Annotated in this window: 54 protein-coding genes (1 of these 54 running past the window's edge); all 54 read right to left on the bottom strand. The window is 46.5% G+C overall.

The genetic code is table 11. The annotated features are described in order from the left end of the window. On the bottom strand, window positions 1-971 hold a 971-nt coding region (locus BLR88_RS08410), incomplete at its 3' end, for a glycosyltransferase (protein ID WP_091260440.1). Between the two features lie 76 nt (window positions 972-1,047). Further along, a complete protein-coding gene (locus tag BLR88_RS08415) occupies window positions 1,048-2,451 on the bottom strand; it encodes a class I SAM-dependent methyltransferase (RefSeq protein ID WP_091260442.1) in 1,404 nt (467 codons plus the stop codon). Next, entirely contained in the window at window positions 2,451-3,677 is a 1,227-nt protein-coding gene (locus BLR88_RS08420) for an ABC transporter ATP-binding protein (RefSeq protein ID WP_057897462.1), read from the bottom strand. The genes BLR88_RS08415 and BLR88_RS08420 overlap by 1 nt, the downstream gene beginning before the upstream one ends. Beyond that, the gene (locus BLR88_RS08425) at window positions 3,677-4,465 is read right to left on the bottom strand and encodes an ABC transporter permease (protein WP_057897461.1); all 789 of its coding nucleotides are present in this window, start codon (window positions 4,463-4,465) and stop codon (window positions 3,677-3,679) included. Before BLR88_RS08425 ends, BLR88_RS08420 begins: the two co-directional genes overlap by 1 nt. A 12-nt stretch (window positions 4,466-4,477) precedes the next feature. After that, the gene (locus tag BLR88_RS08430) at window positions 4,478-5,407 is read right to left on the bottom strand and encodes a GDP-mannose 4,6-dehydratase (protein WP_057897460.1); all 930 of its coding nucleotides are present in this window, start codon (window positions 5,405-5,407) and stop codon (window positions 4,478-4,480) included. 20 nt (window positions 5,408-5,427) lie between these two features. Further along, the gene (gene gmd / locus BLR88_RS08435; protein WP_057897459.1) at window positions 5,428-6,399 is read right to left on the bottom strand and encodes a GDP-mannose 4,6-dehydratase; all 972 of its coding nucleotides are present in this window, start codon (window positions 6,397-6,399) and stop codon (window positions 5,428-5,430) included. A gap of 67 nt (window positions 6,400-6,466) precedes the next feature. Then, window positions 6,467-7,012 (bottom strand): helix-turn-helix domain-containing protein, encoded by a 546-nt coding sequence (locus BLR88_RS08440; RefSeq protein ID WP_236781943.1) that lies wholly within the window; start codon window positions 7,010-7,012, stop codon window positions 6,467-6,469. 211 nt (window positions 7,013-7,223) lie between these two features. Further along, on the bottom strand, window positions 7,224-9,875 hold the full coding sequence (locus tag BLR88_RS08445) for an S-layer homology domain-containing protein (RefSeq protein WP_057897458.1): 2,652 nt from the start codon (window positions 9,873-9,875) through the stop codon (window positions 7,224-7,226). Window positions 9,876-10,124: 249 nt separating this feature from the next. Further along, window positions 10,125-11,780: an RCC1 domain-containing protein gene (locus tag BLR88_RS08450; RefSeq protein WP_057897457.1), complete on the bottom strand. Its 1,656-nt coding sequence runs from the start codon at window positions 11,778-11,780 to the stop codon at window positions 10,125-10,127. Window positions 11,781-12,055: 275 nt separating this feature from the next. Beyond that, window positions 12,056-13,201: a glycosyltransferase family 4 protein gene (locus BLR88_RS08455; protein WP_057897456.1), complete on the bottom strand. Its 1,146-nt coding sequence runs from the start codon at window positions 13,199-13,201 to the stop codon at window positions 12,056-12,058. A gap of 45 nt (window positions 13,202-13,246) precedes the next feature. Continuing rightward, window positions 13,247-13,993 carry a WecB/TagA/CpsF family glycosyltransferase gene (locus BLR88_RS08460; RefSeq protein WP_057897455.1) on the bottom strand — a complete coding sequence of 249 codons (747 nt, stop codon included), beginning with the start codon at window positions 13,991-13,993 and terminating at the stop codon, window positions 13,247-13,249. 181 nt (window positions 13,994-14,174) lie between these two features. Next, window positions 14,175-14,843, bottom strand: coding sequence for an acetyltransferase (locus BLR88_RS08465; protein WP_057897454.1), 669 nt, complete (start codon window positions 14,841-14,843; stop codon window positions 14,175-14,177). A gap of 10 nt (window positions 14,844-14,853) precedes the next feature. Continuing rightward, window positions 14,854-15,873, bottom strand: a complete 1,020-nt coding sequence (locus BLR88_RS08470; protein WP_057897453.1) for an NAD-dependent epimerase — start codon at window positions 15,871-15,873, stop codon at window positions 14,854-14,856. Window positions 15,874-16,014: 141 nt separating this feature from the next. Further along, entirely contained in the window at window positions 16,015-16,650 is a 636-nt protein-coding gene (locus tag BLR88_RS08475) for an Ig-like domain-containing protein (RefSeq protein ID WP_217639383.1), read from the bottom strand. A gap of 197 nt (window positions 16,651-16,847) precedes the next feature. Beyond that, window positions 16,848-18,026 carry an RNA-guided endonuclease InsQ/TnpB family protein gene (locus tag BLR88_RS08480; RefSeq protein WP_091260444.1) on the bottom strand — a complete coding sequence of 393 codons (1,179 nt, stop codon included), beginning with the start codon at window positions 18,024-18,026 and terminating at the stop codon, window positions 16,848-16,850. A gap of 85 nt (window positions 18,027-18,111) precedes the next feature. Further along, on the bottom strand, window positions 18,112-18,552 hold the full coding sequence (locus tag BLR88_RS08485; protein ID WP_091260445.1) for a hypothetical protein: 441 nt from the start codon (window positions 18,550-18,552) through the stop codon (window positions 18,112-18,114). A 19-nt stretch (window positions 18,553-18,571) separates the two neighbouring features. Further along, a complete protein-coding gene (locus BLR88_RS08490) occupies window positions 18,572-19,927 on the bottom strand; it encodes an O-antigen ligase family protein (RefSeq protein WP_091260447.1) in 1,356 nt (451 codons plus the stop codon). Window positions 19,928-19,955: 28 nt separating this feature from the next. Beyond that, window positions 19,956-21,293 (bottom strand): lipopolysaccharide biosynthesis protein, encoded by a 1,338-nt coding sequence (locus tag BLR88_RS08495; RefSeq protein ID WP_057897450.1) that lies wholly within the window; start codon window positions 21,291-21,293, stop codon window positions 19,956-19,958. A 40-nt stretch (window positions 21,294-21,333) separates the two neighbouring features. Continuing rightward, a complete protein-coding gene (locus BLR88_RS08500; RefSeq protein ID WP_057897449.1) occupies window positions 21,334-22,953 on the bottom strand; it encodes a hypothetical protein in 1,620 nt (539 codons plus the stop codon). Window positions 22,954-22,955: 2 nt separating this feature from the next. After that, a complete protein-coding gene (locus tag BLR88_RS08505) occupies window positions 22,956-23,738 on the bottom strand; it encodes a YveK family protein (protein WP_091260448.1) in 783 nt (260 codons plus the stop codon). Between the two features lie 24 nt (window positions 23,739-23,762). Next, window positions 23,763-24,854, bottom strand: coding sequence for an S-layer homology domain-containing protein (locus BLR88_RS08510; RefSeq protein ID WP_057897447.1), 1,092 nt, complete (start codon window positions 24,852-24,854; stop codon window positions 23,763-23,765). 16 nt (window positions 24,855-24,870) lie between these two features. Continuing rightward, a complete protein-coding gene (locus BLR88_RS08515) occupies window positions 24,871-26,088 on the bottom strand; it encodes an ABC transporter permease (RefSeq protein ID WP_057897446.1) in 1,218 nt (405 codons plus the stop codon). Next, window positions 26,088-26,786, bottom strand: a complete 699-nt coding sequence (locus tag BLR88_RS08520) for an ABC transporter ATP-binding protein (RefSeq protein ID WP_057897445.1) — start codon at window positions 26,784-26,786, stop codon at window positions 26,088-26,090. The genes BLR88_RS08515 and BLR88_RS08520 overlap by 1 nt, the downstream gene beginning before the upstream one ends. Beyond that, window positions 26,779-26,949: a hypothetical protein gene (locus tag BLR88_RS19510; protein WP_156423982.1), complete on the bottom strand. Its 171-nt coding sequence runs from the start codon at window positions 26,947-26,949 to the stop codon at window positions 26,779-26,781. Before BLR88_RS19510 ends, BLR88_RS08520 begins: the two co-directional genes overlap by 8 nt. 16 nt (window positions 26,950-26,965) lie before the next feature. After that, a complete protein-coding gene (locus tag BLR88_RS08525) occupies window positions 26,966-28,900 on the bottom strand; it encodes a polysaccharide biosynthesis protein (protein WP_057897444.1) in 1,935 nt (644 codons plus the stop codon). Window positions 28,901-28,915: 15 nt separating this feature from the next. Then, the gene (locus BLR88_RS08530) at window positions 28,916-30,073 is read right to left on the bottom strand and encodes a DegT/DnrJ/EryC1/StrS family aminotransferase (protein WP_057897443.1); all 1,158 of its coding nucleotides are present in this window, start codon (window positions 30,071-30,073) and stop codon (window positions 28,916-28,918) included. Window positions 30,074-30,078: 5 nt separating this feature from the next. After that, window positions 30,079-30,705 (bottom strand): sugar transferase, encoded by a 627-nt coding sequence (locus BLR88_RS08535; RefSeq protein ID WP_057897442.1) that lies wholly within the window; start codon window positions 30,703-30,705, stop codon window positions 30,079-30,081. Between the two features lie 48 nt (window positions 30,706-30,753). Next, a complete protein-coding gene (locus BLR88_RS08540) occupies window positions 30,754-31,464 on the bottom strand; it encodes an N-acetyltransferase (protein WP_057897441.1) in 711 nt (236 codons plus the stop codon). Between the two features lie 4 nt (window positions 31,465-31,468). Beyond that, the gene (locus BLR88_RS08545) at window positions 31,469-32,764 is read right to left on the bottom strand and encodes a glycosyltransferase family 4 protein (protein WP_057897440.1); all 1,296 of its coding nucleotides are present in this window, start codon (window positions 32,762-32,764) and stop codon (window positions 31,469-31,471) included. Window positions 32,765-33,076: 312 nt separating this feature from the next. Further along, window positions 33,077-34,414, bottom strand: a complete 1,338-nt coding sequence (locus tag BLR88_RS08550; RefSeq protein ID WP_057897439.1) for a nucleotide sugar dehydrogenase — start codon at window positions 34,412-34,414, stop codon at window positions 33,077-33,079. Continuing rightward, on the bottom strand, window positions 34,411-35,544 hold the full coding sequence (locus BLR88_RS08555; protein ID WP_057897438.1) for a DegT/DnrJ/EryC1/StrS family aminotransferase: 1,134 nt from the start codon (window positions 35,542-35,544) through the stop codon (window positions 34,411-34,413). Before BLR88_RS08555 ends, BLR88_RS08550 begins: the two co-directional genes overlap by 4 nt. A 1-nt stretch (window position 35,545) precedes the next feature. After that, window positions 35,546-36,613 (bottom strand): Gfo/Idh/MocA family protein, encoded by a 1,068-nt coding sequence (locus tag BLR88_RS08560; protein WP_057897437.1) that lies wholly within the window; start codon window positions 36,611-36,613, stop codon window positions 35,546-35,548. Between the two features lie 241 nt (window positions 36,614-36,854). Then, the gene (locus BLR88_RS08565; RefSeq protein WP_057897436.1) at window positions 36,855-37,643 is read right to left on the bottom strand and encodes a tyrosine-protein phosphatase; all 789 of its coding nucleotides are present in this window, start codon (window positions 37,641-37,643) and stop codon (window positions 36,855-36,857) included. A gap of 35 nt (window positions 37,644-37,678) precedes the next feature. Continuing rightward, a complete protein-coding gene (locus BLR88_RS08570; protein WP_057897435.1) occupies window positions 37,679-38,365 on the bottom strand; it encodes a CpsD/CapB family tyrosine-protein kinase in 687 nt (228 codons plus the stop codon). Then, window positions 38,362-39,126, bottom strand: coding sequence for a YveK family protein (locus BLR88_RS08575; protein WP_057897434.1), 765 nt, complete (start codon window positions 39,124-39,126; stop codon window positions 38,362-38,364). Before BLR88_RS08575 ends, BLR88_RS08570 begins: the two co-directional genes overlap by 4 nt. 672 nt (window positions 39,127-39,798) lie before the next feature. Then, window positions 39,799-40,977, bottom strand: coding sequence for an aminotransferase (locus BLR88_RS08580; RefSeq protein WP_057897433.1), 1,179 nt, complete (start codon window positions 40,975-40,977; stop codon window positions 39,799-39,801). Continuing rightward, window positions 40,974-41,471, bottom strand: a complete 498-nt coding sequence (locus BLR88_RS08585; RefSeq protein WP_057897432.1) for an Lrp/AsnC family transcriptional regulator — start codon at window positions 41,469-41,471, stop codon at window positions 40,974-40,976. Before BLR88_RS08585 ends, BLR88_RS08580 begins: the two co-directional genes overlap by 4 nt. Before the next feature lie 158 nt (window positions 41,472-41,629). Beyond that, complete coding sequence (locus tag BLR88_RS20105) at window positions 41,630-41,905, bottom strand: DNA-directed RNA polymerase subunit beta (RefSeq protein WP_057897431.1); 276 nt, start codon at window positions 41,903-41,905, stop codon at window positions 41,630-41,632. A gap of 4 nt (window positions 41,906-41,909) precedes the next feature. Then, the gene (locus tag BLR88_RS08595; protein ID WP_057897430.1) at window positions 41,910-42,755 is read right to left on the bottom strand and encodes a flagellar hook-basal body protein; all 846 of its coding nucleotides are present in this window, start codon (window positions 42,753-42,755) and stop codon (window positions 41,910-41,912) included. Window positions 42,756-42,768: 13 nt separating this feature from the next. Beyond that, a complete protein-coding gene (locus BLR88_RS08600; protein ID WP_057897429.1) occupies window positions 42,769-43,668 on the bottom strand; it encodes a flagellar hook-basal body protein in 900 nt (299 codons plus the stop codon). Window positions 43,669-43,771: 103 nt separating this feature from the next. Then, a complete protein-coding gene (gene mreB / locus BLR88_RS08605; protein WP_057897428.1) occupies window positions 43,772-44,788 on the bottom strand; it encodes a rod shape-determining protein in 1,017 nt (338 codons plus the stop codon). A 78-nt stretch (window positions 44,789-44,866) separates the two neighbouring features. Further along, window positions 44,867-45,154 (bottom strand): sporulation transcriptional regulator SpoIIID, encoded by a 288-nt coding sequence (spoIIID, locus tag BLR88_RS08610; protein WP_057897427.1) that lies wholly within the window; start codon window positions 45,152-45,154, stop codon window positions 44,867-44,869. A 131-nt stretch (window positions 45,155-45,285) separates the two neighbouring features. Then, window positions 45,286-46,026: a M23 family metallopeptidase gene (locus BLR88_RS08615; RefSeq protein ID WP_057897426.1), complete on the bottom strand. Its 741-nt coding sequence runs from the start codon at window positions 46,024-46,026 to the stop codon at window positions 45,286-45,288. 126 nt (window positions 46,027-46,152) lie between these two features. Then, window positions 46,153-47,181 (bottom strand): stage II sporulation protein D, encoded by a 1,029-nt coding sequence (spoIID, locus tag BLR88_RS08620; protein ID WP_057897425.1) that lies wholly within the window; start codon window positions 47,179-47,181, stop codon window positions 46,153-46,155. Window positions 47,182-47,306: 125 nt separating this feature from the next. Next, window positions 47,307-48,827, bottom strand: coding sequence for a glycine betaine uptake BCCT transporter (locus BLR88_RS08625; RefSeq protein ID WP_057900206.1), 1,521 nt, complete (start codon window positions 48,825-48,827; stop codon window positions 47,307-47,309). A gap of 176 nt (window positions 48,828-49,003) precedes the next feature. Further along, on the bottom strand, window positions 49,004-50,347 hold the full coding sequence (gene murA / locus BLR88_RS08630) for a UDP-N-acetylglucosamine 1-carboxyvinyltransferase (RefSeq protein ID WP_057897424.1): 1,344 nt from the start codon (window positions 50,345-50,347) through the stop codon (window positions 49,004-49,006). 25 nt (window positions 50,348-50,372) lie between these two features. Then, window positions 50,373-51,170, bottom strand: a complete 798-nt coding sequence (locus tag BLR88_RS08635; protein ID WP_057897423.1) for a YwmB family TATA-box binding protein — start codon at window positions 51,168-51,170, stop codon at window positions 50,373-50,375. A 75-nt stretch (window positions 51,171-51,245) separates the two neighbouring features. Then, a complete protein-coding gene (locus BLR88_RS08640) occupies window positions 51,246-51,467 on the bottom strand; it encodes a DUF1146 family protein (protein ID WP_057897422.1) in 222 nt (73 codons plus the stop codon). Window positions 51,468-51,643: 176 nt separating this feature from the next. Continuing rightward, a complete protein-coding gene (gene nuoN / locus BLR88_RS08645; protein ID WP_057897421.1) occupies window positions 51,644-53,185 on the bottom strand; it encodes an NADH-quinone oxidoreductase subunit NuoN in 1,542 nt (513 codons plus the stop codon). A 6-nt stretch (window positions 53,186-53,191) separates the two neighbouring features. Then, on the bottom strand, window positions 53,192-54,712 hold the full coding sequence (locus tag BLR88_RS08650) for a complex I subunit 4 family protein (RefSeq protein WP_057897420.1): 1,521 nt from the start codon (window positions 54,710-54,712) through the stop codon (window positions 53,192-53,194). After that, window positions 54,691-56,607, bottom strand: coding sequence for an NADH-quinone oxidoreductase subunit L (gene nuoL / locus BLR88_RS08655; RefSeq protein ID WP_408863263.1), 1,917 nt, complete (start codon window positions 56,605-56,607; stop codon window positions 54,691-54,693). Before nuoL ends, BLR88_RS08650 begins: the two co-directional genes overlap by 22 nt. 1 nt (window position 56,608) lies before the next feature. Further along, entirely contained in the window at window positions 56,609-56,920 is a 312-nt protein-coding gene (nuoK, locus tag BLR88_RS08660; RefSeq protein ID WP_057897419.1) for an NADH-quinone oxidoreductase subunit NuoK, read from the bottom strand. Beyond that, window positions 56,917-57,423, bottom strand: coding sequence for an NADH-quinone oxidoreductase subunit J (locus BLR88_RS08665; RefSeq protein WP_057897418.1), 507 nt, complete (start codon window positions 57,421-57,423; stop codon window positions 56,917-56,919). Before BLR88_RS08665 ends, nuoK begins: the two co-directional genes overlap by 4 nt. Continuing rightward, on the bottom strand, window positions 57,424-57,671 hold the 3' portion of the coding sequence (gene nuoI, locus BLR88_RS08670; RefSeq protein ID WP_057897417.1) for an NADH-quinone oxidoreductase subunit NuoI. It continues 169 nt past the right edge of the window; only the last 248 of its 417 coding nucleotides appear in the window; its start codon lies off the right edge, out of view; the stop codon is at window positions 57,424-57,426.

Consider the following 57,671-nt stretch of genomic DNA (forward strand, 5'->3'; position numbering starts at 1 on the left):
TGTATGCGTTCTCTAAATATATTTTCTGTATTCTTTTTAGAAAAAAACTCTAAACGTTTCTTTTGATTTATAATCATTCTTTCTTTAATCTTAGGTGTGCTTAATACGATATGCATTAACTCTGCAATCTCTTTATATTGCTTTTCTAATACAAGAATCCCGCCATTCCCTAATGTTTCACCTATTGCACTACTCTTGTAGGCTATAATAGGAATTTCAAAATGCATCGCTTCAACTAACGGCACGCAAAACCCTTCATGCTCACTCATACATAAAAAAAGATCCGCGTTTGTATAATAAGCCAATATCTCTTCAAACGAAATATGTCCTGTTATATACACATCTTCTAACTGCAACTCTTTAACAAGCTCCATAAGCTCATTATAGTACCTCTCCATCCCACTATAAGAACCTACCAAAAACAAGCGAGAATCTTCATTAATATATTTTTTATAATAATAAAACACTTTGATAATATCTTCTTGTTTTTTATTAGGGGCTATACGACCAACAAATAAAATATTAGTTATATGCTTTTCTGCTTTGAATTTTTCCATCAGCTTTTGACTTGGATTTCTTTTATAATCTTCGAAGTTTATAATAATTGGTGTTACATGTGTATTTTTATAGCCCAATTCCTCTAACTCTAATCGATTATATTCAGAATCAGCCCAAGCATAATCAATATATGGTACTAAAAACTTTAATTGTCTTCTACCTTCTATACAAAGCTCCTGAATTTCTTTATAATCTCTAAAAAAAACATCAGGAGTGATATTATGATAAATAAGAATTTTTTTTCCCTTAAAATTAGGCAGTTTATATGCAAATGGATAACCAATCGCCATATGATAAATCAAAGAACAATCCTTTGGGCAACTACTTATAGGCAAAGCAACCTCTTGCATTGCAGGATGAATTGATTCGGCATAAATCTTGGAATCAAAACCCATTTCATTTAACAAATTCATTATATTTAAGACGCTATTACTAACCGCATCTCCGGGACTGATAGAAGGTAATAGTTGATTAATTATCAATGAATATTTACTTCCTTCCTACAACATAATAATCTTGATTACCAAAAATTATCTCATTCCAGACTTGCAAAACCTGATTAAATTTATCTAGTGAATTTGACTTAACACCCTCTAATTCCAAGTATGGAAGTTGTGTACTTTCATGATTTGGAGAAAAATAATGTATCTCAACATCAAAGAAACCTGCTGATTCTAAAACAAACTTTGAGGTATATGGATGAACTGGCTTTACATGGGTAGGATCCATATAAAAGCTCTGTGCAAAAATTGATAGACTACGTGGATTTGGTGTCTCCGCAATAAAGTAGCCCATTGGTTTTAACTTCCTATAAGAGATATTTACAAGTGAGATAAATTGTTCGGTTGTTAAATGTTCAATAACTTGTCCTAAGAAAATACCATCTACCGAACGATCAGGAACAGAATTTAAATAGGAAAACAAATCACTTTTAACTATCGGAAAACCACGATCCTTGCAATATGCTACCATGTCTTCATCTATATCTACACAAGTAACTTTTATTCCCTTAGAAAGCAAAAGTTCTGTGAATTCTCCACGCCCACATCCAAGGTCTAAAACATACTGTCCCTCAGAAAAATACTTTAGATACTTCTTTTGTCTATTTATAATCTCTTCTCGAGAACCTCTGTAATATTCTTCAAATAAATAGTAGTCAAATTCTGTGTCCGTTTCCTTAATTTTTTCTTCTAAAGAAACTACGTCTATATTCTCATTTGAAGTTAAAACTTTACTTTCTTTATTTTTCAACATTCTCTCAATCCGACGCAATCTCTCTGTTTGTACTCTTATTGTATGATAAATAGGTTGTATAGTGTTTTTCTGTTCTTCATCAAAAAGTTTTAGTCTCTGTTTCAGCTTTTGTTCTAACTTTTGTTCTAGCTTTTGTTCTAACTTTTGTTCTAGCTTTTGTTCTAACTTTTGTTCTAGCTTTTGTTCTAGCTTTTGTTCTAGCTTTTGTTCTAACTTTTGTTCTAGCTTTTGTTCTAACTTTTGTTCTAGCTTTTGTTCTAGACTTTCATTATAATCTGTTATTTGCTTAACTTGTTCAATAAGAGGATTAAGAGTACGAACAACATTTGCATTGAAATTTATTTGCTTTTTTACACCCGGATTCACATACCAGTGAATTAGCTTACGAATTAACCTCTTACAAAATACGATTAACCGACCAATAACTTTACGGTTCGATTTGATAGGATAATCTAATGAATAATCCCAGGTTTTTTGTAATAAATGTTGCTCTATTTCTAACTCGGTTAGATAATTTTGACCGTTAACTACTACTTTTTCCGGGATTTCTCGTACATCTCCTCTTGCCAAAACGTTCTCTTTAATTTGTCTCATTATGTCTTTTACATCAATTTCAGCATCATCAAATTCGATTTTCATTAAACCATTACTCCTTTACTAAACTCTACTGTAGCTTTTAAATAACACACACCTACAAACGGAGCCTCGTCACCCGGAACAACCTGTAATAAAGCAGCATGATCCCACCATTCGTAGTTCTTCGCTGTATGTGTATGCCCCTCGTGTGCTGCTACAGTTAAACTATAATTTCCTATACCAAAATTAGCAGGAATTTTAAATATAACAGAAAATTTTTCACCGATTTGTAAACTTTCTATATTCTTTTTTAAGTAGTAAGTATTCGTCCCGAACACTTCGTTCCCTAACCTATCTTTAAACATAAATCCAACAGTTGGACAATCAATTTTTTTCATACATTTCAAATCAATTTTTATCTCTATTTCTTCCCCTACTTGGACAGCATTCACCTTACGATTGCCAGAAAACAACTCAACTTTTTCAATTTTAATATCACCGTTACCAGATCTAGTATCTACTTTTCCATCTTTACCTATGCTCTGCTTAATATTATAATCTGCTTCACGCTTGGCAATAATTGCATTATAATAATCCAGTACCTCTTCAGGTGTCCCTTCTTTAATCATTATCCCCTGATCTAAAAGAATTGCTCGATCGCAAAGATTTTTGACGGCACCAGGATCATGTGAAACAAATAAAATTGTCGTTCCCTCACTACGAAACTTTTTTATTCTATCAAAGCATTTATGTTGAAAATAGGCATCTCCTACAGATAAAGCCTCATCAACAATTAAAACATCTGGTCTTATAGCGGTCGCTACCGAAAAAGCTAAACGAACAGCCATACCGCTTGAATATGTTCTCAACGGCTGATGAATATAATCTCCAATTTCAGCAAATCTTTCAATTTCAGGAAGCAATCTTGTAATCTCTTCATTTGATAAACCCATTAATTGTCCAGACATATATACATTTTGTATGCCTGTAAAATCAGGATGAAAGCCCATGCCTAACTCAAGTAAAGCTGCCACCCTTCCATTAACTTTAAATTCTCCTTCCGAAGGCTGTGTTGTACCTGTTAAAATCTTTAACAATGTACTTTTCCCAGCACCATTATGTCCTATAATGCCAACGGATTCCCCTTCTAAAACATTAAAAGATAACCCCTTTAAAACAAATTTTTCCTCATGTTTTTTACGACCAGTTATCCACTCAAACAGTCTATGCCATTTTCTAGCATATTTTTTATACTTTTTCCCTAGGTTCTTAACCTCAATTCTAGACATTAAATCTCGTCCACCATTTCTTTTTCCAGCTTTTTAAAAGTCACATACCCTAATAACATCATAATTAAAGCACCTAAAAACGGAATGAATAGCTCATTCCATTGTGGCCATTTTTGATAAACAAAAATAGTTTGAAATGACTTAACTATTGGATACATAATATTTAATTCAAAAATAGATTTAAATTTCTCAGGAACAGCTTTGATAGGATAGACAATAGGCGTTAACCAGAACCAGAATTGCAAAAACACGCCAAACGCATGCCCTATATCTCTAAAGAATACATTTATTGTTCCAAGGAACATCCCTATTCCTACAGCAAACATTTGCTGCAATAACAAAAGAGGAAAAACACCAAGAAAATACCAACCTGGGAACTGGCCTGTTATTAACAAAAACACAATAAACAAACCAAAAATAATACTGAAGTTAATCGTCGAAGATATCACCACATAAATAGGTAATGAAGTTCGCGGAAAGCTCACTTTCTTCAATAAGTTCCCCTGTTCTAAAAATACATTTTGAAAACGTTGTAATGTTTCAATAAAATAATTCCATGGCAGTAGTCCTGCACACATATAAATACTATACGCCAATGAGTTATCAATCTCAGGGAGTTTAGCTCTCATTACTTGAGAAAAAATGATTGTATATACTACAATGATTGCTAAAGGATTAAGAATAGCCCACAGTGAACCCAGTATTGAATTAAGATACCTAGATTGAAAATCGCGAGCTGCTAACCCCCAAATAAATCCTCTGTATCTCCAAATTGCCTTTAAAATAATTTAGCACCTCTCTTATGCTTGACGGTAACTTTGTAAAATCTCGAATAAAGACTTTTCAAGAGGAATTCTTGGTTTCCACCCTGTAGAATCCTTCAATCTTTTATTAGAACCTATAAGAGTTGGAACCTCAGAAGGTCTTAATTGTAACGGATTTAACTCAGTATCAATTTTCACATTAGCCATAGCTAGTAATAAGTCAAGAACATCTTGAATCCTTGTGCCAATTCCAGAACATACATTATATACGTCACCTGTTTTTCCATATTGAGATAATAACCAATATGCTTGCACAATATCGCGTACATCGGTAAAATCACGAACAGCCTCTAGATTTCCAACTTTTATAATTGGTTCCTGCTTTTCCATCTCAATATCAACAATCTGTTTAGCAAAATCCTGCGTAACAAAACCTAAACTTTGACCCGGGCCAATATGATTAAATGTTCTCGTATGAATAATATCCATCCCATATGCTTTGACATATTGTCTAGCAAGCATCCCAACAGAAGCTTTACTTACACCATAAGGACTCATAGGACGTAATTGGTTCTCTTCCGATACAGGTGATTCTTCTGGTAATATCATTCCATACTCTTCAGAAGATCCTATGGTCAGTATACGACAATCTAGATTACTGTCGCGAACTGCATCCAATACATGCAAAGTACCAAATACATTTGTAGAAAATGTCCCCTTTTTATTAAGCCAAGAGTCCTTAACAGAACTCTTGGCTGCAAGATGAAAAATATAGTCTGGCTTAATATCAGAGATTACCTTTTTAACCCTTTGAGAATCCATAATATCTAATGATATCATTTCAACGTTAGGTAATTTTGCTTCATTATTTCTAGATGTCCCAAAAACTTCTACATTTTGCTCAGTTAGATGGTTAGCTAAATATTTGCCTACGAAGCCTGCAACTCCAGTGATTAGGGCTCTCATTATTAATACACCTTCATTATTTATTTTAACTGTTTACGGATTAAATCCATATCATTATCCACCATCATTGTTACTAATTGTTCAAAAGATGTTTTACGTGGATTCCATCCTAGTTTGTTAATTGCTTTACTAGCATCTCCCAACAATACATCTACCTCGGCAGCCCGGAAGAATTTTGGATCAACAACTACGTAATCCTCATAATTCAGCCCTACATGTCCAAAAGCAATCTCACAGAATTCACGAACGGAATGCATTTCTCCTGTCGCAATCACATAATCATCTGCTTTTTCTTGCTGTAACATCAACCACATACATTCAACATAGTCTTTTGCAAAGCCCCAATCACGCTGTGCATCCAAGTTCCCAAGACGAAGTTCTTTTTGTAAACCGTGTTTAATTCTCGCTACCCCGTCTGTAATTTTACGTGTAACGAATTCTATACCACGTCTCGGAGATTCGTGATTAAATAAAATCCCTGAACATGCGAACATATCAAAACTCTCGCGGTAATTCACAGTAATCCAGTGTCCGTATACTTTTGCTACACCATATGGGCTACGCGGATAAAATGGAGTCGTTTCTTTTTGTGGCATTTCAACAACTTTTCCAAACATTTCACTAGAAGATGCTTGATAAAACTTAGCATCTGGTTTTTCCATTCGCAATGCCTCTAAAATATTTGTAACTCCCAGCGCCGTTACTTGACCAGTTAAAATAGACTGTTCCCATGATGTTGCTACAAAAGATTGCGCTCCTAAGTTATATACTTCATCCGGTTGAATCTTTTTTATAATTGCCACTAGCGAAGATAAATCTGTCAGATCACCGGAAACTAGTGTGATTTTATCTTTTAAATGCTCGATATTAACCATAATAGGAGTACTAGTGCGACGAATTAAACCGTACACTTCATATCCTTTTTCTAATAGTAGTTCTGCTAAATAAGAGCCATCTTGTCCTGTAATTCCTGTAATTAAAGCTTTTTTCATAATTTTGCTCCTCCAAAAAAATCTACATAATCTTTCAAAATAAAAACTATCCATATTTATAAATTGTTTATTTTAATTGATTCCACACTACTAACGCATTCTCTTCTTCAAACTTCCCTTTTAACTTTTCAAACCCTTGCCTATTTAATATCAATATCCGAATCTTCCTACGAATTAACTCTTCCGCTTTCTCTACTAACACCTGTAAATACCCCTTATCAACTCCGCCTACAATCACCAAATCAATAATCCCGGAGTCAATCCCTTTTGCGTAATCACCAGTAATAAGTGCAAGCTCCACATTTCCAAGTTTACGCAATACCTCTTCAATTAACTGATCAATGCCTATGTATTTCTTTACAATATTATGTAAGTCCTCAAATAGCGCGTGACCACGGTTGGCGCGGTACACTTTCGTCCGGCCTTCGCTTTCTGCCTCCAGCAAGCCCGCTTCTGTCAGCCGGTTCAGTTCCACGCGCACCGCGTTGGTCGACTCGCCGAACTCTTCCGCCAGCGAACGCAAATAGCCGCGCGCTTCTGCGTTCAAAAAAAACTTCAGCAAAAGTTTGATCCGCGTTTTCGACGTAATTAAATAGTCCAGCAATTTCTTCACTCCGGAACATCCTGCAAAAATCAGCAGGAAAGTAAATCATTTCCGAGTAATAATTTTACTCGTCATTTTATTAGACGTCAACCGCAGCGGTTTGTTGCGGTCAAAAAATTTTTTCGCTTTGTTTATTTGAACTGTATGCCCTGAATAAACGCGCATTTCACATCGAATCATAGAAAAGACTCGCGGATGAAAGCCGCGAGTCTTTCTTCATTTAATTTACCTTCTCTATTTCGTACACTTCATTATTCAGCAGGTAAATCGCTACGTTGTCACCTTTACGCAGACCGCGCAACAGCGATTGCAGGTTGACCTGACGGTTAAACAGGCTGTCCGGCAGGTAGTAGCTTTGCTTCGCGGTATAGATTCGGTCGCCCAGCGGATCAAGCGAATTAAAGGTAGTCTCGACTTTCGTCAGTACAACGATACTTTTCGCGCCATTGGTTGCCTCTGCCACCTGTACACGATCACCCGGTTTCAAAACGTTGATATTCGTATATTGGCGGTCGCCAATCTGAATCGTTGTTCCATATGCGGCAGTCACTTCGCTGGTCACGCCGTTTAAGTCACGCACCACAATCCGGCCCATTTCCGGAGACACAGATACAACTTGTCCATATACGTTCGGCACAATCGCAATTTCTTTGAGATCATCACCCAAATATGTGGCCCGTAGCACATCGCCCTTCTTCACATCAGACACTCTCGGGTACGGGATACCCGGAATGGAGAAGGTCACGCGGCTATCGATGATGACATCATGCGATCTTCCATTTTCATCCTGTACGGTGAGGCGATTCGAGTATGTGCCCCCATTTTCTGTAACACGGTAAACGAACGAGCGTTCCACTTCAATATCCGTAATCTTGTTTCCATTCATCTTCATCGCGATCTTGTCGCCAATCCGCAGATCGCGCAGATCCTCACCGCGCACATCGTAAATCGTAATATCTACCTTCGGATCAACTACGTATACTTTCGTTTCGCCTGTTGCCAGCTTCACTGTCAACAACTTATCATCCGTATTTACGCGTACCACTTCGGCCCGGACGCGGTTATCGGCGTTAATATAGATAATTTTGTTGTCTTCGTTCAGCTGAATCGAAACGTTCATATCCTTATCCAGTGCATCCAGCTCTTTTTTCGATGAACCGTTAATCAAAATCTCCGCGTTGGAAACGACCTCGTACGCCTTGAGTTCACCGTTGGTGGTCTTCAGCGAAAGAATACGGTTCTTTTTATCCAGAGCAAAGATGCTGCCGGACAATAAGTCTTTATTGTTGTAGACGGTACGATTCTTCACAGCCAGTGACGTAATCATATCCTTCTGTACTTTAAATTCCACTTTGTCGCCGACTTTCACGTCCGCCAGCGTAGGCGCAAGCGCACCGTTTAGCGTAATAATGGCGTTCTGTGCAACCGTATATGCCTGAATCTTTCCATCTTCACCTTGCAGAGTTACGAATCGATCCTTATCGCTGATCGCCTTAACCGTTCCAACGTCTCCCCCATTTGTTTTGCCGGCTTCCGCTTCGACAACAACCTTGCTGACGATGCCGTTCGTCAGCTCCAGCTTAACCTCATCGCCCGGAAGTAAATCTTCGATGCTCGGGAACCGCTTGCCTTTGTATTCGACATACGTAATATCACTGTACTGGTACGTCTCCAGTTTTCCGCTGGACGCTTTAATCGTCAGCAATTTGTTTTGCTTGTCGACATCATAGACACTGCCTTGCAAGCTTTGTGCCTTGCTTAAGCCCGTACGGAACAATTCAGAAACCTGTCCATCCGTGTTCAATCTGAATTCTACCTCATCGCCGTTCACAAAATCGGAAAGCTTAAGCCTGTCCATTCCTGCTCCGATTACCGCATCCTTGGCGATCGTATAAGTTTGCAATTTTCCATCAGCCAGGCGCAATACAACCGTGTTGGCTTCTATAAACACTTTTTCCAGTACCGCTTTGTCATATTTCGACTTTTGTTTAAAGTTGATGACTTCCACGTATCGAGCCTGTCCATTTTCACTAATAACGAGCAATTGACTGTCCGTTCCCAGATTAGCGGATGTTGTCTTTACATTTCCGTTATAAAACTGGGTGTCGCTTGTAATGGTATAGCGGTACTGTTCCTTGCCTGACTCATCGGTCAGCGTTAACGTATTGCCGCTTACGCTTTGCAGATAACCGATGCGGGTGTTAGCCGATTCAATCTTAAGGAAACGTTCTCCCTTGCTGAGCATGGTGACCATTTCCGCGCGCGTTACGGCACGGTTCGGCTTGAAAGCCGTTCCTGCTCCTTCTTTGTATCCGGAGATTAAGTCATTCGCAACAGCTACATCTACATACCCCTTCGCCCAATCCGGAATGCTTGATCCGTCGGTAAACAAGGTGGAAGATGCTTTGCCTACTTCCGACTCCTTGTCAATCATGCGAACCATAAGCTGTGCGACCCAGGCGCGCGAAGCAGGCATATCTGGATAAAAGTTTTTCTCCGTTGGCTTAATCAGACCTTTGGAAATCGCCAGCGCAACGGAACCTTTTGCCCAGTCCGGCACACTGTACGGAATCGCCGTACTCTCGTATTTTTTCGCTTCTTCCGTAAGTCCCATATTTCGGACAACCATCGCCAGCGCCTGCAATTGCGTTACACTTTCGTCCGGTCTAAACGTTCCGTCGTTATATCCGGCCACCACATCGCGAAGCCCCATCTTCAAAATATACTGGCTGGCCCAGTGATTGGCAGACACATCTTTAAACTGGCCGGATGCAGCATTCGACGCGGCATCAGCCACAGCAGGTAGAAGTCCGTTTACGCTAAGCAGTCCGGCAAGCGTAAACGGAACGATAGTACGTGTAATACGCTTCATGTCTCACGGTCACTCCTCTTTCTTGTTTTTGTATCATGTCATTCTCTACTATACTTAATTTTAAAAGATTTTGCAGGTAACGTATACTAGACGAAGATAATATTGTAAATGTTTCAAGAAAGCCCCGCGGTCTTTGCCCGCTTACCCTCATGTTTATATAGCAAAGGCAGAACGCTACGTTGCGAGTTTTTCAAGCGATATCATCAGAAAACAGTCCGGCTGATGGAGCAGCCGGACTGTTTCGCACTGCTAAAATGTAGGGGTTTTTGCGGGAGCCGGCTGGTTCTTGGCGGTTCCTTCCCCTAGTTGCCCTGCTCCGTTTTCGCCCCAGGCCCAGACCGTTCCGTCCTCTCCAATGGCGAAACTGCTGCCGGACTTCGCATATACTTGTTTGATATTTGATAGTTTGCCAACCTGAACAGGCACGCTGCTTTCCTTTCCTTCTGTTTTTCCTATGCCTAATTGCCCTTGATTATTTTTGCCCCAGGCCCAGACTTTTCCGTCTTCATCAAGCGCAAGCCCGTGATCTTCACTTACAGAAATCATCTTGATTTTAGTGAGGACTTCGATTTTTACAGGCATCAAACGATTTTCTCTCGTTCCATCACCCAATTGTCCTTCATCGTTCTTGCCCCAGGCCCAAACCGTTCCATCACTCTTCAAAGCAAAATTGCTGTCTCCAACCGTAAAGAGCTGCTGGACATCGGATAAAAAGTTAACCTGGACAGGAGTTTTACTAGCACCATTACTACCATTACCAAGCTGGCCGAAATCGTTATTGCCCCACGCATACATATTGCCACTCCGTTGAAAAGCGATGATATGGTTCGTTCCCATGACGATCCTGGAAATTCCTTTCAAATCATCAATGCGGACAGGGATGTAGCGGTCTTTGGTCGTGTCGTCGCCAAGCTGACCTTCATTGTTACGGCCCCACGCATAAACCGTGCCATCATTTTTTACGGCAAACGCGTGGCCCTGACCGCCAGCAATGGACGCTATGTCCCGCACCTCCAAAACTCTCGTGGGCGTTTTAACAAAGGCTCCTGCTCCTTCGCCCAATCCCAGCTGGCCGTATTTATTGCTGCCCCACGCATAAATGGTGCCATCCTTCGTTAATGCCAGACTATAGCCATTGCCATCACTGTCGTTGGCCGCTACGACTTCTATAACATCGCTCAATCCTTTTACCTGTACCGGCGTATTGCGTGACTGGTTCGTACCATCGCCCAGTTCGCCGGATTTGTTTGTGCCCCAGGCCCAGACCGTTCCGTCGTTGGTCAGCGCCAGGAAATGCTCCTTGCCATTCACAATGGTTTTTATATCGCTCAGCTCTTTAAAAAGCTGCGGGGTCGCAAGGTTTTTGCCTTGTTCTGTTGTCGGTAGGAAGTTTTCCTTTCCGCTTCTCCAAACTTCTTTTTTACCGATGAAGAAGGTGTGGTCTTTATCTCCCTGAATGCTTACAATTTCATTTTGAATTTGGAATTTCTGTGTGACCGAGGCGCTGAGTTTCTTGCCTGACTTGGCGTAAATACTATCGTTTACGCACAAAAAGTATGTTTGTCCCGATCCATATCCGTTTGTGGGCGGTTTGACCGTAATGGTTTGATCTTTATCGCCAAACACAAGCGTGACAGATACTTTATTACCGGATTCATCCTTTACGAACAAAGCGCTATCATCGACCGTATAGCGTTCGATTGGCGTATTAAAACGAATCACCCATCTTACGTCAGTCGGCTGTTTGGCTTTCGCGTCCATTCCGTTTTCGGTCTGGATGCTGACAACAGCCGGCGCTCCTGTTTTGATTTCCTGTGCCAAAACAACCGGCGCTCCGGGCAACCATGCACCAGATAGTAACCCACACGCCGTGACCAACGGAATCAACGTGTTCTTTTTATTCATCTTTTTCCTCTCCCAATTATTAATAGTCGATCTAATTATTATTCTACTTTATTATAGGTCTTTTTTAGAAGAAAATCGTTTTATTTCCTTTATGATTTGCAAGCGAACGTTTTTGAGCGGCGGGAGCGAAGCAGCCATAACGCGAGGAGAATACTATAGAAAACGCCAAAAGCGTCCAACCAGACGTCAAGCAGCATGCCGTTGCGGTGGGCGGTAAAAAGCTGGTGGAAAAAAGCCTAATAAAAAGACGAGCGCCAAGCACTCGTCTCTTTCACTCATTGCTTTCCTGTTGTCATCTGCTTGATTCTGCGCGCCGTTTCCAGAAGCGGTTTTTTCTTCTGGCCGACCCAACCGATGAGCTCGGCGACAAGTTGCAAAATGAATAGCAACGCGCATACGATAATGAGCGCGCCCCACAGCGTTGACTGCGAGAACACAATCGCCGCAGTCGCGAATACGAAGCTGATACCGTAGATTGCCAGCACTGCGCCGCGGTGAGACAATCCCATCGCCAGCAGGCAGTGATGTAAGTGCTCCTTGTCTGCCACCGAAATCGGCTGCTTATTGAGGAAACGACGCACCATCGCAAAAATCGTGTCCGACAGCGGTACCCCAAGAATCAGAATCGGTATAATAAAAGCAAATAAGGTTGTGTTTTTGAAACCCATAATGGATAATGTCGCCAGATTAAATCCAAGGAACAAGGCGCCAGTGTCGCCCATAAATATTTTAGCCGGGTGGAAATTGTAACGGAGAAATCCAAGAATCCCGCCCAACAAGATCGCACAGTACAGAGCGACCACTGGATTTGGCATCACGAATACCGCCATAATCATCATCGCGGCCGTGGCGATGCCCGATACACCGGCGGCCAGTCCATCCAGCCCGTCAATCAGGTTAACCGCATTCGTAATCCCAACAATCCAAAAAATTGTAATCCCTATGGCAATCCAATCCCACTCAAAGCTTAGCATGCCCTGAAATGGCAAATTTACAAACTCAATTCGCAGGCCATAGTACACAACAACCGCCGCAGCCACAATCTGGCCTAATAGCTTCAACTTTGGAGACAATTCGAAACGGTCATCGAGCGCGCCCACCAGCACAATGATCGTACCGCCAATAAAGATTCCCAACGTCGCCCGAGAATACGTCTCCACCATCGCTTCAGAAGAAATGCCCATCTGCTCAAGAAACGGGCCAATTTTCTCAAGGAACGGAGGGAATACCAGCAGGTACGCCGCCAAAAAACCGAGGTAAATCGCAAGTCCTCCAAGACGCGGCATCAGACGCTGATGAACTTTACGGTGATTGGGCTTATCCACAGCGCCGACAGCAATCGCGAGCTTTTTCACAAGCGGCGTCGCTATGAGCGCCACGACAAGCGAAAGAATAAACCCGTAAATATAACTACTCTCCATGTTTCCTCTCCTTATATTTTCAATTATATCCTTCAGTCTTTTGCTTCATTTTCTACGCAGTATAACTTGATTCCACAGTACCGATAGCACGAACTTCGGCAAAAGCAACTGCCTTCTCCAACGCTTCGGCTGCGACAGAAGACGATACAGCCATTCCAGATTCAGTTTCTGCCAGACTTCAGGCGCCCGCTTGACTTTACCGGACAGTACGTCAAAGCTGCCACCGACGCCCATCGCCAGATTGACCGGCAAATCGGGCAAATGGCGGGCGATCCACTCTTCCTGGCACGGGGCGCCAAGCGCCACAAACAACAGGTGCGGGCGTTCCCGCTTGATATGATCCAAGATGTTCTTTTCCTCTTCCTTGGAAAAATACCCGTCAAAATGCCCGCTGTAACAAGCATTAGGGTATTGTTTCTTTAGTGTTTCCGCAGCTCCCGCGCTGGATTCGGGAGACGCACCAACCAGCATGTATTTCCAACCGTATGTATCGGCTTGCACCATCAAAGCGTGCAGCAATTCGTAACCCGCCACGCGCTCCGGCAATGGTTCGCCAATCCAGCGGGACGCAAGTACGACGCCAATTCCGTCCGGGGTAACCACTTCAGCCCGGCGCAACAAGTTCAAGTACGAAGGATGCTGGCGTCCCATCATAACAATCTCCGGGTTGGCCGTTACGACTTGTGTTTTCTTGTTGTCCACAATCCGGCGGGTGAGCAGTTCAACCGTCTCCTGCTTGGTCGCATGCAGAAACGGTACACCCAAGATGGTGACCCGCTTACATGTATCCATACCTGTATTCATCCATTCCCGTTTTTCTTCATCTACATACTAAGGTGGTACAATCCTCCATATAGATTATACCGCCTCCATTTTATATTAGATCCGACAAAAGTACAAACAAAAAAAGATCCCTTTTTCTCGACAAAATTTCACAACCTAGAGCTGTTGATTATGGTGAGTGTTTCCTCGTTTACTCATGGAAAGAAAGGATATGCTGCTTTATTGGCCTGGCGGGAACGCCGACCGCCGTACAATGGGCAGGCAAAGGCTTAGTAACGACCGCTCCCGCACCAACAACTGTATATTCACCGATTTCCATACCAGGAATCACGACCGCGCCGGCGCTTATCTGCGCCCCTTCGCGAACCGTGACATTGCCGGATAGGTTCGCACCCGGCAAAACCGCCGCATAGTCTTCAATGACGCAGTCATGGCCGACCGTACAACCGTAATTAATAAGCACGTGTTCGCCGATGGTGACATTGGTCGTAATGACGCTGCCCGCGCATATCGTCGTACCTTCGCCGATCTTGTTTTCATCGCCGCATACGGCAGTCGGATGAATCAAAGTAGCAAATTGTGCGGTCGGCTGCCATTGTTTTATGTGCTCTATGACTTTCTTTTTCACCTGCGGACTTCCTATCCCGCAAATGACAAACACATCCCGGAAGCGCGGTTCCGCTAACAAGTCCAATGGACCGAGCACCGGAAATCCATTGCGTATCTCTCCGTGAATGGATGGGGTGTCATCCAGATAACCGAGCACTTCCCACTCAGGCCGGACATTGTTGATGTCTTTGATTAGCTGGACGGTTTCCCTTCCTTGACCGCCCGCACCAAGAATAATGATTTTTTTCATGTTATTCCCCCTATACTCGGTAATACTTCCGATACCATGCCGCAAAACGATGTAACCCATCCGCAAGCGGGGTTTGTGGACGATAACCAGTCGCGCGGATCAGCTCCTGCACGTCAGCATATGTATCCTTTACGTCGCCCGGCTGCAACGGCAACCATTCTTTTTTTGCTTCCCGGCCAAGCACCTGTTCAAGCGTCTTAATAAATTCAAGCAACGAAACCGGTCGTTGGCTACCGATATTATAAATCCGGTACGGCGCATAGCTCGACGCCGGGTCCGGCGCTTCCGTCCTCCAGGCCGGGTTCGGCACCGAAACACAGGACATTAACCGCACAATCGCTTCCACCGCGTCATCAATATACGTAAAATCACGCTTCATATTTCCCCGGTTAAAAATTTTTATCGTTTCCCCGGCGAGAATGGCGCGGGTAAACGAAAAATACGCCATATCCGGCCGGCCCCATGGCCCGTAAACGGTAAACAGACGGACACCTGTCGTCGCAAGACCATATAAGTGGCTGTATGTATGGGCCATCAATTCATTCGCCTTTTTGGTAGCGGCGTACAGGCTTACCGGATGATTCACGTCATCATGTTCGGAAAACGGCTGCTTGCCATTCGCGCCGTACACCGAACTTGAGGACGCATACAACAAATGCTTAACCCGATGATGGCGGCACGCTTCCAGCATATTTACAAATCCGGTTAGATTTGAATCAGCATATACATACGGATTCTGCAAGCTGTGACGCACGCCGGCTTGGGCGGCCAGATGAATAACTATTTCGATTCGATAGGCGGAGAACAAGTCTTCGATTGCCTGCCTGTCCTCAAGCGCCGCCCGTACGAACGTGAAATGGGGTTGTCCGATAAGCTGTGCAAGCCGTGCTTGCTTCAGCGATACATCATAATAATCGTTGAGGTTATCAAGCCCGACCACAGGATACCCTTCGTGCAGCAAGCGTTTTACCACATGGAAGCCAATAAAGCCCGCACATCCTGTTACAAGAATGGTTTCTTTTGTTCCCATAAGCCGTTCCTTCTCTCTATGTTTGTTTTTTACTATTATACAATAGAACATTCACGGTAGCCGGTCGGGCCGGCAAAACATCTACCACAAAAAAATGCCCCCTGCCGGCGTATATCATCCGGCAGGGGGCTGGCTTTCTTCCTAGTTTCTGTCTTTTTTGTCGTTATTCTTTTTGTCTTTCTCTTCTTTATTTTTATCTTTTTCTTCTTTATCTTTGTCCTTTTTTGGTTCAACCGTTACGTCAAGCTTACCAACATCAATGCTTTTCAATTTGGCAGTAATGGTTGTTGTACCCGGCTTGTGCGCCGTTAACTCCCCTTTCCTGTTGACCGTCGCTACTTCCGGATTCGAAGACTCCCATGTTACACCCGAGCGAATGGATATTTTGCGCGGGAATGAAACATTTACTGTAAGCTGTTTGGTCTTGCCCGGAACAAGGCGACCCGGCTGAATGGACAGCGTTACATTTTTCCGGATGAATGCCTGAAGAAAAGCATTACGTGCTACATTATTTGGATCGATCTCCGCTGCCAAACGTTTTCTCATTTGAATGACTTCATCGATAGAAAGGGTAAGTTCAGCAAGTTTGTTTGCAAATTTCTTGTATTTGCCGTGCTCCAATGTTCGCTTAACAGCATCATCAACAATGTCATCCAGCGGTTTATTCGTATCCACCATATGATCCATCATGAGGTCAGCTATAATTTGCTTGCTAATATCCTTAACAAAATCAAGTAAATCTTTTATCCCAAACTCGTTCCCAAACAATTTTTGCAATGTAGCAGAATGCTTTTGTATGAACCTCCCCCACTTACCATAGGTTGAAGTAGGGGTTTCTGAACTATCCACCTCGATAGAACAGGCGATCAGCGGGTTGTCGCTGATCTCACAGACACGTGCCGTCTGCGAGGGGAATCATTCAGCAACACACCCTTACGGGCGTGGGTCGGAACAAACCATCTACTACTTCTCGCTTAGGCGATCCGTAGATACGTGGGTTTCTGTATTTCAAACGGCAAGGACTGAATCCGATTTTCATACAACACTTTGGACAGTAGATTCGCCGCACCGTGAATGTCCCGATGTTGGGTATAGCCGCACGAACAGCGATACATACGCCCACGCACGTTCTTTTTCGCCCCGCAAACCGGACAGGTTTGCGATGTATAGCGTTCCTCGCGCTTGTGGAGCATGATGCCTTTCGCTTTCAGTTTGTACATTAGGTACTTCTTTACTTTCCCAAACTGCCATTGGCTCATTCGCTGATTGTGGCAGCGAGAACGTTTCTTTTTCTTCTTTCGCTGGACGCCTTCGACGTCTCCAAGGTAGACTTCGTTCACTTGCTGGGCGACCACCCATTCGACAAACTGTTTCGTCGTTTTGTGCAAGGCATCCTGTAACTGGCGTTTACTTTTAGAAAGAAGATATTGTTTCGCCCGATTGTACCGCTTCCACTGACGGCTGTATTTCTGGCACTTGCTCATTTTTCGCTGAAGCTCTGCAAGCTTCTTGTTACGCAGGCGGTGAATGCTTCGGATTTTGCGTCCGGTCACAATGAGACTGTCTCCAGTTGTTGCGACGGCCGCAAGCGTATGAATTTCACCTGGGTCAATGGCGCATATATGCGAACCCGGCGGGTTCGGTGCTTTCTTGCCATCGTCGTAGGTAAGACACAGATGCAGGCCCCGGTCGTAGACGAGTTCAATCTCTTTTACAGTTCCAGCGGGTAACTGAGTCACACGAACAACAAGCGATGCTTGACGCTTGCCTTCCCAGATGCCGCGACTCAACAAAATGCGTCCGTTGGGATGAATGGTAAAACCGTCCGCCGCCCACTTTGTGTTGAAATACTTCTTTTGCTTATATGGATAGCGGACGTTCGTGTGCCCTTCCTTTCGGGCCTGATGTGCGCTATCTCGCGCCCAAAGATATTTGTGGCACACAGCTTGTATGCTCTGGCTGTGCATTGGGAAACGACGCTTCAAGCGTTTTTGCAGTTCGGTTTTACCGATCCACTGCCCGGTTTGCTGGTGGTAGACTTTCGCTTCAGCCAAGCACGTATTCCACACTTCTGCCGAGAAGCGATTTAAGGCAAACAGGGCATCTATGGTGGAGCGCGATGCAGTAAAAGCGACTTTTGCGGTTCGAATCATTCGAATCCCCTTCTTTCTCAATACGAACGTACATTCCTAGTATACAACGAATAGAAGAGAAAAAGAAGCGCGATTCATCCCCCACCTACGCCGGAGGCGTGGAGGAAGGGGACTTCTCGCGTGTTATGTTAAAAGAAAGCAGGTTTTCTTGTAGATTATCCGGCGTATAGAAAAGCAGCGTAAAGTCACGAAGAAGAAAAGTCGCTTCTTCAACTGTTACGCCTTTTTGTTTTGCCGCTTCAATAAATTGCGGATTTTGAATCACGGTATCGCGCCACCAAATCAGGGACTTTTCCTGAATCGAATCGCGCACCTGGCGAAGCTGTGCCTTTCCCTCTGGGGTTAAGCCCTTAAGAACCTGAATAAACTCTTCAATATAGTCCGCTTTCATCCCCATCACAAAGTCATCCGCCTTCTCTTTTGCGTAAGAAACCTGCGGCGCAAAAGCAGCGACCGAAGGCAAGGCTACGGAAGCAGCCAGCACAGGCAGAAGCAACTTACGCGTAAACTTTCTTTCCTTCTTCATACTCAATCCCTCCATTTTCTTATTTAAGCGCATGTGGCAACCCGGCCAGCAGGGCACCAAACAGCCATACCCAGCGATTATCATATAAATCTCCACTAATCTGCGCGGCGTACAGACTGAAAAAAAAGCAAGTAATGACAGTAGCTATCAGAGAAACATCCATCCCTGAAAGTTCGCTCTTTTTCTTGCTTATCATTAACCGTACGGTTGCAAACGCAGCTACTGCCAGTACAATCAGAAATGCCGCAAGCCCAATCGCACCCAATTCGCACATCACTTCCAAAAAGATGTTGTGCGGATAGCGAATTTCTTCGGAGTACATCCGGGCAAACGAACCTGTCCCCCATCCTGTGAACCAGCGCTGCTGGAACAGATACCAGGCAGCCTCAGCAAATACAAAGCGGGCATCCACGGACGTCCCTTTATCTTCCTGAAACAGTAGAGTAAGCCGAATCCATGCGGTTCCTCCGGTAATCTTCTCCACAGGAATAACAGTAAATATGGAAACAAGAAGAGCACCGACAATCCCCAATGTCAGCAGAAAGCGGGAGCGCTTCTTGTTGCTGCTTTTCAACCAAATCAGTAAACCATACATGACAAGCGCCAAAATAAATCCAATGAACGCCTGCCGCGAGCCGGAGTAAAAAGCGGCAATTGCGTAGATGGCAAGCGCGATATAGCCGCATACCGCAAAACCACGTACTTTAATACAGTTAATTAGAAACAGCGTACTCAGCGCCCCAATAACCATAAATCGCCCGAAAACATTCGGACCGCCACCCAGTGCAGAAATTCTCCCATTAGCCAAACCGCCGCTCAGGACGCCGCCCGCGATCCCCAACAGTGCCAGGCCAAATGTGATGACAGCCAGTCCAAGGAAAAAGTTCACATAATGCTGCCGTGACGTCACCATGCTTAACGCCAGCACAAGCAAAGGCAACGTGTAAAAAGCAAACTCTATCAACTTTGTTGTCCCATAGGAAGGAGAAACGGAATACATCACTCCGGCTGCCAGCACCGCCAGGAAAAGCAAACAGGCAAATAAATAGGCTCTACTAAGAAGAGCATGAAATCTGCGGCGCATGATCATTACGAATACAGTCAAACTCAAGCTGAGAGCGGCAACATAGACCGGGCCATCTATCGTTTCCAGGAAAGGAACACGATTAAAGCGTCCGCCCAGCGATGTAATAACCAGCCCCAGCTCCGGCAGCGCAAAGATCACAAGCGCAAGCAGCACGACCACCAGCAAACCAATGATTTGAATAGCCGGAATGCTTACGCTCAGAGCAGCAAGCATCACACCCAAAAGCGACATACCGAAAAAAGGCAACATTCTTTCTTTGAGCCGGGGAGCTACGGTTTTAAACGACATATACTACAACGCCTTTCCGTGTCATTTTTTATGCGACATCTTTTGCTGTTTTATCTGTTCCGCACAACTTCCGAATGCTCATTGCCGAGAGGAAAAACAGAATCACATACCCGACTGCCATAACGCCTCCGTATAAGCCAATGGCCAGCGCAGGCGGAGCTTTCCACCAGGCCGCGCTGACAAGCGCGGCGATAATCAGCACGATCCGCCCGATCTGCCAAATAAGATGAACGTGCTGGCATTCAATAATATCAAGCGTCTGCGAGAGCGGAAATACAACAAACTGAATCAAGTACATGAAAGAAAGAATCTGGATGTATCGCCCCGCTTCGTACCAGATGCCTCCAAATACGAGCGCAAACAACTGCGGACCGGCGATCCCAAGCAACAAAGAAGGAAGGAGGCCAATGAAAAACAGTTTCTTTGCTGTTTGATAGAATAGACGAAGCAACTGTTCCGGATTTTGCCGGGCGAGCCGGGAAGATTCACCCGTATAGACCTGGGCTACAGATTGCCCGATCATGGTCATGGGCACACCGATAACCCGCTGTCCAAGAGCGAACCAGCCAAGAACCTGCGGCCCGTAGAAACTCGCAAGAATAAGAGCAGGCAGCTGCAAGCCGCTGCTGTTAAGAAGCCCGGACCAGCTGGAGAATAACGGGAACCGATAATAACGACAGGCCGCCTTTCCCACACCAGAAAGTGAAATCTTCCGCAAAATATGCCGGTCATAACGCCACGATAGCAGCGCTAACGTTCCGCTGCCGCTGACCCGTCCAACTACATCTCCATAAAGCAGGCCAGCCGGCCCTTTGATAAATAATCCTGCCAATATCTGTGTACATACCATTCCGAAGCTTTGACTGAATTTCGTACGTGAGATGCTGGCGAATCTCTTATAACGAATCGCCCAATAGTTAAGAGACTGGTAGAGACCCAGCCCCAGAAAGCTGACAGGCAGCAAAAACAGATACGGCAGCATCTTCTCTGCCTTCAACGATAATAGCAGCGTATCGCCGAACAAAAAAACAGCCGTACCTATGAGCAGCGTCATACCAAATACGACCAGGACAGATAAAGCAAATACATTGGCCGCTGTCTCTTCTTCTTCCGGTAGAAGGATCGCCAGCTCATACCGTAAAGATGAAATAACTACAAGAATCGATAACATAGCGGTAAATACCGCCAGTACACCGAAACTCTCCGGCGTATATAGCCGGCTAAGAATAGGAGATGCAAGGAGTAACAAGCCCTGCGTAAGCGCCGTGCCCCCTGCCAATACCACGACGTTTCTGGCAAATTTGCTTTTCGGCAGCCTGCGCTTGATTTTTTCTACTACCCCCTGAACCCCTGCTATTCTATTCACATAGTCCGCCTCCTGTATGTTCACTCAATTTATTTGCAGTCTACTCATTGCGAATTCCGCTTGATACCAGTGTGTAGTCAGCCGGTTTCGTATAAATGGCCATACCTCCGACCACCGCAGCGCCGGAGCCGGGAGCGATCCCAAGCCACACCCTCGCCACTTCAGGCCCAACAACGAAGAAAAGAGGATCGCTGTTGTCAGAGCCTGTAATATATACACCTCCATACCTTTTTTCTGACCAGTACGGAACATTTTCTTCCTTTCCTTTCAGCCACCCTCCATGTTTCGCGTTTACGATATTGCCCCTGGCATCATAACCTTTTATTACAACTCTCCCGGCACTGTTTCCCGGAGAAGCGCGTTTAACAACAAAAGATTTTACTTTTCTTGTATCGATCATGACGCCAAGCGCCGTATCTTTCACAATAAACGTACCATCCTGATTTCTGCTAATTGCCTGGCCGCTGACGCTACCAAGCACATCATTGGATCCGTCAGTCAAAAAAGACATGCCCACAAATGAAATGTGGCCGTCTGGCAGCATGCGGAACCGCTCAGACAGGTTATAACTGGCCAAAAGGTGGCTGTGCTCTTCCAGCACCCGCTCGGAAGCGCTACTGGTAATTGTGGACGGGTACAGGGAGCGATCATCAATACGCGCCGCTCCCATACCAGTCGAAATGACATTGTCACTGCTACCGTTAACGATACGCGCTGCATACGTACCGTTTCCTTCGTTCCGAATGTATTCAAACGTATTAAGCTTTCCATGTTCGATAAGAATTGGCAGCGCTTCAGCCCCCTGAACCAGCCCACTCTGGCTCAACTCAAAACTCGGTTTAATAAAAATATTATTATTGTTGTTTTTATACGTTCCATCCTGGCTTGTAATCACAACTCCGATTCGATCCTCGTTCGCATGAAGTGAGGGACGTACCGAAAATCGGCCTCCCATATACAAATTTTCGTTTATCCAGCCAATGCGACCGTTCTTTCCCTTTTGATTGGTCAGTTCCACTCCGATATGATTACCAATAAACTGACCGAGCCGTACTTCATTGTAGGCAAATCCTTTGCCAGCACCAATAAACTGGCTTCCTATGGTAAAGCAGTCGGCCTGTCGAATATCAATAAAGGAAGATGTGGCATTAAAAATCCGAATCCCGATCGCCTGCTTCGCCGGATCACTGGAAAGCCAAGCAGACTGCTTCTTTCGAATGACAGCAAGACCCGTGTAGGATGCCCGTGTCGTTTTCCCCTGCTCGCCAATTGTTACGAACGGTTCATACGCATCTCCTGTATAAATCAGGGGAGCGTGCTGCTCAACCGAGACATTCGGCGGTATCTGTATCGGGGTATCCAGGGCATAGCCCTCGGCAGGAGGAAATACCAAGACAATATTCGATTCAGGAGAAAATTGTGATGCTGACAGTTTCTCCGCATAAGCAATGGCTTGCGAAACGGCCAATGCATCATTCGTTTTACCATCCCCTACCGCCCCGAATTGCATCACATCTATCATTCGTTTTGCTTTCTGCGCGTCCTGCGTATTTCCGCCTTGAACGTTAACCTCCGGCTTTGATAGCAAAACAAACCCTACAGCTACGAAGCTCATGATAAGACTCAGAACAGATACATAGGTTGACCATCGATGCTTCATGTCTACTCCTTTGTCAGCAGTTGGGAGCCGTCTTCATATACAAGCGGTACGATAAACCTTTCTTCTTCCGCTTTGCTCTTTAGCTTGGAAGAATGTACAGGTATGGCGGCAACGGTACCGAGTACCGGAAGATCAAGATGACTCTCAATTTCTTCTTCTGTACGTATTCTCCGATCTGTTAATTCCAGCAAAAATGCCAGTCCAACCGAAACCGCCAATCCAAGAAAGAAAGCTGTACTGATATGCAACGCCAACGTTACCAACTTAGTCGAAGACGCCCGCTCCGCTTTTGCCTCCGCCAAAACTTGTATGTTTTCGATGTTCATCCGTTTAACAACTTCACTTTGGAAGGTAGCAGCGAGCATATTCGCTATCTGTGCTGCCTTTGCCGGATTACGATCTTCTACGGTAATGGCCATAACCTGCGAATGACGTATGCCGCTTACGCTGATTTTCTTGGCTAATGCTTTCCCTTTATCCGGCTCCCCCAGTTTCCCGGCAACAAGTTCCAGAAGGGAAGGGCTGATAATGATTTCATTGTAGGTTTTAATCAGTTCTACATTCGCCTCAAGCTCCGAGGCAGGAAGCAAATACATTCCGCTTTCCTGCCTGGCCTTATGAATCAGCAACTCAGCGGTCGCCTTATAAGCAGGAGGAATGAAAAAAAAGCTAAGCACAGCGCTGGTTAAGACTGCGGTTAGCGTGATGGTCACTATCATAAAAAGATATCGCTGCAAAACACGAAGAAGTCCTCGTACATCACTCTGTATCCGGTATTGTTCCATGCCTATTGTCCCTTACTGAGCCATTTACTTTACATCAAGCAAACGTTGAATGATGACAGCAACCTGGGCACGGTTGGTTTTTGACTTCGGCGCGAAATGATGCTGATCCATTCCCGTGATGATCCCTTTTTCTACTAGCAGGGCTACGTTTGCTTGCGCCCATGTTGCAATATTCTTCCGATCTGCAAACTTCTCTAACTGTTTCTTGTGCTCCGCAGCAGGCTTTATACCCATCGTTACATCCAGCGCGCGAGCGACCATGGTCGCCATTTGCTCCCGTGTCACCGGCGCATTCGGATCAAACTTGGTTTTGCTCACACCGCTCACGATATGGAGGCGCGCCGCAATTGCCACATCAGCGGCAAACCAGTCTTCGTTTTTCACATCGGTAAACGAAGGGGATGGACCTTCTGCTGTTTTCTCATTTAACTTGAGCGCCTGAACCAGCATACGGGTAAACTGTGCCCTGGTTACATGGCCAAGCGGTTCAAATTTGTCTTCGCTTATTCCATTCAATACACCCGCCGCCACAAGCGCTTGAATCGCTTCTTGCGCCCATGGTACTTCTCCTAGATCAGTAAAAGCAGGCACCGGTTTGTCTTCGGGTTTTGCAGGTTTTTCAGGTGCTGGCTGAACCGGCAACTGTTCCGGTTTTTCCGGTGCAGGTTCTGTCGTTTTCACCGGTTCCGTTACCGGTTCCTTGATCGGTTCTTTTGCCGGCTCCTCCTCTTCATTCGGAGATGCTGTGATTTGGTCTTTTGCCTGCATTACATCTTCAATCGTGATATTGGATTCGCGTACTTCCTGCTTCAGCTTTTCATATTTCTCCGTGTCAACCGTTTGTTTTACCGCTTCTTCCGCAATTTGCTCAAGCGGCTTATTCGGTGATTCCAGCATTTCCTGCATGGCTTTTTCTTTGATCATCTGCTGTTCTTCCGGGGTGAGTTGCTGCAATAATTCTTTCATTTTTTGCACTTTGCTATCCGTTACATCCTCCGTTGCCGCCTTTGCCGTTGTGGTCCATCCTATCGGCAGCAGCGTAACAGAAGGCATTGCCACCGCAGTCGCAAGCAGCGACAACGCCAGTTTATGTCGAAATCCGTTTTTCTTGTTCATATCTATCCCTCCATAATTATTCGTAGCGCAACGCTTCGATCGGGGGAATCCTTACCGCCCGCAGCGCCGGAATCATCCCGAACAGAAGACCTGCACCGATCGCAAACACAATCGTATACCCTACCATCTCCAGCGGAATATGGTTCGGCAGTATCGGAAAATACGTGTGAATGGAATAAAGAATTCCGTATGTCGCGGCCAAGCCGAGCAGGGCGCCTGTCACGCTTAAAAAAACCGCTTCAAACAAGAACTGGGCGAGAATATGCCACGATTTTGCCCCAACCGCCTTGCGAATCCCAATTTCCCTTGTCCGCTCTTTCACCGTCAAAAGCATTACATTCATAATCCCAATACCCCCAACCAAAAGCGCGATACCGGTAATCGCAAGGGTAATCACACCGACCAGATCCATCACGGTTTTGATAACATGAATCACTTCTTCTGCCTTTACCAAGTTGAAATCTTTTTTCTTATGGTTTTGTCCGATAACATTGTTGATCTGCTTTTCGACCTGCGGCACGTTTTCCGTCTTTTTCGCGGTGAAAAATAGCAAAGAAGCATTGTCCACGTTGCCTATCTTTTCAACCACATGGTATGGCGCATATACCCGATCATCAATATTGAAACCGAACATTTTCTTCTCATCCAGAACGCCGATCACCATAAAATTCTCCCGGTTAATCGTAACCGTTTTTCCGACCGCAGGCCTGTCGCCGAATATGTTGTGCTTAATGTTGGCCCCAAGTACAATGACATGCTTGTTCTGCTTGCATTCGGCATCGGTAAAAAATCGCCCATCCGCCAACCTGACATCAAGAATAGGCAGAAGATCAGGCGTTGTCCCGGTAAAAATCATTTCATATCCTTTTTTGTTATACATAAGCACGCCCATGAATTCATTTTGTGGTGCCGCCTTTTCTACGCCCGGAACCCGCGCTTTAACATCCATCGCATCCTTGTATGTGAGCGTGCTGGCGGAAGGCGCGAAGGAAGCAAAGTCGGAAATACCGCTATCAATGGCTTTCTTATTCAGCAACTTGCCCGGTACAACGGTAATCTGCCGGGCGCCAAGCCCGGAGAATTGTTGCAACAAGCTCTGGCTAAAATTGTAGAGCACCGTCATCATCGAAATAACGAGCAGCGCGGCGACCGCCACGCCCAAAATCGCCAGCAACGAACGACCGCGATACATCCAGATGCCACGCAAGGCCATCCTCACATTACGGAATAGCATTACCCGCGGTTCGCCTCCCTTTCCGGCGCACCACGATACGGAACGAGCTTGCGATCCAGCATATACAGAATTCGTTCCGCAATCCGGGCCAGCTCGTAATCGTGGGTTACCAGCATGATGGTTTTGCCCTGTGCATGCAGACGTTGCAAAATGTTGATCACCTCTTGTTTGGATTGCGCATCCAGATTTCCTGTCGGTTCGTCGGCCAACAGAAGCGAGGGCGAGGCGACAATCGCGCGGGCAATGGCTACTTTCTGCTTTTGACCGCCGGACAGGTGAACGGGTACGTCTTTTTTGCGTGAAAGCATCCCGACCCACTCTAGCGCCTCATCCACCCGCTTGCGCTTCTCCCGGGCAGACATCCGGGTATACTGAAGCGGCAGGGCAACATTCTCGCCGACGGTCAGCCGAGGAACGAGCATGAACTGCTGAAAGATAAAGCCAATATGGCGGTTGCGGATAGCAGCCAGGCGGCCCCCGCCATATTCGGTTACATCTTGTCCGGCGAGCCGGTATGTGCCTGAGTCGGGCTTGTCCAGAAGCCCAAGGATATTTAGCAACGTCGATTTGCCGGAGCCGGAAGGGCCGAGGATGGATACGAATTCACCCTGTTTCACATTCAAGTCCAGATCTTCAATGACGGTTCTTTTTTCCCGCCCATCTTTGTAGTGGCGGGAAATGCCCCGAAGCTCAATCATAGTTGCCCATCCGTTCTATGAATGGTTTGAGCTGGAACACGATGTCATCCACAATGTCGCGCGTGTCCATCGTGTCGAGCTGTTCGCCTTTTTGATAGACATCCAGCAAAATATGAAGCAGAATTTTTTGATCGAGCTCGCTTTCCATGAGTTTCGCCATCACCAGATATCAACTCCCATTACTTTTCGGCGCCAAGCGCCACTTCGAGTTTCAGCCGTTTCACGATCGTCTCCGCCGCTTTCTGCTTGCTTTTCGCTTCCGCGATGTCGGCCGCCGGCAACTGATATGTTGGCACAATCTCTTTCAGCATCGCCTTCATCTCTTCCGGCGCAACCGGCATATAATTGTTGGAAGCCGCCTGTTCAAGCTTTTCAAGTTTGGCCATAAATTCCGGAACAGAGAACGGGGTCGCCCGGCCGATAAAAATCCGGTTATGCGCTGTCGCCGTCGTGCCTTCCTCGGCGGTCAGCAGCTCCTCATACAGTTTCTCGCCCGGTCGCATACCGGTGTATTCGATTTTGATATCACGTTCCGGTTCCAGCCCGGACAAACGGATCAGGTCGCGCGCTAGCTTATCAATTTTTACCGGCTCGCCCATATCAAGCACAAACGTCTCGCCACCCTCCGCGATGGCTCCGGCCTGAATAACCAGCTGCACCGCTTCCGGAATGGTCATAAAATAGCGAACCATCTCCGGGTGCGTCACAGTGACAGGGCCGCCTTCTTTGATCTGCTGCTTGAAAAGCGGAATCACACTACCGCGGCTGCCCAGCACATTGCCAAAGCGTACCGCAACGAATTTCGTGCTGCTGCGACGGTTCAGGCTCTGGATAATCATCTCGGCAATTCGCTTGGTCGTGCCCATTACGCTTGTCGGATTGACCGCTTTGTCCGTCGAAATCAGAACGAAACGCTCCACGCCAAACAAGTTGGCGCACTGGGCCACGTTTTTCGTTCCAATAACGTTGTTCTTAATCGCTTCCGCTGGATTGCGTTCCATCAGCGGCACATGCTTGTGCGCCGCAGCATGGAACACCACCGCCGGGCGATATCGGTCAAACACTTCCACAATCCGCTGCCGATCCTGGATATCAGCGATAATCGTCTCATATTTCAGGTTTGGATATTTGCGTTTCAGCTCGTTTTCGATTGCGTAAATGCTGTTTTCACCATGGCCGAGCAGAAGCAACGTTTCCGGGTCAAACGCGGAAATCTGACGGCACAGCTCCGAACCGATCGAACCGCCCGCCCCCGTCACCAATACAACCTTACCTGTCACATAATCGGCAATTCCTTTCAGATCGACTTCCACCGGATCGCGTCCGAGCAAGTCTTCCACATTGACATCGCGAATCGTACTGATCGACACCTTGCCATGAATCACATCGCTGACGCGCGGCAAAATTTTAATATTTGCCGCCGTCTTCTTGCAGATATTAATGACTTTTGCCGTTTCCGACTTTGCGGCGGACGGCAGCGCCAAGATGATCGTATCAATGCCAAGCCGCTTTACGACAGCCGGGATGTCGCGGCGCGTGCCAACAACGGGCAACCCGGCCACTTCCATGTACAGTTTGGATGGATCGTCATCAATGAACGCGACCGGATACAGCGTCGTGTCTGGAAAACGCTGAAGCTCCTTCGCTACGAGCGTGCCCGCGTCCCCGGCGCCTACAATGAGCGCCTTTTTATGGTGCGGCTGGATTTTCACGTATCTGCCGCGCGCGATGCGCCAGATCAGGCGCGAACCGGCAATACCGACCGTTGTCGTCATCCATGAGAGAAGGAAGATCGAAAGCGGGATGACGATACCCACCCCCAGCGCGCGCGCCGTAAAATACAACGCAAAGGTCAATACCAACGCCAGTGTGGTTGCGCGAATGATAAGCAAGAGTTCGCCGATGCTTGCATACTTCCAGACGCAACGATAAAGATGTGATACATAAAACACACCGCATGTAACAAGCAAAATCAGTCCTATCGCATACGGCATACTGTTCCAGAACGGCTCCGGAATGTGTCCTTCGAACCGGAGCAAATAGCTGACAAGCACCGATCCAAGCACGATGAAAGTATCAACCGCCAACAACAGAATTCTCTGCGCATATTTCACAGCGGCTCACCTCCGTTATTTCGTTTCGATATACAGTTTAAGCGCTCGTTTAATACCCTGAATCACCCGTTCCTGCTCCTCTTCCGTTAGGCTGGAGCCGGAAGGCAAGCAAATGCCGTTATGGAATAATTCATCAGATACACTGTGCCCTTCCGCGTGCGGATAATATTTGCAACCTGTAAACAATGGTTGCAAATGCAGCGGTTTCCAGACCGGACGCGCTTCGATGTTTTCTTCTGCGAGCACATCCACAATCTCAGCCGCGCTTACGCCGGTCTGTGCTGGATCTACCGTCAGAGCAGTAAGCCAGCGGGTCGCAAAACCGGATTCTGCTTCCGGCATAAATGCGAAACCTGGCACATCCGCAAGCGCATTGACATAGCGATCAAACACTGCGCGGCGAGCTTGTATCCGTTCATCCAGCACGCGCAACTGACCGCGACCTACTCCCGCGAGAATGTTGCTCATCCTGTAGTTATAGCCCAGCTCGCTGTGCTGGTAGTGGCGAGCCGCATCGCGCGCCTGTGTTGACCAAAAACGAGCTTTCTCCAGCGCTTCCGTGTCGTCCGAAACAAGCATGCCTCCGCCAGACGTAGAAATAATTTTGTTTCCGTTAAAGGAGTACACACCGAAGGCACCGAACGTACCGCTCTTTTTGCCTTTGTATGTCGCGCCGAGCGACTCGGCCGCATCCTCAAGCACCGGAATACCGTATTTTTCGCACAGCGCAAGCAGCGGCTCCATATCAGCGCTCTGACCGTACAAATTCACAATTACAACCGCTTTCGGCAACGCGCCTTCCGCTTCAGCGTCCCGCAGCGCTCGCTCCAGCGCGCCGGGCGACATATTCCATGTCTCCGGTTCGGAGTCGATAAAGACCGGCGTTGCGCCCTGGTACAAGATTGGATTGGCGCTCGCCACAAACGTTAAACTTGAACAAAACACCGTATCGCCCGGCCCGACACCCAACAGGCGCAGACCAAGGTGAATGGCCGCCGTGCCAGAACTGAGCGCAAGCGCTCCCTTCGCGCCGACATACTCAGCCAGTTCGCGCTCGAATTCTTCCACGTTCGGCCCGAGCGGCGCAATCCAGTTCGTCGCAAATGCTTCCGCGATATAATGCTGCTCTTCTCCACTCATGTGTGGCGGAGATAGGTAAATTCGTTTGTTCATTGTTCTCATGCCTCTTTCCGCTCATTTTGGTACGTATTCCCGCTCTGTCCCATAAACTCCGTCGTCGTCGCATGCCCTTCTTTGTTAATGCCTTCCGAGCGGATCACTTTGAAAAGCGTCAGCCACAAAATTTTCATGTCCAGCCAGAATGACTGGCGATCCACATACCAGACATCCAATTCAAATTTTTCTTCCCAGCTGATGGCGTTCCGTCCGTTCACCTGCGCCCAGCCGGTAATGCCGGGTTTTACCTCATGACGGCGAGCCTGGCGCGGCGTGTAGCGCGGCAGATATTCCATCAGCAATGGACGGGGCCCAACCAGGCTTAGCTCGCCTTTGACCACATTGAACAGCTGCGGCAATTCGTCGAGGCTAAGCCTGCGTAGCCAGCGTCCGAACCCGGTCAGGCGAACTTCGTCAGGCAACAACTCCCCGTTTTCGTCCCGCTCGTCGGTCATGGTGCGGAATTTGTAAATGTAAAATGGCTTGCCGTGCAGACCGGGACGCTTCTGTTTAAACAGGACAGGCGAACCCAGCTTTATACGCACAAGCAGGGCGGTAATACCCATAACCGGAAGGGTCACCACCAGCAGAACTAGTGCGCATACCAGGTCAAATACTCGTTTTGCCATGTTCTCCCCTCCGTTTCGCTGCCATCATCGTCAGCTATTTGTCCCGTCTTACCCTTGATTGCGCAGCAATTGGTCTTCAGGAACATCACGCAGCTTTCTGGCCGGAATACCCACAACCAGTTCTTCCTTCTTTACATCCCTCGTAACGACGCCGCCGGCCGCGACCGTTCCGTCCTCTTCAATCACAATGCCCGGCAGTGTAATAGCACCTGCACCAATGCGGCCACCGTCCTTGACGGTAATGCCTTTCATCTTACCGAAGCGCTCTTTGCTGCGGGCCATATAGTTGTCATTGCTGGTGACAACGCCCGGCGCGACAAACACATGGTCGCCAAGATTGGAATATGCCGTGATATAGCAATTGGTCTCCAACTTGCATTTGCGGCCGATGGAGCAATCGTTCTCAATTGCAACGCCGCGGCCTACGATCGTACCTTCCCCCACCGTCACGCGTTCACGAACGGTGGCAAGGTCAGCTACAAATACTTCATTTTCCAGAACAGCTCCCGCATAGATGATAGCCGATGTGCCAATCGTGCAACCGTCGCCGATTACGACCGGGGGATTCTTTTTCACTTCTTTCAGGGCAGAATGTTTCGCTTTAACCGGTTGTTTGCCAATGACCGCGTTATCCTGAATGACTACGTTATGCCCAATGACACTGCCCGCGTAAATGATAACGTTATGCCCGATTGTCACATTCTCTCCCAGCACAACGCTGTCCTCAATAATCGTGTTTTTACCAAATGTTATGTTCATATGTTTAGTTTCCTCCCTTCTTGGTTGCTCCGACCTGTACCGGTGCCACCGCCAGACGATCGCAACCACCGTACGACAAATCTTCTTCTATAACATTAATGAAACGGTGTGCCAGCTTTTCCCACGAGTGATTGCTCTCTACATAGAAACGCCCCTTCTCTCCCATTTGGTGAAGAGCGGTTTGATTTATGGCTAACCATTGCAATGCTTGCGCCATTTCCTGCGGATTGCTAACTTTCAAACCAGCGCCTGAGGTTTCAATTGGCGTTTCCGGTAGCTGGCATAACAGCACGATCGGAAGCTTCGCTGCCATATAGTCATACATCTTATTTAAACTGAATCCCCATTTGTAAATTTCTGCGTCCTGCATAGAAATCAGCCCCACATCGGAACGAAGCAGAATCTCCGGAACTTCCTCTTTTTTGACAGGAGGAATAAAAGTTATATTGGTTAACTTTTCTTTTCTCGCCCGTTCTACAAGCCGCTGCTTCTCCGGTCCATCCCCAATCATAAGAAAATGAATGTGATGATTTCGGTCTTTCAGAATACCGGCTGCATCAAGCACCGGATCCAGATGGTTGGCAATGCCGTGCGCACCCGTATACGTAACAATCAGCTTGTTCTCCAAAGAAGCGAACAACCGCTCAAGATCCGCGGAAAGCAAAGCCTGCTGCTCATACCGCTGCAGGTCGGCACCATTCGGAAGATACAGCACTTTTTCTGTATCAATCCCCTGCTGGGCCACATACTTATCCGCCTTGTCAAACAGGACGATAATACGGCGGGCATTTCTGTATAAAAAAAGCTCTAACTGACGGAGCATCCAAACGACCGGATTCCGTTCAGAAACTTTGCCGAGATCGATCAAGGTTTGTGGCCATAAGTCTCGCTCTTCAAAATAAAACGTACAATTGAACTTTTTGGCGAGCAAACAACCAACAAGCGCCGCCAGCGGGTGCATGAGTGTTCCGATAATTAAATCCGGTTTTTCTTTTCGTTTTTTGCCAAGCAAATAAGCATGGATGGTATAGCTCAGCATGTTGGCGACCCTGCGCCAATCGTTCTTCTTATAGGCAGGTGTTTTGATCCAGACGAAGCGGACGCCATTATACTGTTCTTCCTTCCATCGCAGATGCTTTTCCGGAATATAACGCTCCTTTCTCTCCTGATGGGTAAAGGAAGAAGCAAAAATCGTGACGTTATAATTGTGTTTGACAAGCTCTCGAGCTAAATCGTAATGACGCGTACCACCGCTCGCACCTGGTGCAATCGCATAATGGTTAAAAATCCAGATGTTCACCTCTTGCTCTCCCTCCTTTCAAAATCGAAAATTCCAGGCAATTCATTCCTCCATCCCATCGATAAACCACTTGCTTATCGGTTTGCATGGAAGAAATAAGAAAACAGCTGGAAAGATACAGATACTGTAACCTTTCCAGCCAATCTTTCACCGTTCCCTTTTCTGCAAGCTTTTTTCCTGATTAATTCACGGCGAGAAAAGCCAAAAGAATAAGGTGCTGAAAAGGGAGAAAACGACAAGTCAAGAGAGCGCAAATTCCAGTCATATAGCTCGATGTTTCCATATGCCTTTCATCACACCCCTTCAATATTCTTATAAAATTTCATATCGTTTCGGCTTGACCGCATTTTTCAGTGCATTTCTAGTATCAAGCACAGCGTACGCGGTACGGCCGATAAAATCGTAGTCAAAAGCGGTATGATCCGTTGTAATCACCACAAGATCTGCCTTTTTCAACGTTTCCTCCGTAAGATCGACCGACTCGTATTCCTTGCCATGGCGTTTAAAAGACAGAACATGTGGGTCGCTGTAAACGACATGCGCCCCTCTCTCCTCCAGGATGTCAATGATATGAAGCACTGGTGATTCACGAATATCGTCAATGTCTTTTTTATAAGCTACGCCAAGCAAATGGATCGTTGAGCCCTTCAGCGGTTTACCATCCTGATTCAACAGATTGGCAGCGCGCTCCGTCACGAATTCGGGCATGCTTCTGTTAATTTCGCCGGCCAGCTCGATCAAGCGTGTATGGTAGTTGTATTCTCTCGCTTTCCAGGTCAGGTAAAATGGGTCAATCGGAATGCAGTGTCCGCCAAGACCCGGCCCCGGGTAAAACGCCATGAACCCATAGGGCTTCGTTTTTGCCGCATCGATCATTTCCCATACGTTGATCCCCATCTTGTTGCACAGAATCGCCATTTCATTCGCCAGCGCGATATTAATATGACGGAACGTATTCTCATAGATTTTCTCCAGTTCAGCGACTGCCGGGCTGGATACTTCATGCACGTCGCTGTCCAGCACCGCACGGTACATGGAAGCAGCAACTTTGGTGCAATCCGGCGTTACGCCCCCGACCACTTTCGGTGTATTCTTCGTGTTAAACTGCTTGTTACCCGGGTCAACACGTTCTGGCGAATACGCCAGGAAGAAGTCCTTGCCGCAGACAAGCCCCGATTCTTCCAGAATCGGCTTGAGCAATTCTTCGGTCGTGCCCGGATATGTGGTACTCTCCAGCACAACGAGCATGCCAGGATGAAGATATTTCGCCACTTCACGCGCCGACGATTCCACATAACTTGTGTCTGGTTGTTGATAGGTATCCAACGGTGTTGGTACGCAAATTGCCACCGCGTCTACTTCGTTGATAAAAGAGTAGTCAGAGGTTGCACGCAGCTTTTTCCGCTCTACAATTTCGCGCAGATCATCGTCCACAACATCACCAATGTAATTGATACCTTGATTGACCATCTCGACTTTACTAGCCTGCACATCGAACCCAATGACGTTAAAACCGGCTTTCGCTTTCTCAACCGCAAGCGGCAAGCCGACATACCCGAGGCCCACCACACCGATAACGGCCGTTTTCTGTTCAATTTTTTGAATAAACTGCTCGACTAACGAAGTTGCGAACGCTGCTGCTTGTGTCATACTCTCTCTCCCTTCGCTTCGAAGAATTCGCGGACAATAGAAATGACATATTCCTGATCATCAATCGTCATTTCAGGATAGAGCGGCAGCGCAAGCGTACCGGCGGCCGCTTTTTCCGACTCAACAAGACTTCCGGCCACATATCCGAGGTCTTTATATACTTCCTGCCTGTGCAACGGTACCGGATAGTACACGCCGGTCGCGATACCGTGTTGCTGTAAATGACCTATAAGTTCATCGCGATACTTGGTTTGAATGATATAAAGATGGAAAACCGCTTCGCGATTTGGCTTTACGTATGGCAACTTGAGAGGCAGGTCTTTCAGCGCGTTGTTATACATCATGGCTTTTTCACGGCGTTGCCGGTTCCACTGGTCAATGTATTTCAGTTTTACCTGCAACATGGCCGCCTGAAGCGCATCGAGCCGGCTATTGTAACCGATCATGGAATGATAGTATTTCGGATTGCTACCATGTACGCGCAGAATTTGGATTTTGCGCGCCAGTTCTTCATTGTTTGTCACTACGATTCCGCCGTCCCCGTATCCGCCCAAGTTTTTCGTCGGGAAAAAGGAGAAACAACCGGCGGTTCCAAGCGATCCAATCTTTTTCCCATTGTATGTAGAACCGATCGCCTGGCACGCGTCTTCGACTACAAACAGGTTGTATTCATTCGCGATCGCCAATATTTCGTCCATATCAGCGGGCTGTCCGAAGATATGAACAGGCATAATTGCTTTTGTACGCGGTGTAATGGCTGCGGTAAGTTTTGCCGGGTCGATGTTGTATGTGTCTGGATCGATATCGACGAATACCGGTGTCGCACCCAGCCGCGAGATCACTTCCGCGGAAGCGAAAAACGTAAACGGAGAAGTAATCACCTCATCTCCCGGCCCGATTCCAAGCGCGTCCAACGTCAGAAGCAACGCGTCCGTACCGTTGGCGACGCCGATTGCGTATTTCGTGCCGCAGTATTCCGCCATAGCCTGCTCAAAATTTTTCACGAATGGCCCCATAATGTAGTTGCCGCTCTCAAGTACGTTGTCCACAGCCTGCTTAATTTCCGGTTTAATGTCCTGATACTGGGCGGTTAAGTCCAGCAAGGATACTTTGCGCATTGTCTTTGTCATATTAGTAAACTCCTCTCACTATTGTACTAACTACTTCTTTGTGATGGCTCCATTTTACGGGAGCGTGTTTTTCCGCCGCTTCGTATATGGTTAGTACGAGCTGAAGAGCATTACGCCCATCCCATCCGGTGACCAGCGGTTCTCTGTCTTCTCGAATCGCTCGGATCATGTCGGCGATAATATGCTGGTGACCCGGCGTACCATACGGATCCTGCTCTACCTTTTCCATGATTTTAGCAGTCTCTTTTTCCGGTATGTCTTTAAAAATAAGGTGTTTAATCCAGTTGGCAGTCCGTCCTGAAATGACCGCTGTTCCAGTTTCGCCGAAAATGCTAAGCGATTCTTCATAGTTTTGCGGGTACACCGTCGCGGCCGCCTCGATGATGCCAAGTGCGCCGTCTGTGAACCTCAACACAGCAACCGATACATCTTCCGCTTCGATATTGCGCAGGCGGGTCGCGTTATACGCCTGTACTTCTTCGACCGGTCCGGCAAGCCAGTACAGCAAGTCTAGATTATGAATCGCCTGGTTCATTAATACGCCGCCATCCATCGCCTTTGTACCGCGCCATGCCGCCTGATCGTAATAACTCTGGTCGCGGTTCCAACGCACGGTGGCATTCACGTGGCTAAGCTTGCCAAACAAGCCTTTGTCGATAAGTTTTTTCAGTTCTGTCACAGCCGGGCGAAAACGGTTTGGGTGTACTACAGACAGCTTGACATTGTTTTCCGCGCACGCCTGAATGATGCGATCCGCATCTTCCAGCGTCAGTGCGATCGGTTTTTCTACAATGACATGCTTTTTCGCCGCAGCAGCCTGCACGGCCAACGGAGCGTGTAGACCGCTTGGCGTGCAAATGTTGACTACATCAAGATCCGGTTCGTTCGCCAGCATCTCTTCCAGTGAAAGATAGCCACGAACGTTATGTTTTTTCATATATTCCTGAATTCGTGCAGGGTTCGTATCACAAACCGCTGCCAGCTCCGCTTGTTCAATATTACGAATTGCTTCGATATGCTTGGTCGCAATATGACCGCATCCAACGATAGCAAATGAAATAGTAGACATATAAACAAAAGCCACCCTTCATCCAAGAGATAAAATAAATTGAATGATTTCGGGATTGGTTATATAATAGTAAGAAGTAACATTTTGATAAAAAGATAGAATAGGTGAATTATGGGCATTCAACCCGACCTCACACCATACCCTCGACGATAAAACGTCTAAGGCATTGTTGCATGCCCACAGCATGGCCGAGTGCCTGCAGTGATAAAGGTGCAGCAGACTGTTACCTTGGCCCCGGCATTTAGAAGAGGCCGAAAAATTTTTTTCTTTTCTTTTTTGGTTCAAACGAGCGCGGCGGGGGCGCTATAATATCTTTTCCCGCAAGAACGAGACAGGCATTTTCCCGAAAGAAATGCGTGTACTGTTCTCCGATATTTCTATTAATCCATTCATAAGCCGCTTGCAGCGCGAATCCTCTTTTCGTTACATGGTGTGCGTCTGAAGCAATAAAGTGAATTAAATCGTGTTCAATAAGTTTGCGGGAAATGTTTTGTAAACGGCTGCCAAATTGACCGATGACGCTGGCTGCCGTCAACTGGGCAAACGCGCCTTCTTCCACCATGCGATGCAGGATAATGGGACGTTCGCATATTTCCTGATTTCGTTCTGGATGCGCAATAATGGGAAGATAACCTTCTACCTGCATATCAAACAACAGGCGGTACGTATAAGCTGGAACATGATCACATGGCAGTTCAATCAATACATACAACTGTGTTTCATTCATTGTTAACAACGTACGTTCTGCCGCCCGAAAATCCCGAAGAATGTCGCCATATAAATGCAGCTCCATTCCCGGAAAAATTGTGAGCGGAATCACATGTTCTTTCAATAAGCGATTCGCTTCATCCGTTTTCTGCAAAATCAAGGGAGCAGGGTTTTCATATTTTCCATCCTTATGGTGTGGCGTAGCGATCACATGCGTAATGCCATTCTGCACAGCATCTTTTGCCAGCGCCAGTGTATCCTCCGGACACTGCGCCCCATCATCCAGCCCCCATAAGATATGATTGTGAATGTCTACATTCATTCTGTTTTTCCCTTCCCTATCTAAACCTTTTTCTGCTAGTTCTTGTAATAATAGTAGTAATTGTTATGTTTTATTTGCTTATTATTAAGCACGACACCAAGCAGGCGCGCGTTTGTATGCTCAAGCTGCTGCTTGGCCCTAGCGGCCAGGTCACGGTTCGTTTTGCCCGCGTTGACAACCAGAATGCATCCGTCCACTAGTCTGGAAAGAATCGCTGCGTCTGCAACCGCAATGACCGGTGGTGTATCAAGAATGATCGCTTCAAATTGGCTATGCAATTCTTTTAATGCCAGCTTCATCTTCTTTGATCCTAATAATTCGGCAGGATTCGGCGGAATGGGGCCTGCTGTCATAATAGCAAGGTTCTCAATTCCGGTTTCTTGCACAGCATCTCGTAGCTGGATCTGACCTGCTAAGTATGTAGTCAGGCCCCGACGGTTCGGCACCTGAAAAATATGATGACCGGCTGGCTTCCGTAAGTCTGCATCTATGTATAGAGTGCGCTTAGCTGCCTGCGCCATCACCACAGCCAGATTGGTGGCAGTGGTTGATTTCCCTTCTGCCGGACCCGTGCTCGTAATTAAAATTGTTTTGATTTCTTCGTCTACACTCGCAAATTGAATGTTTGTACGTAACGTACGATATGCCTCTGCTATCTGCGATTTCGGGTTCCAGTAAGCAATTAATTTTTCATATCGCTTTTTATCAATTGCTGTATTCATCTGTTCTCACCTGCCGCTGCCATCCTAACTTTCTTTTCCTCTTTCAGCCTCGTGTGCTTCGCGCCGTTCTTTGCATCAATGACGGCAATCGTACCAAGCACAGGTAATCCGAGATGTTTTTCGACATCTTCTTCCGTTTTCAACGTATTGTCCATATATTCAAGCAAGAAAGCAAGGCCGACAGAAAGCATGGAGCTAATGGCCAAAGCAATCGCAACATTGACCAGAAGTTTTGGCTTTACTGGCGTGGCTCTCTCATCTGCCTTTGCTTTAGTAAGTACCTGAACGTTGTCCACTTTCATTAGCTTCACAATTTCCGAATTGAATGTCTGCGCTACTGTATTGGCGATAAGTGCCGCTCTTCGCTGGTTCGTATCTTCAGCCACAATAGAAATAATCTGTGAGTTTTTGACTGCGGAAACCTTAATCTGTTCAGTTAAGCTGGCTACTTTATCCGGTTCCCCCAGCTTTTGCGCTACAATTTCCATGATCCGCGGGCTTTTAATGATTACGCTATACGTTTCTATCAATTGCAGATTAGACTCAATTTCTGACATCGAAATGATTCCTGTCTTGTCTCCATCCTGTGATTTGTTTACAAGCAGTTCCGTTTTTGCCTCATACACAGGGGTCATCAGAAATTTGGTAACCCCCGCGCTGACTCCCACAACTCCCAGCGTAATCAGAACAACCATCCAAAGTCGTTTGCGAAGAATAGTGACCATTTCTCTAATATTGAGCGTTTCTTCTTGCAATGACATCCTCCAGTTCCTCTCTCAGATTTTCAATTTTTGTCGATGGCCTTCACGTAAATCAATATATAACAAGGTTTCGAAATGAAAAATGATACAAAAATTGTATTTTATTACGCTATTCTTGGTTAATTCATACCAACTTACTATTTTGAATTTTCAGTTTTAAACTTTACAATGTCACTTTTTTTAGAAGGTTTCATTATTTTTCTGTGATCAATTTATTAAAAGTATATGAAAAACATTATCATTTCGATTTTCATTTTTTCTCACTCTTTTCCTTATATATCAAGCGTTTCAGCCATTTTAATGCAAAGAGGTATGAAGTAAAAAATAATAATTCCTTCTTTTTTCCTTGACAATAAAATTTCTATGAATTTTCACCCAGATCAATCATATCTTTTTTTGTAGTAAATTATATGTCTTCCTATCAAACCCGCCTATTTTTCGAGTTTTTTCGTCATTTTTAAATAAGAAAATCTCGCGGACATTGTCGGTCTTTCTCTCCTTCCGTGCCACACGCTCCACATGAAAAAAAGAAAACATTTGGAACACACCTCGCAAGTTTTTCCTCACTTACTTATGAAAAGAAAGCATATGTTGCTTTATTACTGTAAAGTAACATATGCTTTCTTACTACAAAAAAAGAGAGGCATTCATAGCCTCTCAATCTATGAATATTTATTTGTATACCCGCAAAAAAGCATCCATACGATCGATAGCCACTTCCAGATTTTCGAGCGATGTAGCATACGAGCAACGGATGTGCGTCGCTCCACCTTCGCCGAATACATGACCTGGAACGACCGCCACCTTCTGCTCAAGAATCAGTTTTTCCGCGAACTCTTCCGCCGTCATACCGGTGGAAGCGATAGAAGGAAACGCATAAAAAGCGCCCTCCGGTTTGTGGCAGGGCAAGCCAATTTGCTCAAATGCCTTTACGACGTAATTGCGGCGTTGCCGGTAGCTCTCAACCATTCGCTTTTTCGCTTCCATACCGTGGCGCAGCGATTCAAGCGCCGCCACCTGTCCCATAATCGGGGCGCACAACATCGTATATTGATGAATTTTTACCATAGCCTGGATGATATCTTCCGGTCCCGCAGCGTATCCAATACGCCAGCCAGTCATCGCAAACGCTTTGGAAAATCCTGATAGCAAAATCGTACGCTCTTTCATTCCCGGCAGCGATGCAAAGCTCGTATGGCTTGTATCGTATGTCAGTTCCGCGTAAATCTCGTCGGAGATTACGATTAAGTCATGGCGTTTGACCACTTCCGCAAGCTTTGCCAGTTCTTCTTTCTTCATAATGGAACCGGTCGGATTGTTCGGAAAGCAAAAAATGATCGCCTTGGTTCTGTCTGTCACCTTTTCTTCAATATGCTGGGGCGTTAATTTAAACTGCTGTTCAATGGATGTCTGCACCGCCACGGGCACGCCACCCGCCAAGCGCACGACCGGATCATACGATACATAGCACGGCTCCACCACTAATACCTCATCGCCAGGATCAAGAATCGCACGCAGCGCCAGATCAATTCCTTCACTCGCTCCGACTGTAACCACAACCTCTTTGTCCGGGCTGTAATGGACATCAAAAGCAGCAGCAAGATATTTGCAAATCTCTTCCCGCAGCTCATACAGACCGCTATTAGACGTGTACGCGGTATAACCTTTTTCAAGCGAAGCGATCGCTGCTTCCCTTGTATTCCATGGCGTCACAAAGTCCGGCTCTCCTACCCCAAGCGAGATAACGCCTTCCATAGAAGACGCCAGTTCGAAAAACCGGCGGATGCCGGATGGCGGAATCAATTGGATCGTACGTGACAATCTACGGTTGGCAACCTGCATCGTACTCATGGCGTCACAACCATCCTTTTGTCATCCTCGGGCTGTTCTAAAATTACGCCGTCATGCTTATATTTTTTAAGAATAAAGTGCGTTGTGGTCGAAATGACAGAATCCAAAGCAGACAATTTCTCCGATACAAACTGCGCAACCTGACGCATCGTTTTTCCTTCAATAACGACCGACAAATCGTAAGCACCGGACATCAAGTATACGGACTGCACTTCTGGAAAACGGTAGATTCGCTCCGCTACATCGTCAAATCCGACATCGCGTTTCGGCGTTACCTTTACGTCAATCATCGCAGTCACCAGGTCATTTTCATCGACTTTTTCCCAGTTTACAATTGCCGGATACTTAATAATGACTTTCTCTTTCTCCAGCTTGGCAATCGTTTCTTTTACGTCTTCCACCGTCGTATCCAGCATCGTAGCGATAGTTTCTGCGGAACGGCGGCTGTTCTCCTCCAAGATGTGCAGCAATTCGCGCTGTTTCTCTCTCTCCATATTCATCCAACCTTTCTGCATAAACTTACTTTATTATTTTATCCAACAGCGCAGCTCGAAGCTTCTCTTTATCCTTATCCGGCTTCAGACCGCAAAGTTCTCCCCTGACTTATAATAATTTTTAAATAATTCCTATCAAAAAAAAGAAAAGTGTTCTTTTATCCGAACACAAGATCATACATGTGCTTCCATGTTTTTATATCAAACACTTCAAAGGCGTTGCCGTCGCCCAGAATGCTGTATCCCGTAATTAAGCCCGCCAACAGAGCGATAAATAAGAGAAAAGGCACAAGTGTAATTTTGAGAAGTAGCGGCATGCTTTCCCTTCTCTTTGCTCTTTTTTTCCGGGATGCTCTATTTTTCCGTGGATACTCCCGGGCGGCCGCCGCAGCTGAAACTGCGGAGCTAGACGGCTGTTTATGTTGTTCTGGCATCTTATCAACCTCTAAAAATTCGATTAGTAATATCCATCATCTGATCGTTGTATGAAAGCGCCCGCGCGTTAAATTGGAGCGCCCGCTGCGCCTCAATAAGCGAAGTCATCTCTTTACGCAGATCGACGTTGGACATTTCAAGGCCGCCCTGGCGAACCGCTAGGCCCGCTTGCAGCGTCATGCCCGCCGGGTTGCTCAGCCGCGCGTATTCGTTAAGCTCCGCCCCAGCCGGTATTGCATAGTAATTCTCTCCGACCCGTTCTAGTATATTCGGGTTCTGCACCGTGTATACCCCGAGGCGCGGTCCCTCCTGCTCCATACCGTTCAAACGATATGTAATCCGTCCATCCGCCTTCACTGTAAAATGCGTAGCGCCGACGGGAATACGGATCGGCTGGGGATCGCCGCCATCATCCATTACGAAATCGCCGGAGCCGGTTACCAACTGAAGCCAGTTTCCTGACGGTATAAGCTTAAAATTGCCGTCCCGGGTGAAAAGCGCCTGAGCACCGTTGGGCGACAACCGCTGTACGCGGAAAAACGCCTCTTCCCCCTCAAGGTACAAATCAGTAGGCACATCCGTCTTCTTGATGGCTCCTGAAGCAAAGTTGGTTTGCAGCATCGCTTCTTTCGTTCCGAATCCCGGTCGGGTGCCAAACGGCGTTAAGCGGCTAGGCTCATATCGCGCGTAAGGCTGATTGTTCAATCGACGAACCAAGAGCGTTTCAAACGTCGTATCCTGGCTCTTGAACCCCACAGTATCGGAATTAGCCAAATTATTCGCAATTGTATCAATGCGCAGCTGCGTCGCCCGCATGGCGGAAGCAGAGTTAATCATAGAATGGTTCATCACTTACACCTTCTTATCCGATTTTCCCGACTTCATTCAGCTTCTGCAACGTAATGTCATATGCCTGCAACACGCGCTGATTCGCTTCATAGCTGCGAAGCACCGCCATTAAATCAATCATCGTTCTGCCGGCGTCAACATTGGAACGTTCAATGTATCCCTGCTTGATGGAAACAGCCGGATCAACCGCCGGATTGTACAAAGTCGGCGCTCCATTTCCTGTATAACGAAAGGTCGTATCCGCCTCTTTCACAAGATCTGCTGTCGGATTATCGATTCGATAAATACCCAGTCGTATGGGAGCAGTGCCCGGATTTCCCAGCGCGATCAATCTCCCGTCGGACGTAACCTGCAAGTTCTCCTTATTCAACGGCGCGTCCCCGAGAAGCGCGCGCAAGTTAATCGGCTGACCAGCCGCATTCAGTACTGGATATCCTTCCATTGTGGTTAGTTGACCAGCGGCATTCATCGTCCAATTCCCGCTACGTGTATAGTAGACTTGTGGAGGACCTCCGCCTTCACCCGGCTTTTGAACCGCAAAAAACATGCGGGGCTGTACCTGCCTGCCGTCCACTTCGATAGTCGGAATTCCCCCGTCAACCAAAGCGATATCCAGCACTTTTCCTGTCTCAAAGATATCTCCCTGTGCAAAATTAGGCACTAATTCCTGATTGTATACTCCATGCGAAAGGCGGCCAATCACCTGCTTCGAGCCCGGAAACGCGGGCAGCCCCGCCACTCCACCGGCCGTGTCGCGAATGCGTTCCAGCAATAGCTCGGGGAACGTGCGGAATGTGGAGTTATCCGCTTTATACCCCGGTGTATTCACATTTGCCAAATTGTTCGTTAACGCGTCCTGCCGCGCCTGATTAGCAATCATGCCTGAAGCGGCAGCGTCTAGTCCACGCAGCATGTTCTTTCCCCCTGTTTTCCTCCATGACAGATAAAGGCAAGCGACGTAAATACGTCTTATTTATTATAGCAAATCAATCTCAAAAAACCTACGGAATCTATACTTACGAAAAAATCTTTTTACGCATTTTCCGCTGCGGAGACTTGTCCAAATTCTCCAGCATAATGCCTGTCCCTACCGCTACGCAGGCCATCGGACTCTCCGCGATGAGCACCGGCACTTTTAGTTCTTCACTCAGCAAACGATCCAGACCATGAAGCAGCGCTCCGCCCCCCGTCAGCATAATGCCGTGGTCAATAATGTCAGCCGCCAGTTCCGGTGGCGTGCGCTCCAGCACATTCTTCGAAGCCATCACAACAGCCTGAGCGACTTCCTGTAACGCTTCACATACCTCTTCAGATGTGACAGTGAGCGTCTGCGGTAAACCTGTCACCATGTCGCGGCCGCGAATATCGATCTCTTCCTTGCGCGATCCGGGAAACACCGTGCCGATTTGGATTTTAATATCTTCGGCAGTACGCTCCCCGATAAGAAGCTTATACTTTTCTTTAATGTATTTCATAATAGCGAGATCACACTTGTCCCCCGCCATCTTAATAGAAGAGGCGGTGACGATGTCTCCCATAGAAAGCACGGCTACATCGGTCGTCCCGCCACCCATGTCGACCACCATATGACCGTACGGCTGGAAAATGTCCATCCCGGCGCCTACGGCGGCCACTTTAGGTTCTTCTTCGAGGAACACTTCACGCGCTCCGCATTTTTGCGCCGCTTCCCGAATCGCTTTTTGCTCGACGGAAGTAATATTGGTCGGTGTACAGATCAAGATACGCGGCCGAGCCATGAAACCTTTGACGCCTATCTTCTTAATAAAATAATTAAGCATCGCCTCGGTAATCTCGAAGTCCGCAATCACCCCGTCTCTTAGCGGGCGGATAGCTACAATATTTCCCGGCGTGCGACCAACCATGCGGCGGGCTTCTTCCCCGACGGCCAGCACCCGTTTCGTATAGGTATCAATCGCTACAACCGATGGTTCATCAAGCACAACGCCATTGCCCTTTACATAAATGACGACGTTGGCCGTGCCCAAATCAATTCCGATATCTCTGCCCATCATGTGAGAGCCTCCCTGTAACTATTATATCATCAGAATATTGTACTACGCATATTGTCCTGTCACAAGGAGAATTTTCTCCTAGGCAAGCTCTTCGGCCTCCTTCTTCCGATATGCCTTGCTTTTGCGTTTGTACTTAATCTTAGTCGCTTCTCCCCCTCTTAGATGACGTACCGACTTATGATATTCGAGAATTTCTTTAACTTCATTGGCCAGTTCAGGATTGATTTCAGGCAGTCGTTCCGTCAAATCTTTGTGCACCGTACTTTTCGACACGCCAAACTCTTTGGCAATCTTGCGAACGGTATTTCTCGTTTCCACAATGTAGTGGCCGATTTTCATCGTCCGCTCCTTGATGTAATCGTGCACGCTTCTCGCCTCCTAATGCTAATTGGTCAGTGGTCTGATACATTATATTGAGGCAAGTGCGCATATATGCGAAAAAAGGCTGATAGCATGTACTATTCAGCCTTTTTTCTTCATTTTCTTTTATTTTCGTTTTATTTTGCCGAAGGCGTGTCTTCTTTTTTCAGCAGATATTGTTCTGGCGGTACTGTTTCTCCATTTTTATGCACCTCAAAGTGCAGATGGATGCCGAGTGCTTTTTCGAATACGTTGCGACCCGCCATTCCAAGTATTGTACCCTGATCGACCGTATCGCCAACCTTCACTTTAGCATCTTCAAGGCTGGCATATACGGTAGAAAGTCCGTTCTTATGCTCGATTTCTACCTGGTAACCGAGCATCGGGTCACGCTCCGCTTTTACAATTTTACCGGCGGCTGCGGCCATAACTTCAAAAGATTTCTTATCTTTGCTCGCAATCGCGATGCCTGTGTTCGGCCAGTAAGAGTTGTCATACTGAATAAGCGCGGCTTCCTGTTCTTTTTTGTCAGATGTGTCATCATAGAACCCCATAACTTTCTCGGTCTCATCCGCTTTTGCCGGCCAAGCGAGCGGTTTGTCGGATACGCTCACCGGTACAGCAGACTGTTCATTCTGCTTAACCTCAGCCACCTGCTGCGGCTGTGTCACTTCCGGCGTAGCCTTCTGTGGCACCCCTGTATTGTTTGAGAAATCTTTGCTGTTTTGATACCACATTACGCCCGCAAGAATAATAGCTGCAATTCCCATATACATTGCGGGAAAAATCCATTTTTTGCCCAAGATACGTCTCCAGCCACCGGATTGTACTTTTTGAATTGGAGAGGATGTTTCAGTAGCTTTTCTTTTTTCATCCATTGTTTATCACCTCAGCATCCAGTTTTGACAGGAATATGAGGGAATAAACATAAGGAGAGAAGTTTTTTGCATAAAAAAGACGAAAATTGGGCACAAGCTTTACTCTTTTTTGCTTATTTTATTACGCTACTTTATCCACTTCTCTCCATTTTCAATGTTAACGCCTTTATAAAAATATTTGACAATTTCCTCTACCGTTTTTCCTTCTTTCGCCATACCATTGGCGCCCCACTGACTCATCCCGACTCCATGGCCATATCCAAACGTGCGGATGACGACGTTTTGTCCTTTAATGCTTAATGAAAAGTGCGAAGAATTGAGGCCGAGAAGCTCACGCACCTGGCGTCCGGTAAATACTTTGTCCCCGATTTTGATCTCTTTTATGCGCTGTCCGGCAGTACGGGAAATAGTTTTGTTCCAGGAATCATTGCCTGCGGCGACAGGTTGGGCAATCTTTACTTTTAACCTCTTTTCAAGTTGGTCAATAGACATTGTTACCGTCTCCTGATAGCGCGGCGCATTGGCGTCCCAGGGCACTTTTACACTGCGAAGATACGGAAGTTTGTATCCCCAATAGTCCTCGGAATTTTCGGTATAACCATTGCTTGTGGCAAAAAAAGTGGCATTAATCGGTTCATTTTGATACGTAAGAACTTGTCCGGATGTCTCCTCAACCGCCTGCCGAATACGCGCCTCCTTCCACGTATATGAACTCCCCCACCGCTCCCTTTTTTGTTTTTCGTCGATATACACTTGATGTTTTACCGTATCAGTCACATGTGCGCCTTTTGGAACATCGCTGAAATCTTTTTTGGCAAGACGGAGCGCGATATACGTGCGAGCGGCAAGAGCCTGGGCTTTGAGCGCTTCCATTTCAAATTCGGCGGGCATTTCGCCCGACACAACACCGCTCACGTAGTCTTCAAGCGGAACTGATTCAATTTTCCCGGTTTCGACCCGGAACACTTTAATCGAAAAGTTAATATGCATAACCGGCTTCTGTGTCGTATGTGAAGTCCTTGGAGCTGCGCTTTTTCTGATAGCAGACGCGGGCCGGGGTTGCTCATCAGATCCAGAATAAATAAGGACAAGCGTCGACGGAACCGCAAGCAGAATGATGACAATAGCAAGGGCGATATAGAAAATCGGCTTCATGTTTCTCCCCTTCCGGATACCAGTTGGACAACTTTTCTTTCTCTACAAAACTATGCCGCAAGAAGAGAAATATGCATCTAATAAAAAGAACAGGCTTATCTTTCACATGCCTGTTCCTTTTTTTCTTATTGTTCATCAAGTAATGCCTCTAGCTTTTTACGTAAAGCCCGTTCGCCACGTTTTCTTTCTTTTTCCTCTTCCTGAAGTGCCTTCATAATAGAAAAACACATTGCAGCTAAAATAACGGCGAACGGCAATGCCGTTACGATGGATGCCGTTTGCAATCCTTCGAGCCCTCCGCTAATAAGCAACACAATGGCAACCACAGATTGCAGAATCCCCCAAATCACCTTGACTTTGTTGGATGGATGCAAATCGCCATTAGAAGAGAGCATCCCTAGGACAAACGTTGCGGAGTCTGCAGAAGTAATAAAAAATGTAATAATAAGCAACGTCGCTATCCCGGCAAGAATAGAGCCTAGCGGCAAATTCTCCAGCATGACAAACAAAGGTCTCGTCACATCTGTTTGGACAATTTCGGCTAAATGTGCCCCCATAAAAATTTCTTGATAGAGGCCCGTTCCACCGAAAACAGCAAACCAGAGAAAGCTAAACAAACTCGGAATAAGCATAACACCAAGCACGAACTCGCGAATCGTCCTGCCTTTGGATACACGCGCAATGAACGTTCCGACAAATGGAGCCCACGCAATCCACCACGCCCAATAAAATAGCGTCCAATTTGCCACCCATGTGCCTTCCGTAAATGGTGTAAGCCGTAAACTCATCTGAATTAAATTTTGCACATAATTTCCTAGCGTAGTTGTATACGTATCAAAAATAAACGAAGTCGGTCCTACCAATAATGTAAAAACCAACAAACTGAACGCCAGTATCAAATTGGTATTACTCAATAGTTTAATCCCACGATCAAGCCCTGTTGTCGCCGACAGCAAATACAACACGGTAACAACAGCAATAATGATAATTTGTGTGGTGGTCGTATTAGCTATCCCGGTAAGATGAGTAAGGCCACCATTAATTTGCAAAACGCCAAGACCAAGGGAGGTGGCGACTCCGAATGCGGTTGCAATAATAGCCAGAATATCAATCAGCTTACCCAAAGGCCCCTTTACTTTTTCGCCTAATAACGGATAAAACGTTGCACTGATCAATCCTTTTTGTCCTTTACGAAATTGGAAGTAGGCAAGCGATAACGCAATGATGGTATAAATCGCCCACGGCTGCAAACCCCAGTGAAAAAAAGAATAACGCATCGCCTGACGCGCCGCTTCCGCTGTTTGCCCTTCTCCGGTGGGTGGAGTCACATAATGACTGAGCGGTTCCGCAACCCCCCAGAACACAAGTCCAATCCCCATCCCGGAACTAAACAGCATTGCAAACCATGTCAGATTGGAATACTCTGGTTCATCATCATCATTTCCCAATTTCACTTGTCCATATTTTCCAAAAGCCAAATAAAGCGCAAATACTAAGAACGAAAAAGCTGCCAATAGATAAAACCAGCCGAAATCCCTGGTTATGACTTCTAGTGTCTGGTCAGCCGCTTGCGAAAGACTTTCAGGCAGCAGACCTCCCCAAACAACAAAAGCAACGATTACTGCAATCGAAATGTAAAATACCAAACTTTCCACCTCTTCTTTTAGTTTTGCAATAGGGAATAGCCAAACAACGCTTCTTTCCCTATTATTCACACTCCTCCTCTCCTGTTTTTAGATAAAAAAATCCCTTGAAAACTGTGAACTTTCAAGGGACTTCTTTTCTCCAATAAAACCAGAATCAAATAAGTACAAAAATGCGCTTAGGCAAGGGACGCTTTTGTAGAAGAAGCAGCCATAGCTATTCCTTCGCTCACTTCATCCTTTACAAGCTGCACAACCGGTGTGCTGTGGCGCTCAATATCCGCGCCCAGCGCGCGAAGCTTGCCTACGATATCCACATATCCGCGGTCAATATGGTGCAGTTCCGTCACTTCTGTCTCACCTTCCGCGATAAGTCCGGCAAGAATGAGCGCCGCCCCGGCCCGCAGATCAGTCGCTTTTACTTTCGCACCCGTCAAGCGCGCCTCGCCGTTTATGATTGAGGTACGCCCTTCAATCCTGATATTGGCACCCATACGCTTAAATTCGTCGACATGCATGAAACGATTCTCGAATACCGTCTCGGTAATCATGCTGGTACCTTTGGCGGACAGCATCATCGCCATAAACTGTGCTTGCATATCAGTAGGGAAGCCAGGGTGCGGCAACGTTTTGACATCGACACATTTCAGTTCCGGGCCGCAGTACACGCGGACACCGTTTTCCAGTTCATCAATAATGACGCCCATTTCGCGCATTTTTGCTACAACTGGTTTTAAATGATCGGCGATGGCGTTCTCGACAAACACATCGCCACGCGTAATCGCAGCCGCCACCATAAACGTGCCGGCTTCAATCCGGTCAGGAATTACAGTATGTACGGCACCAGTCAAGCGCTCCACACCATCAATGCGAATCGTATCCGTTCCCGCTCCACGTACGCGTGCGCCCATCGCATTCAGATAATTCGCCAGGTCGACAATTTCCGGCTCCTGCGCCACGTTTTCGATAATCGTGGTACCCTCCGCAAGCGTCGCTGCCATCATAATATTTTCCGTGGCTCCAACGCTCGGAATATCCAGATAAATTTTCGTACCTTTCAGGCGGCCATCCGTACTGGCAAAAATGTAACCCTGACCGATTTCCACCTTTGCGCCCATGGCTTCGAAGCCTTTCAAATGCTGGTCAATGCCACGCGAACCAATCGCGCAGCCACCCGGAAGCGGAATCTTCGCTTTCCCTTTTCGGGCTAAAAGCGAGCCCATAACAAGGAAAGAAGCGCGCATTTTACGAACCCATTCGTACGGCGCCTCCACTTCTGATAAATTCTTCGCATCTACTTTCAATACTTCAGCTTTACTGTCGTATTTTACATCTACATTCAGTGCACGAATCACTTCGCTAATTGTATAAACATCATCCAGTCCAGGAACGTCATGAATGACACTTACTCCCTCTTCTGCCAGAATCGATGCTGCAATGATGGGCAATACGGCATTTTTTGCGCCGTGTACCCGTACTTTTCCCGATAGACGTCGTCCACCGCGGATAATAATCTTGTCCACGTTACATTTCCCCCCGCGTCCTATGCTAGTATTCCACTGTAATAATTGGTATTCCTGCTATTATCATCGTTTCTTGATTGTTTTTATCATAATGGGTTGCAACTTGCAAGTTCATGGAGCGATGGTTTGTTTTAATAGCTGTATTAAATAGGGGCGAATAAACTGAATAGCTAAGGACCGTTTCTTCTTCCAAGCTTTCAACCATTGTTCCGTCGAGAAAAGCCAGTATTTGTCTGACTTTCTTCTTTTGCAAGTCATTTTCCAGTTTACCATTATAAATTCCCCTAACACAAGAGATAATTTGCGGTAGCTCAGAACTATTTGCAGGAATTTGCATATATTCCGCGATCATGTGCTTCATGACCCGTACCTGGTTTTCTTTACCCCGGAACGTTAGCCCCAAATTACCGTGCATGTCTTTCCCCTGCGCGGAAACATACACGCTCACATATGCAATTAGTTCAATGTCTTCATTGCTCTTTCGCTCACCACGGTATATACGCACGCCGTCGTCCCGCTGCTCTTCCCTCCAAGATACTAAACCGACCTGTCTGGCAATGGCTTGCAAAAAAAGCTCCACGTCCTGCTCATCTTGAAAACGAAGGCCGACCTGCTTATATCGTATCTGTACCTCACGAATGGATGCGCCTGTGCTTTCAACAGCCGCAAGCAATGTCTCCGCATCGGAAAAAGCCCGCTTAGCAATCGCTTCTCGTGATGCTAAAGATACAGACATCCCCGCTAATACAGGGTACGCCAGTAGCAAAAATAACATAAAAATTCCCGCTACCCCGATATATTTCCATACTTCCGTCATTCTCATATATTTTCCTCTCCCGTTTCTCTTGTTTTACTACTCAGTCTGCGCGAAAAACGGGAACCCTATACTGTCAAATGTTTAGAAAAATTGACGAAGCAACTGTGTCCAGCCGAAATAGTCGGTGAAAAAAGACGCAACACCATGCCCGATAAAGATGGACAAAAAAATTTGCAGCAACTTGGCGCGCGCGCCTTTCGGATTTGCCACAAACAGATCAAACCGAAACGCCTGTAGCGCCCAGAAACTCAAGCCAATGCACACAAGCGACAGTAAAATGTTGATCATTCCTGCTACTGCCATGTTCGTCTCACTTCCTTGATATAATTATAATAAACAAACTCACAGGCGTTGCCGCTCTTTCTCTCCCTCCGCCCCACACGCTCCACATGAAAAAAGGCAACGAAAAAAAAAAATGTCCCCCGCTTATTGTATCACAATAAGCATAGAGGAACATTCTTCAATGACTTATTCTCTATTCACTGCCCACCAGGTTGAAACATTTGTTGCAGCGGAAACTTATGGTGAATATATTGCATGACCGGATCTGGCATAATGCCAGCTGCAACTGTGCCAACAAGCGCAATCAATACAACCAAACCAATGGAAGCCGGAACTTTCAAAGGAGCTTCCGTTTTGCCTGGACGCATATACATCTGGCGAATCACACCAAAATAATAATAGTAAGACACTACGCTGGTCGCGAGCATAATACCTGCCAGCCAGTAACTACTGTGCACAATGGCGCTCATGAAAATGTAAAACTTGCCGAAGAATCCAGCCGTAATCGGGAGACCAGCAAGCGAAAGCAGGAAGAATGTCATGGCAATAGCCATCCACGGCGCCCGATGATACAAACCCGCGAATGATTTTAAATCTTCCGTTTTCTGATCGCGATTCACGAGCATAATAATCGCAAACGCCCCCATATTGGCGAACAAGTATGCAACCAAATAGAACATTGTTTGCTCAAACATCAGCACCGTTAACGTAGCAAATGGTACAAGCAGATAGCCAGCCTGAGCAATGCCCGAATAAGCCATCATCCGCTTTATATTCACCTGACGCATGGCCAGCGTATTGCCGATAATCATGGATGCCGCAGCAACAATTGCAATGTAAACACTAAGCGTATTCACCAGCACGGAACCTTGCTGACCCGTCTCCATGTCAAAGCTAACTAAACTGCCAAAGCTAATGAGGAAAACACGCAAGACAATCGCAAAGCCAGCCGCTTTGGAAACAACCGATAGAAACGCAGCAATCGGCGTCGGCGCTCCCTGATATACGTCGGGCGCCCACATATGATACGGCACCACAGATATTTTGAACGCGAAGCCGACAAACATTAAGAAAAACGAGAAATAAACCAAAAAGTCGAAGCCATCATAAAAGACGCTCGATAACCGTTCAGCAATCACATACAGATTCGTTGAGCCTGTCAATCCGTAGATAAATGACATGCCATACAACGTAATCGCGGATGCAATGCCACCGGAAATAACGTATTTAAACGCCGATTCATTGGAATGGATGTGCTGTTTTCTTGTTCCGACCAAAATATAGGAAGAAATCGAAAGAAGCTCAAGCCCTACAAACAACGTAATTAAGTCGGAAGAAGAAGCCATCAGCATCGCGCCAAGTAAGGCGGTCAGAATTAAATAATAGTATTCACCTGAATATCTTATGTTTTTACTTTCATCGATATAGGTAAGCGAAATAAGAAACACAAAGGCTACACCGCTTAAGAAAAGCAACTTGAACGCATTGGCGAACCCATCCACACGGTACATATCGTTAAGAATAGATACAACATTTTGGCCGGTGTTTCGTACTACAAAATATCCCGCAACGATGATTCCCAAAAATCCAATCCAGGCGAGAATGCGCCGGTCGGCTTTTTTATTCATGAATAAATCAAGCAGCGAGAGGAGTGTAGCGACACCCAGTATAATAAATTCAGGGCTCATCACCGACCAATCGTATTGAGCAAGGTTCCCCCATTTACTAACACTACTCATCGGCTTTTACCCTCCTATCCTTGGCACGATATTTTGCAGCGTTGTCTGCAGCGGTTCGCTTAGTACGGCAGGATATACACCGATTAAGATAACCAAGCTTAACAGAACAACCATCGGAACAACTTCAATCGCCTGTGCGTCAGACAGCGACTCATGCTTCTGCTGAATAGGGCCAAACGTTGTTCCAAGTATCGCGCGCAGTAAGTACGCTGCCGTCAGGATAAGACCGAGGGCGCCAACAGCAGCGATCACCGGCTTTACGCCGAACAAGCCGACAAAGGAAAGAAATTCACTAATAAATCCGGACATACCTGGCAGACCAGCTGAAGCCATCATAGCGGTCAATAAAACCCCGCTGATCATCGGCATTGATTTCGCAAGCCCGCCCAGCTCACGAATATTGCTTGTGCCCGTACGTTCATGCACAAGCGACACCATATAAAACATGAGGGCTGCGATAAGACCATGCGATACCATTTGGAAAACCGCGCCCTGAAAACCCTGAAGATTCGTGGCGGCAAGACCAAGCAACATAATTCCCATATGGCTTACGCTGGAGTATGCCAGCATCTGCTTGAGTTCATCCTGCACAAGCGCAAGTACGGCGCCGTACAAAATATTAATCACGCCCAATACTGCGATAAGAGTGGACAGTTGATTCATCCACTCAGGGAAAAATGCTGCGTTCATACGAATAAGCGCGTAGCCACCAATTTTAATAAGCACGCCGGAAGAAATCATAATGACCGCCGGATGCGCTTCCTGGTACGCTTTAAGCATCCATGTATGGAACGGAACGACAGGAATCTTAATCGCAAACGCAATCAGCAAGGCCAAGAACAGGCCGAAACGAATAGAATCCGGAATATAGCCTGGCAGATTGGGCACATTACGCGGCGACATCGGATCGGTTAACAGTTGCCTAATCTCTTCCATGCTCAACGTACCTACAAGAATAAACAGCGTTACGAATACGATAAGCATAATCGCCGAGCCTACGCCGTTATAAAGGAGGAACTTCATGGCCGCCCTCTCTCGATCCATGTATCCCCAAATTCCCATCATAAAGAATAGCGGAATAATAGTAAACTCAAAAAAGATAAAAAACTGAAACAGATTCGTTGAAGAGAAGACACCAAGCATTCCCATCTCAACGATTAGAAATAAAATGTAAAACTCTTTCCAGCGCTTATTAATGCTCAGTGCCGCTACCGCTGCCATTGTACTAATGACAGTCGTCAGTACAAGCAATGGCATGGACAGACCGTCCACCCCGACCTCAAATGTAATCGGAATTGCCTGTTCGCCGATCGGAATGCGAATCCAGTTCCATTGCTGTGACAATTGCATGCCTTCCGCTACCAAGTTAAAGTTAGCATACAGCATGAAAGTCAGCACAAGCGGAACGAGCGTCGCCAGAATCCCGATCGCTTTGACTGTGCCAGGCAGGCTTTTCGGGATAAAAGCGAGCAACAGCACACCCAAAAGTGGTGAAAATGTTAGGATTATAAGAAAATAGTTCGCCATTGCCCAACATACCCCCCTGCTATTGTTAAACCAACAATTAGAAGCACGAGCCCGATAAAGGCGATTGCTCCATATGTCTGGATTTGTCCGTTTTGCATTCTTGCGCCCACACCGCCGATTCCCCTTGTAAACGCGGCAATGAGACGCACGAGTCCATCAATAACCCATACGTCAAATATATGGAGTCCTTTTCCGATCGCGCGCAACGGTTTTACAAATACGGTATCGTATATTTCATCCATGTAGTATTTGCGGAACGATACCCGGTACAGCACGCCACCTGTACCTTCCGCCGGCATTTTGCCCCTGCCGTACATCATCCAGGCCAGCGCAATACCTGCAACAGACACCGCAATTGCCACAATCGTTACCCATCCAGCACCGTGCGTACCACCATGAAACGCGGTCATATCTTCCGTCAACCATTCTCCCAGGACAGGTTTCCATGGCGTATTAATAAATCCAGCAATAACAGCTAGCACAGCCAGCACAATCATTGGCAACGTCATAACGCCGGGTGATTCATGCGCCTGACTTCCGCCCCTCGACTGCCCACCGAATGTCAGGAAAAAGAGGCGGAACATGTAAAACGCCGTAAACGAAGCAGCGATCAGCGCAACGACAAACAAGTCAATATGCCCGGAATCCAGCGTTGCCACGAGAATTTCTTCCTTGGACCAAAAGCCGGCAAAAGGTGGGATACCGGCGATAGCAAGACAACCGACCAAAAAGACGGGACCTGTAATGCGCATTTTCTTCCATAGGCCGCCCATTTCAAAAATATCCTGCGTATGCACGGCGTGAATCACACTGCCCGCCGCAAGGAATAATAGAGCTTTAAAGAAAGCGTGCGTCATCAGGTGAAATGTCCCTGCCACATAGCCGGCCGCGCTCGCCGCGCCAAGCGCCAGCATCATGTAACCAAGCTGGCTCACGGTAGAATATGCGAGCACGCGTTTAATATCCCTTTGCGTCAAACCTATAGAAGCGGCAAAGATTGCGGTAAAGCCGCCTATATAAGCGACAACCTCCGTTGCTACCGGCGAGGCGAGGTACAAATCATACATCCGCGCCACCAAATACACACCTGCTGCCACCATTGTCGCGGCGTGAATTAACGCGCTGACAGGCGTCGGACCTTCCATCGCGTCCGGCAACCACGTATGAAGCGGGAATTGACCGGATTTACCAACCGCACCGACAAAAATCAAAATGCCAAGCAATGTAAGTTTCCATTCTTCAATGGCGCCCGCCGCGATCTTATTGAAAATTTCGCTGTAATCGAAACTGCCAACCCACCAAAAAATAAGCGCAAGCGCAATAAATAGCCCAACGTCTCCAATACGTGTCACGATAAACGCCTTCTTCGCCGCCGCTCTCGCTTCCGGTTTATAAAAATAAAAACCTACAAGCAAGAATGAACATACTCCGACAAGCTCCCAGAATATGTACAGCTGAAGAATGTTCGGCGAAAGCACTACGCCCAGCATGGAGAATGTAAAAAGGGCAAGATACTGATAAAACACCGGAAAACGTTCATCGCCGCGCATATAGCCGCGAGAATAAATGTGAACCAGCATACTAACGAGTGTGACAACAACCAGCATCATTGCGTTCAGCTGGTTTACCTCAAAGCCCATTGTAATTTTCTCCCCGGCAAATGTTAACCAATGAAAATCTGTATTGATATAATCTGTGGCTCCCTCGACAAACCGCTCAAAAAAAACCAGAAGGGCGAACACAAACGACGCAGCTGTCGCCAGAATCCCGACGTACGCCGCTCTTTCTTTCCATTGACGACCAAAAGCCACAAGCAGCACGAAAGCTATAAGCGGGAAGAGCGGTATGAGCCAGGCATTCGCTATCATATCCATATTCACCAGTCCTTTTTCCATTCTATCGCTTCATCAAATCCATCTCATCAACCTGTACAGTATTACGGTTACGGTACAGGGAAATGAGAATGGCCAGCCCTACTGCCGCCTCGGCTGCTGCTACCGTAATGGTGAACAACGAGAAAATCTGCCCTGAAATATTTGGAAACATGCCATACTTGGCAAACGCGACAAGGTTAATATTGACCGCATTTAGCATAAGCTCGATCGACAACAACACAATAACGGCGTTCCGCTTGGTCAGCGCGCCATACAACCCGATGCAGAAAAGAATTAACGCAACCAGCAAATATGAAGTAACCGGTATACTCATTCGTCCTCCGCCTCCTTCTTAGCCAAGATAATGGCTCCTACAAGCGCGACCAGCAAAAGAACAGAGACAGCTTCAAACGGAATGACGTAATGGGTGAATAACTGAATTCCAATTTCTTTCACATTGTTCTGCTTTGTGAAATCGGCCTGCTGATCGCCCCAATGTGCGCTTTGAATACCTAAGAATGCAACGATAAAAAACACGGCGATCCCAGCAAACGCAATGTATTTAAAAGGCCCTTTTCTCTCTGTTACTTCCGTCGCATCATGGCGTGTTAACATAATACCGAACAGCATCAAAATAGAAATCGCCCCGGAGTACACCAACACTTGCGTCACACCGACAAATTCGGCTTCCAGCAGCACGTAAAGCCCAGCAATACCTAAAAACGTAAACGCCAGCGCCACTACCATATGCACAACCCGGGTAAAGCTAATCATAAAAACCGCTCCCCCGATGGTCAACAAGGCGAGAACAAAAAAAGCGATGAATTCTCCGCTCATCTATGCGTTCCCTCCCCGTACATTCGTATTATTAGCGTCCAGCCACTTGAGGTTCTTGAACAACTCGTCACGGCTATACGCTGCAAGCTCAAAGTTGGTTGTCATCACAATCGCCTCAGTCGGACACACTTCCGTGCAAAGATCGCACAGAATACAGATTTCAAAGTTAATATCGTACGTATCAATGACTTTTCCTTTTTTGTTCGGATCATCGCTTTTCTTCCCGACAAGATTAATGCAGTCTGTCG

Source organism: Aneurinibacillus thermoaerophilus (assembly GCF_900099925.1).
Taxonomy (GTDB): domain Bacteria; phylum Bacillota; class Bacilli; order Aneurinibacillales; family Aneurinibacillaceae; genus Aneurinibacillus; species Aneurinibacillus thermoaerophilus.

Bases quoted from the DNA above. Each gene is read 5' to 3' on its own strand.
- BLR88_RS08415 (WP_091260442.1), bottom strand. From the start codon at position 2,451: ATGAAAATCGAATTTGATGATGCTGAAATTGATGTAAAAGACATAATG.
- BLR88_RS08420 (WP_057897462.1), bottom strand. From the start codon at position 3,677: ATGTCTAGAATTGAGGTTAAGAACCTAGGGAAAAAGTATAAAAAATAT.
- BLR88_RS08430 (WP_057897460.1), bottom strand. From the start codon at position 5,407: ATGAGAGCCCTAATCACTGGAGTTGCAGGCTTCGTAGGCAAATATTTA.
- gmd (WP_057897459.1), bottom strand. From the start codon at position 6,399: ATGAAAAAAGCTTTAATTACAGGAATTACAGGACAAGATGGCTCTTAT.
- BLR88_RS08445 (WP_057897458.1), bottom strand. From the start codon at position 9,875: ATGAAGCGTATTACACGTACTATCGTTCCGTTTACGCTTGCCGGACTG.
- BLR88_RS08450 (WP_057897457.1), bottom strand. From the start codon at position 11,780: ATGAATAAAAAGAACACGTTGATTCCGTTGGTCACGGCGTGTGGGTTA.
- BLR88_RS08455 (WP_057897456.1), bottom strand. From the start codon at position 13,201: ATGGAGAGTAGTTATATTTACGGGTTTATTCTTTCGCTTGTCGTGGCG.
- BLR88_RS08460 (WP_057897455.1), bottom strand. From the start codon at position 13,993: ATGGATACATGTAAGCGGGTCACCATCTTGGGTGTACCGTTTCTGCAT.
- BLR88_RS08465 (WP_057897454.1), bottom strand. From the start codon at position 14,843: ATGAAAAAAATCATTATTCTTGGTGCGGGCGGTCAAGGAAGGGAAACC.
- BLR88_RS08470 (WP_057897453.1), bottom strand. From the start codon at position 15,873: ATGGGAACAAAAGAAACCATTCTTGTAACAGGATGTGCGGGCTTTATT.
- BLR88_RS08480 (WP_091260444.1), bottom strand. From the start codon at position 18,026: ATGATTCGAACCGCAAAAGTCGCTTTTACTGCATCGCGCTCCACCATA.
- BLR88_RS08485 (WP_091260445.1), bottom strand. From the start codon at position 18,552: ATGAAGAAGGAAAGAAAGTTTACGCGTAAGTTGCTTCTGCCTGTGCTG.
- BLR88_RS08490 (WP_091260447.1), bottom strand. From the start codon at position 19,927: ATGTCGTTTAAAACCGTAGCTCCCCGGCTCAAAGAAAGAATGTTGCCT.
- BLR88_RS08500 (WP_057897449.1), bottom strand. From the start codon at position 22,953: ATGAAGCATCGATGGTCAACCTATGTATCTGTTCTGAGTCTTATCATG.
- BLR88_RS08505 (WP_091260448.1), bottom strand. From the start codon at position 23,738: ATGGAACAATACCGGATACAGAGTGATGTACGAGGACTTCTTCGTGTT.
- BLR88_RS08510 (WP_057897447.1), bottom strand. From the start codon at position 24,854: ATGAACAAGAAAAACGGATTTCGACATAAACTGGCGTTGTCGCTGCTT.
- BLR88_RS08515 (WP_057897446.1), bottom strand. From the start codon at position 26,088: ATGCTATTCCGTAATGTGAGGATGGCCTTGCGTGGCATCTGGATGTAT.
- BLR88_RS08520 (WP_057897445.1), bottom strand. From the start codon at position 26,786: ATGATTGAGCTTCGGGGCATTTCCCGCCACTACAAAGATGGGCGGGAA.
- BLR88_RS08530 (WP_057897443.1), bottom strand. From the start codon at position 30,073: ATGAACAAACGAATTTACCTATCTCCGCCACACATGAGTGGAGAAGAG.
- BLR88_RS08535 (WP_057897442.1), bottom strand. From the start codon at position 30,705: ATGGCAAAACGAGTATTTGACCTGGTATGCGCACTAGTTCTGCTGGTG.
- BLR88_RS08540 (WP_057897441.1), bottom strand. From the start codon at position 31,464: ATGAACATAACATTTGGTAAAAACACGATTATTGAGGACAGCGTTGTG.
- BLR88_RS08550 (WP_057897439.1), bottom strand. From the start codon at position 34,414: ATGACACAAGCAGCAGCGTTCGCAACTTCGTTAGTCGAGCAGTTTATT.
- BLR88_RS08555 (WP_057897438.1), bottom strand. From the start codon at position 35,544: ATGACAAAGACAATGCGCAAAGTATCCTTGCTGGACTTAACCGCCCAG.
- BLR88_RS08560 (WP_057897437.1), bottom strand. From the start codon at position 36,613: ATGTCTACTATTTCATTTGCTATCGTTGGATGCGGTCATATTGCGACC.
- BLR88_RS08565 (WP_057897436.1), bottom strand. From the start codon at position 37,643: ATGAATGTAGACATTCACAATCATATCTTATGGGGGCTGGATGATGGG.
- BLR88_RS08570 (WP_057897435.1), bottom strand. From the start codon at position 38,365: ATGAATACAGCAATTGATAAAAAGCGATATGAAAAATTAATTGCTTAC.
- BLR88_RS08575 (WP_057897434.1), bottom strand. From the start codon at position 39,126: ATGTCATTGCAAGAAGAAACGCTCAATATTAGAGAAATGGTCACTATT.
- BLR88_RS08580 (WP_057897433.1), bottom strand. From the start codon at position 40,977: ATGAGTACGATGCAGGTTGCCAACCGTAGATTGTCACGTACGATCCAA.
- BLR88_RS08585 (WP_057897432.1), bottom strand. From the start codon at position 41,471: ATGGAGAGAGAGAAACAGCGCGAATTGCTGCACATCTTGGAGGAGAAC.
- BLR88_RS20105 (WP_057897431.1), bottom strand. From the start codon at position 41,905: ATGCCAGAACAACATAAACAGCCGTCTAGCTCCGCAGTTTCAGCTGCG.
- BLR88_RS08595 (WP_057897430.1), bottom strand. From the start codon at position 42,755: ATGAACCATTCTATGATTAACTCTGCTTCCGCCATGCGGGCGACGCAG.
- BLR88_RS08600 (WP_057897429.1), bottom strand. From the start codon at position 43,668: ATGCTGCGTGGACTAGACGCTGCCGCTTCAGGCATGATTGCTAATCAG.
- mreB (WP_057897428.1), bottom strand. From the start codon at position 44,788: ATGATGGGCAGAGATATCGGAATTGATTTGGGCACGGCCAACGTCGTC.
- BLR88_RS08615 (WP_057897426.1), bottom strand. From the start codon at position 46,026: ATGGATGAAAAAAGAAAAGCTACTGAAACATCCTCTCCAATTCAAAAA.
- spoIID (WP_057897425.1), bottom strand. From the start codon at position 47,181: ATGAAGCCGATTTTCTATATCGCCCTTGCTATTGTCATCATTCTGCTT.
- BLR88_RS08635 (WP_057897423.1), bottom strand. From the start codon at position 51,170: ATGAGAATGACGGAAGTATGGAAATATATCGGGGTAGCGGGAATTTTT.
- BLR88_RS08640 (WP_057897422.1), bottom strand. From the start codon at position 51,467: ATGGCAGTAGCAGGAATGATCAACATTTTACTGTCGCTTGTGTGCATT.
- nuoN (WP_057897421.1), bottom strand. From the start codon at position 53,185: ATGAGTAGTGTTAGTAAATGGGGGAACCTTGCTCAATACGATTGGTCG.
- BLR88_RS08650 (WP_057897420.1), bottom strand. From the start codon at position 54,712: ATGGCGAACTATTTTCTTATAATCCTAACATTTTCACCACTTTTGGGT.
- nuoL (WP_408863263.1), bottom strand. From the start codon at position 56,607: ATGGAAAAAGGACTGGTGAATATGGATATGATAGCGAATGCCTGGCTC.
- nuoK (WP_057897419.1), bottom strand. From the start codon at position 56,920: ATGAGTATACCGGTTACTTCATATTTGCTGGTTGCGTTAATTCTTTTC.
- BLR88_RS08665 (WP_057897418.1), bottom strand. From the start codon at position 57,423: ATGAGCGGAGAATTCATCGCTTTTTTTGTTCTCGCCTTGTTGACCATC.